Below are 56,729 nucleotides of genomic sequence, written 5' to 3' on the forward strand. Positions count from 1 at the left end.
TCATCGACGACGCCGGGCACTGCCCGCAGATCGAACAACCCCAGGCGACCAACGAGGTGTTGATGAACTTCCTGGCCAACAAGTCACAGGATGGGAGAGCACATGAGTGAACTGGCGGGGAAGGTCGCTGTCGTCACCGGCGGGGCGTCCGGACTGGGTGAGGGACTGGTGCGCCGGTTCGCCGCGGAGGGTGCTGCGGTGGTGATCGGTGACGTCGAGACCGCGCGCGGTGAGGCCCTGGCCGCCCTACTGCCGGAAGCGCTGTTCCTGCAGACCGATGTCGCCGATGTCGATCAGGTCGGCGCGCTGGTGAACGCCGCGGTGGACCGGTTCGGTGGACTGGATGTGATGGTGAACAACGCCGGCGTCTCCGGCAAGATGCACCGTCGTTTTCTCGAGGACGACCTCGCCGACTTTCACCAGGTGATGGCCGTCAACGTCTTGGGCGTGATGGCAGGCACTCGCGACGCGGCCCGGTACATGGCGCAGCACGGTGGGGGCTCGATCATCAACCTGACGTCGATCGGCGGTATCCAGGCCGGCGGCGGCGTCATGACCTACCGGGCGTCCAAGGCCGCGGTCATCCAGTTCACCAAGTCCGCGGCAATCGAGTTGGCCTATCACGAGATCCGTGTGAATGCGATCGCGCCCGGCAACATCCGCACCGCCATCGTCTCGAAGTCGGCAACAGGGGAGGACCTGGCCCGGCTGGAGCAGTTCGAGGAGGGTATCCGCGCGCAGATGCGGGCCGACCGCCCGCTCAAGCGGGAGGGCACCGTCGACGACGTCGCCGAGGCTGCGCTGTACTTCGCCGGTGAGCGTTCCCGGTACGTCACCGGCACCGTACTGCCCATCGACGGCGGCACCGTCGCGGGCAAGGTGCTGGCGTCCAAAGCCCGCGCGTCTTCGAACGGCGCCGGTTAAATCAGTCGCTTGACTTAAAAGGAGTGGCTTGGTTGACTTGCCCCATGGCATCCCGGACGAAGGCATCCCGGACCAGCCCGCGGGGTGGGCGTACCGACCGCACCCGCGACGCGATCCTGACCGCCGCCGAGCAGCTCTTCGCCGAACACGGGGTGTTCGCCGTGTCCAACCGGCAGGTCAGTGAGGCTGCGGGACAAGGGAACAACGCTGCCGTCGGTTATCACTTCGGCACCAAGGCCGATCTGCTGCGGGCGATCGTCCGCAGGCACAACGGGGCCGTCGAGCGCCGCTGCCAGGAAATGGTGGACCGGGTGGGTGCCGAACCCGTGCTGCGCGACTGGGTGGAATGCCTGGTGCGGCCGTTGGCCGCGCATCTGACCGAACTCGGCCACCCCACCTGGTACGCACGGTTTTCCGCCCAGCTGATGCCCGATCCGGCGCATCGCGACCTCGTGTCCGAGGAATCGCTCACGTCGTCGGCGGTACTGGCGGTCATCCAAGGGCTGCATGCCTGCCTGCCGGACATGCCCGCCGAGGTTCGCGTGGAACGCAATGCGATGGCACGCCAACTGATCGTCGGGATGTTCGCCGAGCGGGAGCGCGCGCTGGCCGCCGGTGATCCGACCCCGCACGACACCTGGGATTCGATGGCCACCAGCTTGGTCGACGCTATCACCGGCTTGATGGCGGCGCCGGTGTCACGATGAAAGTCCATGCAGACCAAGCCAAATGCGTGTCCGCGGGCAACTGTGTGGCGCACGCACCCCAGGTGTTCGACCAAGACGAGGACGACGGCAGCGTGATCCTGCTGGACGCCACCCCACCCGGCGAACTGGCCGATGCCGTTCGCGAAGCCGCCGCCGCCTGCCCAGCCATGGCCATTCACGTCGAGGACCACCCGTCAGGAGTTTCATGACCGACATCGTTGACGCCACCCGGACCGACATTCCCGAGTATCCGATGGAGCGCGCCGCAGCATGCCCGTTCTCGCCGCCACCGCAGATGCTGGAACTCGGTGCGGACAAGGGACTTTTCCGAGTGCGCATCTGGGACGGCAGCACCCCCTGGCTCATCACCGGGCACGAGGAGGCGCGGACGTTGTTCGCCGACTCCCGCGTCAGCGTCGACGACCGTCGGCCCGGTTTCCCGCACTGGAACGAGCACATGCTCTCGACCGTGGAGAAGCGGCCGCGCTCGGTGTTCACCTCCGATGCCGAAGAGCACACCCGCTTCCGCCGGATGTTGTCCAAGCCCTTCACGTTCCGGCGCGTCGAGGGCTTGCGAACTGCCATCCAGGAAGTCACCGACGAGTGCATCGACACCATTCTCGCCGGCGACCAGCCCGCCGACATCGTCACACAGCTGGCACTGCCGGTGCCCACCCGGGTGATCAGCGAGATGCTCGGAGTGCCCTACGAGGACCACGAGTTCTTCCAGCACCACGCCAATGTGGGTCTGGCCCGGTACGCCTCGGCGGAGGACGGCCAGAAAGGCGCCATGAGTCTGGCGCAGTACCTGATCGATCTGGTGCAGAAGAAGATGCAGACGCCCGGTGAGGATGCCGTCTCCGATCTGGCCGAGCGCGTCAACGCCGGAGAGATCAGCGTCAAGGAAGCCGCGCAACTGGGCACCGGGCTGCTGATCGCCGGGCACGAGACCACCGCCAACATGATCGGTATCGGTGTGTTGGCGCTGCTACAGAATCCCGAACAGGCTGCGCTGCTGCGGGATACAGATGACCCGAAGGTGGTGGCCAACGCGGTCGAGGAACTGATGCGTTACCTCAGCATCATCCAGAACGGTCAGCGGCGCATTGCCATCGAGGACATCGAGATCTCCGGTGAGGTGATCAAGGCCGGCGACGGCATCATCATCGATCTGGCACCGGCGAACTGGGACGCCAAAGCGTTCCCCGAACCGGACAAGCTCGACCTGCAGCGCGTCAACGCCAAGGATGAAGTGGGCTTTGGCTTCGGCCGGCACCAATGCGTCGGCCAGCAGTTGGCGCGCGCCGAGATGCAGATCGTTTTCCACACCCTGGTGCGCCGCATCCCCACCATGAAGCTGGCGATCCCGTTCGACGAGATCCCGTTCAAGCACGACCGCCTGGCATTCGGCGTCTACAGCCTGCCCGTCACCTGGTAGACGGCGTCCAGCCGGCCGCTGACTTGTGTTGCCGGCGGCCGGCTTTGAGCTCACCCTCGGGTTAGGGATCGTCGGGGGCGAGGATCCGGTCGGGATGGTGATACACGTTCACGCGGGACTGTCCGCAGTCCAGTTCCGGGGGCGGAATCCATTCGGTGACACCGTCCTCAGGCCGGTTTCGGGTGGTCCAACCGGTGGTCTCGACCATCCGGTTGTCCGGCCCGCAGGCCAGGGTGAGGTCTTCGATGTTGGTCTGGCCGCCGTCTTTCCAGTCTTTGTTGGCGTGGTGGACTTGGCAGCGGTACCCGCAGGCGGTGCATCCGGGCATGGTGCAGCAACCGTGTTGGGCCAGCAGCATGATCCGCTGTCCGCGGGAGGCGGTCCGGCGGGCCCGTCCCAGGTGCAACGGCACCCCTTTGCCGTCAAACAACGCCAGGTAGTGGTAAGCGTGGGAGGCCATCCGGATGACCTCGGGCATCGGGATCAGCGTGCCGTCGGCGGTCAGGCCGTGCCCGACGCCTTTTTCAAGGTCGGTGAGGTTGGCTTTGACGATGATGGTGACGGGCAGGCCGTTGTGGTGGCCGAGGTCACCGGAGGCCAGCAGCGCCCGGCCCATCGCCAGCAGCGCATCGTGATTGCGTTGGCCTTGGGTGCGGGCATCGGTGCGAGCTTTTTCGGCGTCGGGTTCGCCGTCGACCTGGGGTGTTTCGTCGGCGGGGTTGCACATGCCTGGGGCGGCCAGTTTGGCGTGCGCGGCGTGCAGGGTGGCCGCGCATTCCGGGGTGAGCCTGCCGTGCACCGGAACGTTACCGTCGGCGTCCTGCTTACCGATGGTGAAGTACCGGCCGGCTTGGCGGTCGACATCGCTGTACTCGCCGTCTTGGTTGAGGAGGTATTTCAGTCGGTCGGCGACTTCGGTGAAGCCGTCGACATCCAGGGTCGAGGCGTGGCGGGCCAGGTCGGCTTCGGCGGCTTCACGGGCCGAGAAGTCCACCGATGCCGGGAGTTTTTTGAAGAACGTTTTGACCTTGGCTACGTGTTCGGGGCCGATCAGGCCGTGGGCTTGGGCGGCGGCGATGTTCGGCAACGCCGGCTCCAACGGTCCGCCGGTGAGTGCGGTCCGCGGGCCCAAAAGTGAGGCCGACGTGAGGCGGCGGGCGGCCTCGCCCTCGCTGATCCGCAACCGGGCGGCCAGGACCTTGTTGAAGCTGGTCGCCCCCAACTGTTTCGGTGCGCATTCCGACCTCAGCCGTTGATACACCTTGTGGTCCAGGGCCGGCTGCATCCAGGTGACGGTTTCGCGGCGCTGCATCAATTCCAATAACTCCAGCGGGGTGAACGCGTCGATCGACAACGAGTTCATCTGCGCGGTCAAGGCTTCGATCTGCGCTTGGGCAGCCAGCATCGCCTCCTTGTCGGCGACCGCTGAAGTACCCATACCCTGAAGCTAGACCCAGCCTCTGACAAGAATCCCGCATTTGTGACTTCTGATACTGAAGTGGCACAGCAGTTTTCGTGATTTGTCGAGATGCACGCCAGGGTCGTGAAGTGCGCCTGAAAGCAACCCTCTGCGAGATCTCGACGGCCCAGACTAGCGGGCGACGTCGATGATCACCTTTCCGAGAGCCTGGCGGTCGGCGACGTGCCGCAGCGCGGTGGCGGTCTCGGCCAGCGGGAACCGCGCGCCGATGTGGGGTCGCACCGCCCCGGAGACGAACAGCGCTGCCAACTCGGCGTTGTCGCGGGCCGTCTCGTCGGGGTGGTCGCCCATGAACGTCCGGATCTCCATGCCCTGCAGGGTGATTCCCTTGAGTAGTACCAGGTTCAACGGAATGGAGGGAATCACCCCGGAGGCATAACCCAGCGTCACGAACACCCCGCCGCGGCGCAAACCGCGTAACGCCGGCTCGGCGTACGCGCCGCCCACCGGGTCCAACACCACCTGCGCGCCGGAACCGGTGATTTCGCGGATCCGGTCCCGGAGGTTCTCGTGGCTGTAGTCGATCACCGCGTGCGCACCACGCGACTGACACAACGTCAACTTCTCGGTGTTGGACGCCGCCGCGACAACCCGGGCGCCGAGCGCCAGCGCCAGATCCACCGCCGCCAGGCCGACGCCGCCGGCGGCACCCAGCACCACCACCCAATCCCCGGGCTGCACCCGGGCCACCGAGCGCAGGGCGTAGTAGGCGGTGCGGTAGGTGACCCCGAAGGCAGCGGCGGAGGCGAAGTCCACCCCATCGGGCACGGGCGTCAACGAATCCGAGCGCACCACAACCTGTTCGGCGAAGGCGCCCACCATCACCGAGCCGGACACCCGGTCGCCGGGGGAGTAGCCGGCGCCGTCACCTACGGAGAGCACCTCGCCGGCGAATTCACTTCCCGGCGCGAACGGTGGCGGCACCTTGACCTGGTACCCGCCCGAGATGAACAGCACATCGGGGAAATTCACCGCGGCCGCCCGCACGGCCACCACCACCTCACCGGGACCCGGCAGCGGATCGGGGAGTTCGGCGAGCTCCAGCTCCTCCGGCACACCGTAGCGGCGGCACAGCACGGCCTTCATCCGTTCTCCAATCCGCGCAGGCAGAAGCGCACCAGGTGGGTGACGTCGCCGGGGGCAGGCTGCTCACCGGAACCCACATATCTGCGCATGGTCGCTGCGGTGAGCTGGAAGACCGTGGCGATGTCCCGCTCGGGATCGTCGCCTCCGAGGGCGGTGATGGGTGCGATCAACAGGTCCCGCATCGGGGCCATGATGTCGTCTGCGTGCACACGGTCGGACAGTTGTTCGTGCACCGCCCGGCTCATCGTCATCAGATGTGGGTCGGAGACTTGTGCCAGGGCGCCTTCGATCCACTGTGCGATCTGGTCCCGGGGCCGTGGCGCCTTGGCCATCTGATGTTCCAGGTAGGACACGATGATGCCGACACCGCGCTCCAGGACCGCCAGCATCAGCTCGTCCTTGCTCGAGAAGTACCGGTAGAACGCCTTTTTGGATGACCCTGCCTCGGCGATGATGTCATTGACACGAGGTTCCTCGGGCGCCACCCGCTGCATCACCGTGATGGTGGCGGCCAGGATGCGTTCCACCTCGGCACTTGCTTCGCGGTGCCGCTCGTCGAGGGCGCGGTCGACGGCGGCCGAGGCGCGCGTCATGGTAGTGCGGGCACGCGGTCGATCACCCCGGCGTACTTGGCGCGCGCGGCCTGGATCCGGTTGTCGAGGAACTCACTGGGCCACTCCGGGTCCTCGGCGTCGTAGTCCTTGAGCAGCAGCCGCGCGAGGTTCACCTTGTGGGCTTCCGTGGGTCCGTCGGCCAGGCCCAGCACAACGCCTCCCAGGAGCACATTGGTCAGCGGGAGTTGCTCGGTGACACCCATTGCCCCGTGCACTTGAATGGCGCGCAACCCGATCGACTTGAGTACCTGCGACGCCAGGATCTTGCACACGCCGATCTCCGCACGGGCGGCATGCTCACCGGCAGTGTCGATGAGCCAGGCGGTGTGCAGCACGGTGAGCCGGAACTGCAGCAGCTCGGCATAGGAGTCGGCGATCATCGCCTGCACCAGTTGCTTGTCGGCCAGCGAGGTCCCCTGCGTGAAGCGGCTTTTCGCCCGTCGCGCCATCATGTCGACGGAGCGCTGGGCCAGTCCGATCGACCGCATGGCGTGGTGGATACGGCCCCCGGCCAGCCGCGACTGTGCGACGTGGAAGCCCTGCCCGGGCGAGCCCAGCATGGCCGAGGAGGGCACCCGGACATCGCGGTACCGCACCAGCGAATGCCCGGGATCGTGGGGAAGCGCACCGACCAGATGGTGGGTGGCCTCGATGTGGATCCCGGGAGTGTCCGCGGGGAGCAGGAACGTCGAGGCGCCCTTGTGGACGGGAACATCCGGGTCGGTGATGGCGACGACGATGATGAACGACGCCACCGAGGCGTTCGACGAGAAGTACTTGCAGCCGTTGATCACCCAGTCGTCACCGTCGGGGACCGCCGTGGTGGTGAACACCCGCGGGTCGGAACCGCCTTGGGGTTCTGTCATGGAGAAGCAGGAGAAGATCTCGCCGCTCAGCAGTGCGGCGAGGTAGGTGTCCTTCTGTTCCTGGGTGCCGAAGCGGGCCAGGATCTCGGCATTGCCGGTGTCGGGGGCCTGGGTGCCGAAGATGATCGGCGCCCACGAACTGCGGCCCAGTATTTCGTTGATCAGTGTCAGCTTGACGACGCCGAAGCCCTGGCCGCCGAGCTCGGGTCCCAGATGCGGGGCCCACAGACCACGGTCGCGCACCTGTTGCTTGAGCGGGTCGACGATACGGCGCCGCTCGTCGTTCAAGGGAAGGAATTCACACCCGGGGAACAGCACCTCGAGTGGTTCCACCTCGTCGGTGACGAACGCCCGGATCCAGTCCAGCTTCTCCTGGAACTCGGGTTCGGTGCAGAAATCCCATGCCATGGTCAACCTTTCGGGCTATCAGGGGATGCCGCCGTCGGCCCGCAGGATCGAACCGGTGGTGTAGCTGGACGCATCGGACATCAGGAACAGGGCCGCGCCGACGATTTCGGGCGGTTCCCCGGCGCGCTGCAGCGCGAAGTGTGTGAACGGGTTGCCGGAGCCGAAGTTCCACGCCTTGCTGATATCGGTCAGGAACGGCCCGGGCATCAAGGTGTTGACTCGCACCGTCGGTCCGAAGGCCTGCGCCATGGCCTCGGTCATCGCGTTCAGCCCCGCCTTGGAGGCGGCATAGGGGATGAACGACGGGTGCGGACGCAGTGAGCCGTGGGTGCTGACATTGATGATCACACCCTTGCCTGCAGTGACCATCCGTTCGCCCACCAGAGCCGACAGCCGGAACGGCCCTTTGAGATTGAGGTTGACGACGGCATCGAACATCTTCTCGGTGACGTCGGTCTGTTTGTCGTAGACCGGGGACATGCCGGCGTTGTTGACCAGTACGTCTATCTTTCCGAAACGCTGGTACACCGCCTCCACCAGTTCGTCGAGCTGATCCCAGCGACCAACGTGCACGGCATACGGCATCGCGGTGCGGCCGGTCTCGGCTTCGATCTCGGTGGCGGTGGCTTCGCAGGACTCGAGATTGCGGCTGGCGATCACGACGTCGGCCCCGCACCGTGCCGCGGCCAATGCCATCTCCCGGCCGAGCCCACGGCTGCCGCCGGTCACCAGGACGACACGGTCGGTGAGGTCGAAGAGCTCTGCGGGAAAAGTCATTTCGCACTCCTCGCCAGTTCCGCGGCTTTGGCGGTCAACTGGGGGATCATCGGCCCCATCGCGGCGGCCACCTGGGGGTCGACCTTGCTGTTGGGGGCCAGCGAGGCCGCGTAGGTCTTCTCCAGGACGATTCCCAGCTTCCAGTTCGCCAACACCAGGTAGTACTGGATGTGCGTGGTGGACAGTCCACTGACCTGTTCGTAATGGGCCAGCAACTCCGAACGGGTGGGCATCCCCGTCATGTCCAGATAGAAACCGTCCGCACTGGGTTCCTCGCCGTCATACCCCAGGAGGCACCAGCCGAGGTCCAGTAGCGGGTCGCCGATGGTGGTCATCTCCCAGTCCACGATGGCCGCCAGCCGGGCCGGGGCTCCGTGGGCGAACATGACGTTGGCGAATTGGTAGTCGCCGTGCATGATGCCGGGCCGGAAGTGCTCGGGCCGGTTGCGGCGCAGCCAGTCCGCCGCTTCGTCGAGCCCCGGCAGCTCACGCACCTGATAGGACTGCAGGAAGCTCAACCACCGATCCACCTGGCGTTCGTGGAAACCGTCGGGCTTGCCGAATCCTTCGAGACCGTGGGTGCGCCAGTCCACGCGGCCGAGCTTGGCGGCACCGTCGACGAGCTCGAAGGCCAGGCGGCGGCGGGCATCCAGATCGGTGTCGAACGGCGGTTGCCATCCGCCGCTCATCGGGCTCCAGCCGTCGATCTCGGCCATGACGTAGAACGGCTTTCCGAGCAGTGCTCCGGATTCGTCGGCGGCGATGAGTTCGGCGTGTGGAACGTCGGTGCCCTTCAGGCCGCGCACCAGGCGGATCTCTCGCAGCAGTCCGTCGAAGCGGGTGGAGTCGGCGCGCGCTCCCGGCATGCGAAGCACCATCCGCTGATCGCCGCGCTGGATGCGGAGCAATGTGTTCTGCGAACCGCCGGACAGCAGCTCGAGGGTGGGACGTTCCCCGATTCCGGGTGCCCGATGCTCGTCGAGCCAGTGACCCAGCGCGTCCGCGTCGACCCCGATGGTTGTTTCAGTCATGAAACCCTCACTCTCGTTTCGGAGAATAGCAGTCTCGGAGCCGAAACCAATAGTCCCCGCTCCCGTGGATCTGCTCCCGACCCGAGATCGAATTATCAAAAATGAGAATGGCATTACCGCTGGAAGGGGTGAGAAGTGCGGTATTTACAACCAGGGATCCGCTATTGGATACGCGCGTAAGCTGATAACGTCATTATCCGTCAGTGAGCATGGCGCTTACCGGTCCGGCGTGCGTCGGCCGCGTCATCGCGGCACTCGGGGACAGCCACTCCCCGCGAGCAGAACCAGATCTGAATGGAGGGCCATAGATGTCCAGCCAATCCAGCACAGCGACGCTCTACCCGCCGGAAGGTTTCGGAGCACCCAAGAACCGGCAGGGTCACTCCAGTGGCGGTGGACTGACTGGGCTTCCTGAAGGGACCGAGATCTTCTCCGCCGACAACCACATCTCGGTGGCCGATGACATCTTCTACGAGCGCTTCCCCGACGAGCTCAAGGGCGCCGCGCCGCGCATCTGGTACGAGGACGGCGCGTACATGGTCGGGATGAAAGGCAAGGCCTGGACGGGTGGGGATTTCGGGCGGGTGCTGATGCAGTACGACGACCTCGCCGGCGCCGCGTCCAACAACATCGACGCACGTATCCGGGAACTCAAAGAGGACGGAATCGACAAGGAGCTGGCATTCCCCAACGCCGTTCTGGCGTTGTTCCACTACCCGGACAAGTCGTTGCGCGAGCGTGTCTTTCGCATCTACAACGAGCACATCGCCGACCTGCAGGAGCGTTCGAACGGGCACTTCTACGGCGTCGGGTTGATCAACTGGTGGGATCCAAAAGGTACCCGCAGCACGCTCGCGGAACTCAAGGCCCTGGGGCTCAAGACGTTCCTGCTTCCGCTGAACCCCGGGAAAGACGACGACGGCAACATCTACGACTACGGCGGCGCCGCCATGGACGCGGTGTGGGATGAGATCGATGAGGCCGGCCTGCCGGTCAGTCACCACATCGGCGAGACGCCGCCGAAGACGCCGTGTGAGAACAACAGTGTGGTCGTCGGCATGATGGTCAATGTCGACTCCTTCCGGGAGCAGTTCGCCAAGTATGTGTTCTCCGGAATCCTCGACCGTCACCCCCAGCTCAGGGTCGGCTGGTTCGAGGGTGGAATCGCCTGGGTGCCAACGGCTCTGCAGGACGCCCAGCACATGCTCGCTTCCTACCGGCACATGTTCAACCACCAACTGCAGCACGACGTCCGGCACTATTGGGACAACCACATGAGCGCCTCGTTCATGGTCGACCCTCTCGGGTTGCACCTGATCGACCACATCGGCGTCGACAACGTGATGTGGTCGAGTGACTACCCGCACAACGAGAGCACGTTCGGCTACTCGGAGAAGTCGCTGGCAGCAGTCGTCGACGCGGTTGGGCCCGACAACGCCGCCAAGATCGTCAGCTCCAACATCAAGAACTTCCTGGGGGTATGACCATTGACCACAACCGAACCGGCCTTCACCCAGACACCGGTCAGAACCGACGCCGACATCCCGGAGTGGCCCGACAAGTCCCGCATGTACCGGGAGATCGGTGCGCGGCTGCGGGCGACCATGAAGGACAAGGGCGTTGATGCCCTGATCCTGCTGGGCAACGGCAACGTGGTGTACGCCACCGGGGTCAGCTGGCCCCTCCTGGACGCCGGTCTGTCCCATGTGGAGCGGCCGGTGGCCGTGGTGCTGGCCGATGACGAGCATCCGCACCTGTTCATGCCGCGGCGGGAAAGTCTGATCGTCGATACCGATATCCCCGCCGACCACCTGCATGACGCCCTGTACCTCGAATTCGACGAAGGTGTGCAGCATTTCGCGCGCATCATCGGCGGGTTGATCTCCGCTGATGCCTCTGTGGCCGTCGACGAGCTGACCGGTGCCATGCGCCGGGCGTCGGCCACGATCTTCCGGGCCGGTCCGCCGTCGGACGCCGCGCAGGTGATCGGGCCCGCGAAGCTGGTCAAGACACCGGATCAGATGTCGTGCGTGCGACGGGCCTGCCGGATCACCGAACAGGCCGTGGTGGACGTGCAGAGATCGCTGGCGCCGGGGGTGCGCCAGATCGATCTGTCAGCGCAGTTCGTCCGGCGTGCCTTCGAACTCGGCGCCACGGCGAACATGCTGGAGGCCATCTGGCAGGTGATGCCCACCTCGAAAGCCGAAGGCACCTGGACCACCACGGGTGATCTCGCACTGCCGCTGCTCACCACCGAGAAGGAACTGGAAGCCGGCGACGTGCTGTGGACCGACGTCAGCATCACCTACAACGGGTACTGCTCGGACTTCGGTCGCACCTGGATCGTCGGCCAGGAACCGACTGCACGCCAACATGATCAATTCCACAAGTGGCGGTTCATCCTCGACGAGGTACTCAAGGTCACCAAGGCCGGCGCAACCTGCGGGGATCTGGCGCGGGCGGCCATTGCCGCCAACGGCGGCACCAAGCCATGGCTGCCGCACTTCTATCTCGGTCACGGTATCGGGACCAACGCGGCCGAGATGCCGATGATCGGAACGGATCTCGGCCAGGAATTCGACGACAACTTCGTGTTCCCGGCCGGGATGTTGTTGGTGCTGGAGCCGGTGGTCTGGGAGGACGGCACCGGAGGCTACCGCAGTGAGGAGATCGTGGTGATCACCGAAGACGGCTACGCGTCGTTGACCGACTATCCGTACAGTCCGTATGGAACCCGCTCATGAAGCTGGAGATCCTGCCGGACCCCAAGACGCTGCGAAGCGGCCGACGGAACCGGGCGCTGGCCCAGATGGAGGCCTACGACCTCGACATCCTGATCCTGGGCCGCCAGGCCAACGTCCGTTATGTCACCGGCGCGCCCCAACTCTGGGTCGCCGGCACCCGGCCGTTCGGGCCCATCTGCGCGGTTATCCGGGGCACCGGCGAGATCCATTTGAACAGCACCTGGGACGAGGGCATCCCCGACGAAATCGCCCACGATCACCTGTACGGTCTGGCCTGGAACCCGATGACGTTGATCGGAGTGCTCACACAGGTCACCGGCGCCGCCGAGGCCAAACGCGTCGGAACCGACGCGCTCACACCGACATTCGCGCAATTGCTGCCGATGGCTTTCCCCAATGCCGAACTGGTCGATGCCGAACCCGCGATGCGCGCCGCGCGCCGGCTCAAGACCACCGACGAGGTGCGAACCCTCACAGCGGCGCTGCGCGTCGCTGAGTCGGCGCTGGCCAGCACCGTCGCCGAGCTGAAGCCGGGAATCACCGAACAGGCGCTGGCAGGGGTGCTCTTCGAAGCCGAAGCGGCCGGCGGTGTCTGCACGCCGGCCACCCAGGACGCCGCGTGGGTCACCTCTCGTGAGGAGCCTGGCCGCCGCGCTGGCGGGGACGGCCGAGTGCAGGACGGCGACCTGGTGGCCATCGCCGCCGGGGTGCTTGCCGACGGATACGTCGGTGAAGTGGGCCGCACCTGGCCGGTGGGGGACATCGACACCGGGCGCACCCAGAAGCTCTACCGGCGCTCAGAAGAGCTGTGGGAGCGCCTGGTCGCGGCGTGCCGGCCGGGAGCGGCCGCCACCGAACTGCTCGATGCCTACGACGTGGCGGGGGAACCGCTACCGCAGATGCCGGTGGCACACGGTCTCGGGTTGGGCTTCGACCCTCCGGTGGTCTCGCCCCACCTACCTGCCACCGCCGCCGCAGAGCGCCTGGAGTGCGGCATGGTGCTGGCGGTGACCGGTTACGTCTGGGAACCGGGTCTCGGCGCGGTGTTCACCCGTGATGCGGTGCTGGTGGCCGACGACGGTCCGCGGGTCCTCACCGAAGCGCCGTCCTATACCGCGAGTTGTGGAGCGTGACCGGCGCGTACCCCCGCTGATACTCCACAAATCCCTCGAACAAGGAGTGCATGGATGGCGGAACGTCCCTCGCCCGAGGAGATCATCCTCTACGAGAAGGATCCCAAGACCAAGATCGCCACGATCACGTTCAACCGGCCCGAATTCCTCAATGCTCCCACCTCGCTGGCCCGGTTGCGTTACGCCGACGTGCTGCGTGCCGCGTCGGTGGACAACGACGTCAAGGTCGTCGTCATCCGTGGAGTCGGTGACAATCTGGGCAGCGGGGCTGACCTACCGGAGTTCATGGAAGGCGTCGACCAACCCGACAAGCGCCTTGCCGAGCTGAAACTGCAGGATCCGAGTCTGGGGGATATCAACTACCCGCCCAAGGGAACATTCCGCAATGGCTCCACGATCAGCGGGTGGTACGCCAATGTGCAGGCCGGCAACCGGCCGCTGCAAGAGCTGAAGAAGATCAGCATCGTGGAGGCCAAGGGTTACTGCTACGGCTGGCACTTCTACCAATGCGCCGATGCCGATCTCGTGATCTCCAGCGACGACGCGCTTTTCGGGCATCCCTCGTTCCGGTACTACGGCTGGGGACCGCGGATGTGGACCTGGGTGCAGATGATGGGCCTGCGCAAGTTCCAGGAGATGGTCTTCACCGGAAGGCCGTTCACCGCCGAGGACATGGAGAAGTGCAACTTCCTCAACAAGGTGGTTCCGCGCGGGCAACTCGAGGCCGAGACGCAGAAGTACGCGCTGGCATGCGCGCGGAACCGGCCGGTCGACACCGTCTTCATGCAGAAGATGTTCTTCGAGGTCTACAAACAGCATCAGGGTGAGTACATGGGTTCGCTGCTGTCGGCGTTCTTCGAATCGATGGGCAGCGGCGTGGCCAACGACGACGCCGACGATCTCGACATGGGCGAAGCCATCGACAGCGGCCTGGCCGCCGCGGTCAACGACAACGACAGCAAGTTCCCACCCGACTTCCGGCTGAGCAAGTCGAACCGCAACAAGGACTGACCCATGGCGCCGCTCGAGGGCTACACCGTGGTGGACCTGTCCAGCGGGATCGCCGGCGGCTACTGCACCAAGCTGCTCGCCGACGCGGGCGCAACGATCATCAAAGTCGAAGCGCCCGAGGGTGACCCGCTTCGGGCATGGTCGGCGTCGGGTTCGCCGGTGGACTCGATCGCCGGCGGGCCGCTGTTCAGCTTCCTGGCCGGCGGCAAGCACAGTGTGATCGCCGACGATCATCTTCTCGAGAAGCTGCTGTCCGGCGCCGACGCGGTGGTGTGGTCACCTGGGCCCGGTGTCACGCCGCAGGAGATCCGGGATCGCCACCCGCATCTGGTCGTCACCACCCTCACCCCGTTCGGCCTCGAGGGGCCCTGGAAAGACAGGGCCGCAACAGAATTCACGCTGCAGGCCTGGTCCGGTGGCGCGATGGGGCTGGGCCGAGGCTCCCAGGACAGGGCGCCGGTCCATGTCGGCGGTCAGGTCGGTGAGTGGTTGGCCGGCGCCTACGCCTCGGCGATGACCTTGGCCGCCCGAGCCGCCGGCGGCGGTCGGCTGGTCGACCTGTCCATGCTGGAAGCACAGATCACGGGCCTGACCTACTACCCGGTGACGTTCTTCGAGGTGCTGGGCCGGCCGTGGCGCACCGAGCGGCGGCCGACGGTACCCGGGGTGGCGCAGGCCTCCGACGGATTGGTGGCGCTGGGCTGCGGCACCGCCCAGCAGTGGTTCGATCTGTGCGCGATGTCCGGCCACGTCGAATGGATCGACGAGCAGTCCCCGCTGTCGATCACCGAACAAGCCAACCTGCACGCCACGGAACTCTACGAGTGGCTGGCCGGTGAGAAGGTCGACGACATCCGTGACCTCGCATCGGCGTTCCGGATCCCGAACTCGCCGGTGGGCAACGGCGCGAATGTCACCACCTTCGACCACTACCAGGAACGCGGTGTGTTCGTCCGCAACCCGCGCGACGGGTTCATCCAGCCCGGCCACCCGTACCGGTTCAGCAGGAGCGCACTGCGCGCACCGCAGCCGGCACCCCGGCTGGGGGAGCACACCGATCTTTACCGCGATCGCCGGTCCCAGCCGACGCGCGTCGAGACCCCCGGGTTGCCCTTTGCCGGGCTCCGGGTTCTCGACATGACGACGTTCTGGGCGGGGCCGTCCTGCACCCACATACTGGCGATGCTCGGCGCCGAGGTGATCCATCTCGAGTCCACCCCACGACCCGACGGAACCCGGCTGATCGCCGGGGTGGCGGTCACCGAACCGCAGTGGTGGGAGAAGTCCCCGATCTTCTCGTCGCTCAACACCAACAAACAGGGATTGACCCTCGACTTCCAGACCGAGCGCGGAAAAGAGCTGCTGCGCAAGCTCATCGCCACCTGCGACGTGGTGGTGGAGAACTTCACCCCACGGGTGATCGACCAGCTGGGCCTGGACTACGACAGTGTGCGGGCGCTGCGTGACGATGTGATCATGCTGCGGATGCCCGGCTTCGGGCTCGACGGCCCGTGGCGGGACAACCCAGCCTTCGCCTACATCATCGAAGATGCCTCCGGGCTGGCCTGGCTCACCGGTTACCCCGACCGCAACCCGTACGAGCCGTACTCCGTCGGCGACCCGAACGCCGGCATCCATGCCCTCAACGCGCTGCTGCTGGCGCTGGAACACCGGCGGCGCACCGGCGAGGGCCAACTGGTCGAGGCGGCCATGGTGGACGCGGCCCTCAACGTCGCCGCCGAGCAGGTCATCGAATACACCGCCCACGGCGCGCTGCTGCAACGCGCAGGCAATCGGGGCCCGGCGGCCGCACCGCAGAACTTCTATCTGACCGCTGACATCGACGAGTTCGGGCGCCAGGACTGCTGGGTGGCGATCGCGGTGGCCACCGATGACCAGTGGTCGGCGCTGCGGGCCGCGCTGGGCGAGCCGGAATGGGCGAAAGGCATACTGACCGCTCAGGATCGGCGCGCTCAGCACGACATGCTCGACGACGAGCTCTCGGCGTGGTGCCGCCGGCGCAGCACCGACGCCGTGGTGGAGGCACTGTGGCCCGCCGGGGTGCCGGTGGCCAAGGTGATGCAACCGCACCGCCAGACCGAGCTCGAGCAGCTCACCCACCGCGGCTTCTTCGAACCCGTCACCCATCCGGTCAACGGCACCGCACCCCACACCACACTGCCGGTTCCTGAACCGTTCGGCGTCAGTCGATTCCACCGCGAACCGGCACCCTTGCTCGGCCAGCACAACCGCCAGATCCTGGCGAGTCTCGGACTCACCGACGACGAGATCGACGCGGCCGAAGCCGACGGGGTGATCGGCACCGAACCCGCGATGGGCGGCCGTTCGAGAAAGGCCAGCAAGGCGGCACGCTGAGTGCCCACCGCGGGGGCTGATGGTGCCGGCTCTCCTCCTCGACTGCTCGTTCCCCGCAGTCGCATCGTCGCCCAGCGGGGTTGGCTACGCTGGCGTCGTGCTCGCCGACCAGAAGCGCACCGCCGCGCAACGCCGCATCATGGCGGCGACACTCGACCTGATCGTCGAGCACGGCGTCGGAGGCACCTCGCTGCAGATGATCGCCGACGCCATCGGCGTCACCAAGGCCGCGGTCTATCACCAGTTCCGCACCAAAGAAGAGATCGTCATCGCCGTCACGGCCGACGAACTCAGCCGCCTGGAGAAGGCGCTGATCGCCGCCGAAGCCGAACCCAGCCGGCCGATGGCCCGGAAGCTGTTGCTGGGCAATGTCATCGACATGACGGTGGCGCGCCGGCGCTGGGTGGCGACGCTGCAGTTCGATCCCGTGATCATCCGGCTGCTCGGCGAACACGAGCCGTTCCGCGCGTTCATGACCCGGCTGTACGCGGTTTTGCTCGACGAGGACGACGATCTGGAGGCGCGGGTATCGGCAGCGGTGTTGTCGGCGGCGATCGCCGGTGCGGTGGCCAACCCGTTGATCGCCGATGTGGACGACGACACCCTCAGAGCTGCGCTGCTGAGCCTCACCCAACGCATGCTGAACCTGCCTGTCGGAGGTGTCTAGCGTGGCAACGCCCCGTCCGCTACGTGCCGATGCCCAGCGCAGCCGGGGGCGGTTGATCGCCGCGGCCACCGAGGTGTTCCTGCGCGACGGCGCCGACGGCTCGCTCGAGGAGATCGCCCGCCGTGCAGGTGTCGGCTCGGCGACGCTGCACCGGCATTTCCCGTCGCGGTGGGAGCTCATCGATGCGGTGTTCGCCGATACCGTCCGGGAGCTGTGTGAGCGGGCCGGCGCCTACGCCCGGGAGCGGGACCCGGCGGAGGCCTTGACGCAGTGGTTACACGCGGTGGGTGAGTACTTCGCCGAAGTCCGGGGCCTGGCCGCCGCAGTGCTGCACACCGGTGGCCACGCGTCCTGCCAGGCCTGCCATCAACTGCTGGCGGAGGCGGGCGGCCCGCTTCTGGAACGGGCGATCGCCGCGGGCGCGGTGCGGTCGGAGGTCACCGTCGAGGACCTGTATGCGCTCGTCGGCGGGGTGGCGCTGGCCACCGAGCATGACCGGGCCAGCGGGCCACGACTGCGGTCGTTGGCCTTCGACGGCATCAAAGCGCGGTGACGTGGGCGGCGATGGACTCCAATCTGTCCACGCCACTGCCGAAGTCGGGTGCTACCGGCATCAAGACCACATGGTCGGCGCCGGCGTCGAGATAGCGTTTGGCAGCTGCGGCGACGGCGGCCCCCGAGCCTGCCGCGGTAATGTCCGCAGTCAGGCGCGCGCCGCCGGTGGCCCGTTCCTCGGCGGTGTAGCCCAGGCTGTCCAGTGCCCGCGCGTAGGGAAGGTCCGGCCGGCCGAAGATCTCGACGACACTGCGCTGGGCGGCGGCTCGGGCGGCCGCTTCATCGTCGTCCACATACGCCGTCAGTCCCACGATGACGAGCTTCTCGCTGCCCGTCACAGACCGGATCTCCTTAACGTACGACGGCGGAATCAAGGACGGGAACACACCGTCGGCGATCTCGTGGGCCTGGCGCACCGAGCGCCGGCCGTTGGCCGCCAGGACAGTGGGGTAATCGACCGCGGGCACGTCGAAAAGGGGGACGGGTTCGGGCATGGTCGCCACATAGCGGCGCAACTGGGCCAGGGGCTTGTGGTATTCGAGGCCCGCCAGCGGGGCCATGAAGTCGTAACCGGAGCCGAGGCCCAGGAGGAAGCGCCCGGGAAACGCCTCGGCCAGTTGATGTGAGGCAGCGTGCAGGACCATCGGCGGACGAGCCCACATCGGGGTCACCGACGTTCCGAAGGTCATGTGCTCGGTGGCGGCCAGCAGCACGGCCAGCTGTACGAAGACGTCCTTACCGCCGACACCTTCGTTCGCCCAGCCGTTGCGATAGCCCGCGGCTTCGAGCCGCCGGACCGCATCGATCTGCTGCCGCACCGGTGGGACCGCGCTCAGACCGATGCTGGGCATGGCGAACCCCACCGGGCCCAGACTGCGACGGACTGCGACGAGGTGTTGTGCGTCGAGCATGTAGACGTGCTCCTCAGGGTAAAAACGGGGCGCCACCCCACTTATGCCGATGACGCTACGTGCGGGGGTTCGGGCAGTCAAGGGGCGTAACAGAACCAATCCCTTGTGTCACGGCTAGCCGATCGGCTACTGTCGGGTGCGGGCCCCTCGTGGTGTGACGTCCGAGGACGACGGAAGTGGGTGTAGCGCAAGTGAATACCCGCGCACAATGGATCAGCTTGTGGCTGACGGCATTCTTCGGTGCCATCCTGGTCATCGCTTTCGCGACGTTCCCCGGGTTTTGGCCGCCGATGTCGCCGCAGTTGAGCGCCGACGACGTGGCGGCGTTCTACGCCGACAATTCGGCGATGATCCGGTTCTCGATGATCACGTTCAACCTCTGCGCCATCATGCTGGTGCCCTTCTTCATGGTGGTCGTCGTACAGATGAAGCGGATGGCGACGCCGAGCCATGTCTTCGCCTACAGCTACCTGGCCGCGGTCGCCACCGGGGCGACGCTGTTCGCGATCGCCGACATCTTCTGGTTGGTCGCCGCGTTCCGGCCCGAGCGCAATCCCGAATTGACCCTGCTGCTCAACGATCTGGCGTGGCTGATCTTCATCGCCCCGGTGGGGATGCTGGTGGTGCAGAATCTGTCGCTGGCCGCAGGCATCTACTTCGACACCCGCCCACAGCCGGTTTTCCCGCGCTGGGTCGCCCACCTGGCGATCGTCTGCGCGGCGGCCATGACACCAGCGGTCTGCGCCGTCGTGTTCACCTCGGGGCCACTGGCATGGAACGGCCTCATCTCGTTCTGGGGCCGGCTCGGGGCGTTCACGGTGTTCCTCGTGGTGATGTTCGTGATGCTGTGCCGCGCGATCACGCAACAGGAGATCGACGAGGCCGCGGTGCGCACCGAAAGTGTCGCGGCGTGACCACTGTCGCGCCAGGCAGGAATCTCGACCAGCTGATCTGCTGGTGGACGATTCCGGTCTTCTACAACATCTTCGGGCTCATCTTCGTTGTCCTCACCCGTGTCATGCCTCCGCCGCGCCCCGATATCACCGAAGCGCAGATGGTGGCCTTCTTCGCCGAAAACGCGTCGACCATCAAGATCGGTTTCGGCCTGCTGATGTTCTTCATCGGCTTCACCTCGGTGGCCAACGCCCTGATCGCGCTGCAGATCAAACGAATGTCGGTGTCGCCGGTGTTCGCCTACGGCTACATCGTCTCGCTCGCAGTCGGCGCCCTGCCCGGATGCCTCTTCGCGGCATTCGCGTTCCTCGCGGCGGCGTTTCGGCCCGATCGAGATCCGGCGCTCATCGCCATGCTCTACGATCTCGGGCTGCTGTCCTTCGTCGGCTCGCTGGGGTGCTTTGTGGCCCAGAACGCCGTGCTGGCGCTGGCCATCTTCCTGGACAGCAACAACGTCTTCCCGAAGTGGCTTGCCTACATGTCGATCTGGATGATCGTTACCGAACTGCTGGCCGGTCCGGTCTTCGTCTTCCGCTCCGGGCCGCTCGCGTGGAACGGCTCCATCAGCTTCTGGCTGGGCACCGCGGTCTTCGTCGTGTGGGAGTTCTGCATCATCCGCCTGCTCTATGTGGCCATCAAGAATCAGCGTCCCGGTGAAGTGATCCAAGACTGATGACGACAACGACAGCGCGCGACGAACGGCACCTGCGCGATCATCTGCCGAGTGATGTGAGCATGTGGGTGTTCGTACTCGGCGACCTGGTCATCTTCGGTGCGTGCTTCCTGATCTTCATGGTGCACCGGCACCAGGAGCGCGATCTGTTCCTGGCTTCCCAACAGCACCTGAGCCTGACGGCCGGGGTGGCGAACACCCTGGTGCTGCTGGCCAGTTCGTGGTTCGTGGCCACCAGCGTGGCGGCCACGCGCGCAGGCGAGTATCGGCGGGCGCTGCGGCTCACGTTGTGCGGTGGTGCCTGCGGTGTGCTGTTCCTGGTGATCAAGGCCTACGAGTGGACGTCGAAAGTAGCTGCCGGATATACCTTTCCGAGCAACGACTTCTTCATGTTCTACTACATGCTCACCGGTGTACATCTGTTCCACGTGGTGTTGGGTCTGGTGTTTCTCGGTGTGGTGTTCGTGGAACTGCGTATGCAGCGCCGGGTGTCCATGGTGGAAACGGGTGCGACGTACTGGCATATGGTCGATCTGCTCTGGATCGTCATCTTCGCGCTGGTGTATGTGATGAGGTGATGAGGTGACGGCGTTACGTTCGTCCACCACGGTGGTGTGGTTGGTTCTCTCGCTCATCACGGTGGTGTCCTGGTGGCTTGGCCCGGCGCGGCACGCCGGTCCGCCGGCGCCCAGCACCACCATCACCGTCGTGGTCTTGGTGCTCGGTCTTGTGAAGGCCCGGTTGATCATTCGGCACTTCATGGAGGTGCGAACCGCGCCGGTGTGGCTGCGGCTGGCCACCGACGGCTGGCTGGTCGTGCTCTGGGGCGGTGTGCTGGTGGTCTACCTCTACTGAGGCTCGAACATGCCGACGACATCGTGGGCAGCCCAGAGGCCGAGGAAGTTCGTCAGCATCCGTAGCTGTGTTCGTGCCACTTCGCTACCGCTGAACCGGGGGTCGTACCTGTCGCGCACGCCGCTGAGATCGGGTACCACCGCCGCGATGTAGGCGGGCGCGTCGAGCAGCCACGTCACGCCCATCACGGTCGCGTACAGCACCACCTGGGTATGCAGCAGTTCGAGGTCCAGCTCGGGTCCACCGGCGCGGCGGAACTCGTCGGCGAAGTGTCCCAACAGGACGTCGAGGGAGCGCTCCCAGATCTCGCTTTCGGCGCTGCACAGCGCACCCCACAGCGCCATCGCGACGTTCATCTCGCTCACGCAACCCCAGTCGAGCAAGCCGCAGGTGATGGCACCGGCGCTGCGCCAGAACCAGGCGTTGTCGACGTTGGCGTTCCAATGGCACAGCGCCACATGGTCCCTCGTCGCGGACAACGTGGTGATGATCGCGTCGTAGCGGCGGTGGATCAGCGCCACCTCCTTGGCCATCCGGCCGATGAACGCGGTGCTGCGCAGGTCGTTCGGCAGCAGACCCGGGTGGGCGCCGGCGAAGGTGCCGTACCGCGCCACCTTGTCACGCAGTTCGGCGTCTGTCACGGGTAGTCGCCGGCCGACGGTGACCCGGTCGGGGTCGAATGCAAAGCCCCTCGACACGGCAGGGCCCAGCGTGCCGGCCTTGTGCGCACCGGCCACCGCGGCCACGGCGGACAGCAGCGCCCGGTAGTGCGCCAGAGGTTCGGGCATCTGGTAGTCGAGGCACTTGTCGTAGTGCGGTTCCACCGGCCCTGTGCCGAACGGAATGCGTTCGGTGACAAGCAGTCCGGTGCCGGACTCCTGGTGATAGCCGGCAAAGAGGCTGCGCGGAACCGCCACGGGTACCGGGTGGTCGCGGCACAGGCGGGCGAACCGTACTTCGAAGTCCATCTGGGTTCGGCCGCGGTCGCGTCTGGGATTGTCGAAATCGCGGGAGAACTTGACGAACAGCTCGGTCGGCAGGCCGTTGTGGGTGTCGGCGTATTCGACGCCGAGCAGCAGTTTGCGACCGGTGCTGCCACCGCCGCATTCAGCGAACTCGGTGATCGCGGTGACCCGGTCCGCGCCGGTCAGTGCGCCGAAACGACGGAACGCATCGGTGAGGAATTCGGGTCCGCCGCGCCGGAGGTGCTCGGCGTCGGCGGGAATCGGCAGGGCGGTGCCGTCATCGGGCACCCAGCGAGATGTCACGGACAAACCCCCACGAGTGAACGCATTTGTACGCAACACGCCGACAGGATCGGTACAGACACGCTCGCTCGCGGGGGAGGGGGAAGTTACTTGAGGCAGCTGCCGCCGTCGACGGGCAGCGTGACCCCGGTGATGTAGCGGGCTTCGTCGGAGGCCAGGAACAGCACCGCGTTGGCGATGTCCTCGGGCTCGACCCAGCCGATGGGCAGGGTGTGCATCAGCTGTCCGACGACCTTCATATCGTCGGGGCCCGGGTTCTCCAGGTCGGGGCGGAAAAGCCGCATGGTGCCGTCGTTCATGAACAGCGGGGTGTTCACGTTGGTGGGGTGCACCGAATTCACCCGGATGTTCTGCGCGCCGAGCTCGACGGCGAACGTCCGCATCAGGCCCACGACACCGTGCTTGGCGGCGACGTAGTGACCGGTGTGCGGGTAGGCCTTCAACCCGCCGACCGAACTGGTCAGGATGATCGATCCGCCCCGGCCGCCGGCAAGGATATGCGGCACACCGGCTTTCACGGTCTTCCACACACCGCCGAGGTTGACGTCGATCATGTCCGACCAGTCACCCTCGCTGGTCTTGTCCAGAGTCTCGCCGCCGTTGCCGATACCGGCGTTGGCCACGATGATGTCGAGCCGGCCCAGTTGCTCGACGCCGGCGTCGACGGCGGCCTTGAGGCCGTCGAAGTCGCGGGTGTCCACCTCGGCGGTGTACACCCGCCGGTTGAGGCCCTTCACCAGATCGGCGGTCTCGGCCAGGTCCTCGGGCGTCGACAGCGGAATCCGCACGCTGTCGATCTGCTTGCAGATGTCGACGGCGATGATGTCGGCGCCCTCCTGCGCCAACCGCACGGCATGCGCGCGGCCCTGGCCGCGGGCCGCGCCGGTGATGAACGCGACCTTCCCCTCAACTCTTCCAGCCATGGGTGGTTCCTTTCGTTGATTGGGTGAGAAAACGTCAGTGGACGACGGTGGGCATCGATTCCCACCCGCGCACCGCGGTGGTGGTGGACATCTTCGCGGCGTCGTAGTCGACCTCCCAGGTGGGGAAGCGGGTCAGCACTTCCTCCAGGGCGATCCGGCCTTCGAGTCGTGCCAGCGCGTTACCCATGCAGAAGTGGGTACCGACACCGAAGGTCATGTGCTGCTTGAGTTCCCGATTGATGTCGAAGACGTCGCCGTCGGGCCCGAACCGGCGGTGGTCGCGGTTGGCGGCGCCGATCAGCAGCAGGATCGCGCTTCCTTGCGGCACCGTCTGCCCGTAGAACTCGACGTCACGAGTGACATAACGCGCCAACTGCAGCGCCGGCGGTTCGAACCGCAACAGCTCCTCGATGGCCTGCGGCAGCAGTGTGCGGTCCTCGACGAGCTGACGGCGCTGGTCGGGATGTTCTGCCAGAACCTTTCCGGCCCAACCGATCAGCCGGGTGGTGGTCTCACTGCCGGCGGTGGAGATCACGGTCAGGTACAGCAGCAGTTCATCGCGGCGCAGCGTGCGCCGGGTGCCGGTCTCATCGGTGAACTCCGCGTTGAGCAGTTCGGTCATGATGTCGTCGGACGGGTGCTTGGAGCGGAAATCGATGTAGTCGGCGAACACCTCCCCGGTGGCGAAACTGTCCATCCGCTCGGTCTTGAGTGTGGCCTCGCCGTGATCCACCACATTCTTCTGATCGGCCTCGGGGATACCGAGCAGCATGCCGATGACCCGCATCGGCATCTCGGCGCCGAGGTCCTGTACGAAGTCGAAGCGGCCGGTATCGGCACAGGCGTCCAGGCAGCGGGCGGTGAACTCACGGATCCGCGGTTCCAGCGCCATCACCTTGCGCGGGGTGAACATCCGCGACAGCAAGTTGCGGTGGATATTGTGGACCGGGGGATCCTCGAAGATCAGTGTCCCAGAGGGGATCTCCATACCGGACTTGATGATCTCCAGCACCGCTCCGCGGGCCGAACTGAACGTGGCGTGGTCGAACGCCGCGGAGTTGACGTCGTCGAAGCGGCTCACCGCGTAGAAGTCGTGCTCGGGGTTGTAGTAGAGCGGCGCCTCCTCCCGGATCCGCTTGAACATGGGATACGGGTTGGCGTTGAGCTCCAGGTCGTAGGGGTCGTAGCGGATGTCGGATGCGGTACTGGCGGTCACGGTGGTCACTGGCCTTTGGCAGTGGGCCGCGCAGTGAACTCGATGTGGATGTCGGTCAGACCCCGGACGATGAACGTCGGCTCGTAGGTGAAGCGCCGGGCGTCGGCGGGACCGTGCTTCTCATCGGAGATGCGGAAGTCATCGAGTCGATCGAGCAGCCGTTCGACGGTGACCCTGCCCTCCACCCGGGCCAGCGGACCCCCTGGGCACGAGTGGTTTCCGCGCCCGAATGCCAGGTGTTCCCGGACATTCGGCCGGTCGACCTTCAACTCGTGGGGATTGTCGAATTTGCGGGGATCGCGGTTGAGGCCGCCGGGGCACAGCATGATGGTGGTGCCCGCCGGGATCTCGACGCCCCCGATCTCGGTGGACCTGGTGGCGAGCCGGAAGGCGCTCTTGACCGGGCTCTCCAGTCGCAGCATCTCCTCGACGAAGCTGGGGATCTTGCTGCGGTCGGCCCGCAGTGCCGTCACCACGTCGGGTTGTTCGGCGAACACCCGGATGATGGCGCACAGCAGTTTGGTGGTGGTGTGCTGACCGGCGGCGAACAGGAACGTCGCGCTCTTGACCACGTCGTCGATCTCGGGGGTGTCACCCTCGGGGTACAACGCTGTGGCCAGCCCCGTCAGGATGTCCTCGCGCGGGGTGTCGCGGCGCTCCTGCAGATAGTTGGCGAACTTGTCGTCCAGCCAGGCAAGTGGGTTGTGCGCCAACGGTTCATGGTCCAGTGCCCCCACCCGCATTCCTTCCCGCGGGGTGGCCAGTACGTCGCGGAAGGTGTCGCGGTCCTCCACCGGCACGCCCAGGAGGTCGGTGATCACCAACATCGAGAAGGGACTGGCGTAGTCGGTGAGGAACTCGCAGTGGCCTTTGTCGATGAACTCGTCGATGGTCTCGTCGGCCAGCCGCCACATGAACTCCTCGTTCTCCTTGAGCCGCTTGGGCGTCAGGAGCCGGTTGAGCAGCGATCGCGCGCGTCCGTGCTGCGGGGGATCCATCGTCACCATGTGTTCGCTCATCGGCAGCTCGGCGCGATGCGCCTCCAGCTGCTCGGTGATGTCGTCGCCCTCCGGGGTGAACGGCAGCGGGGGGAACGGACCGCCGACGGCGATCGCCGACGAGAACAGGGCCGGGTCCTTGTAGACGACGCTGGCTTCGTCGTGGCCCGTGACCGCGACGACGCCATACGGCCCCACCTTCAGCACCGGGCATTTCGACCGCAGGTGATCGAAGTACGGATACGGGTCCGGGACCAGCGACGGGTCGGTGAAGAAGTCGAGGGAGTCGTAATCGGGCATTTCGCAATCAGAGGGCAATGTCACGAAGTCTCCTGAACGGGCTGACAGGTGCTGAGCACCTGCTTAGCATGTGGTCTGGCGCACGGTCAAGGATCGGCAATGTGGCGATACGATGGCATGCGACGAAAGGGCAGGTAGGCAGTGCAGACAGCGGCATCGGCCGACGACGCGGGGGGAACTGATGACCTCACCTCGTAGACTCGGCGCTCCCGACGCGAAGAACCGGATCGTCCTCCTCGATGCCGCAGAGCAATTGATGCGTGACGAGGGCTATGCCGCGGTGACCTCGCGCCGGATCGCCGAGAAGGCCGGCCTGAAACCCCAGCTGGTGCATTACTACTTCCGCACCATGGATGATCTGTTCCTCGAGATGTTCCGCCGCCGGGCCGAGCAGATGCTGCACTATCACCAGCTGGCCCTGACATCACCGCAACCGCTGTGGGCGTTGTGGGAGCTCACCACCGAGCCGGCGGGTACGGCGCTGACCATGGAGTTCATCGCTCTTGCCAACCACCGCAAGGCGCTTCGTGCCGAGATCGCCAGGTACGCCGCGATGTTTCGAACCGAGCAGATCAAAGCGCTCACCAGTGCGATGGAACGCTACGAAGTCGACTTCGAGGAGTTCTCACCCACGGTGTTGATGGTGCTCATGACGGGGGCCACGCAGGCGCTGGTGCAGGAGCAGATGCTCGACATGACCATCGGCCACCAGGAGACGCTGCGGTTCGCCGAGAAGTGGCTGACCTACCTCGAGGGTGAACGCAAACCGGAGTCGAGCGTCCGCGCGCTGGCCCGGGCCAAGTCCTAGCGATTTCGGCGCGCTGGTAACCGCTCAGCGGTTACCAGCGCGCCGAAATCACTTCTTCATGACCTTGTCCGCGGCGGCCCAGTGCTCATCGGAGACCCACAGCCGGGCGAACGCGCCGATGGCTTCGGCGGGGCCGGCGCCGTCGAGCACCCGCTTGATCTCGCCGGCGGGCCGGTTGGCCAGGGACCGCGCGAGCAGCCGCCAGCCTTCCTCGAACGTGGCGCGGGGCAGCACCCGATCCACCAGACCGGCGCGTTCGGCCTCGGCGGCGGTCAGGATCGTGCCGCTGCCGGCCAGCATCAGCGCCCGCCCGCGCCCGACGAGCGCCGCAAGACGTTCGGCCCCGCCCCAGGCCGGCATGATCTCCAGCGCCACCTGGTTGAAGCCGATCTTGATGTCGTCGGCGGCGATGCGGATATCGGCGGCCACCGCCACCTCGGCGCCACCGCCGAGTGCATGACCGTTCAGGGCGGCGATGACCGGAGCGGGGAAACCGGCGATCCGGTCGCACACCGACCGCATGCGTTCGGCCATCGCGGCGGCAGCCTCTTCGGTGCGCAGTGTCGCGAGTTGTTTGAGATCGCCCCCGGAGACGAACGCGCGGTCGCCGCCGCCCCGAATCACCAGCGCCAGGGCGCCTTTGGCTCGGTCAAGGGCGTCGTCGAGCTGATCCATGGTCAGCGGGGCGATGGCGTTGCGGGCCTCTGGCCGGTTGATCGTGATGACCGCCAGACCGTCCTCGAACTCCAGTTCAACCACTGGTTCTCCCATACTGGTATTGGCATTCTCCGATCAGGAGAATAACATCGCGGAACGGTTCCCCCGCCTACGCCAGGAGCTTTCCCCGATGCGCGAAATCCCGGTCGAACTGCGCGAACGGTATCTCACGCGGGGGTGGTGGACGCCCGATACGCTGGGCGATCTGCTGGCCGCGGGACTGGCGGCAGCGCCCGACGCCGAGTTCTGCGTGCATTCGGCGGTGCGGCCGTACCGGGGCACGTTCGCCGATGTCGAGTTGACGGCCCGGCGACTGGCCGCTGGTCTTCGGGACCGCGGTGTGGGCCCCGGCGATGTCATCGCCGTGCAACTGCCGAATTGGATGGAAGCCGCTGCGACCTTCTGGGCGTCGGCATTGCTCGGCGCGGTGGTGGTTCCGATCGTGCACTTCTACGGCCGCAAGGAATTGACCCACATCTTCGCCGACGCCCAGCCGGCCGTGTACATCACCGCCGAGCGTTTCGGCCGGATGGAGTTCGACGCCGAAGTGGCGGAGAACATTTCGGTGGTCGGCGTGGTGGGCGCCCGGTCGATGGTCAGGGGCGAGGGGCGAACCCGGGCGGGGAGCCGAACCGATGAGCCCTGCGACTTCGACGCCCTGCTGGCCGACGAACCACTGCGCGGTGTGCACGGCTGCGATCCCGGCCGGCCGGCGTTGATCGCCTACACCTCGGGCACCACCCGCGCGCCGAAAGGTGTGGTGCACAGCCACTACAGCCTGGTTCACGAGACCCGGCAGCTGGCCGCGCTGTACCCGGCGGACCGCGGCGCCCAACTGACCGCGGCGCCGGTCGGGCATTTCATCGGCATGCTCAACGCACTGCTGATCCCGGTGCTCGACGGGGCCCCGATCCAGATGGCCGATGTCTGGGATCCGGCACGCGTACTCGCCTTGATGGAATCCGACGGGCTCACCGTCGGCGGGGGAGCGACGTACTTCATCACCAGCCTGCTCGACCATCCTGATTTCCGGCCCGCTCACCTGCCCCACATGAGGTACGCCGGCCTCGGCGGGTCGTCGGTCCCGGCTGCGGTCACCCGGCGGCTGGCCGACCTCGGTGTCATCGTCTACCGCTCCTACGGCAGTACCGAGCATCCGTCGATCACGGGTTCGCACCACAGCGCGCCGGAAGCAAAGCGGCTCTACACCGACGGATGTGCGCTGCCCGGGGTGGAGCTGCGGCTGGCCGCGGACGGCGAGATCCTCTCGCGCGGGCCCGACCTGTGCCTCGGCTACACCGATGCGGCGTTGACGGCCAAGGCTTTTGATGCCGACGGGTGGTACCACACCGGTGACATCGGGATGCTCGACGACGACGGTTATCTGACCATCACCGACCGCAAGTCCGACATCATCATCCGCGGCGGTGAGAACATCAGCGCTCTCGAGGTCGAAGACCTGCTGTTGTCGCTGGCCGGGGTGGCAGAGGCCGCCGTGGTGGCCGTGCCGGACGACCGGCTGGGTGAACGGGCCGCGGCCGTGGTGCGGTTGCTGCCGGGCCGGCCGGCGCCGAGCCTCGACGACGTGCGGACCCATCTCGCGACCTGCGGGCTGGCCCGCCAGAAGTGGCCCGAGTACGTGCATTCCGTCCCCGAGGGCCAGGACTTCCCGCGGACCCCGAGCGGCAAGGTGCAGAAGTACCTGGTGCGTCGCTCACTCGAAGCGGAACGGAATTCGACCCCTCGGGGCGATTGCCACTAGGCCACTGTGAGAATATGATTCTCACGAACTGGAAGGGAGAATTCCATGGGGCAACTGTCGCACCGAGTCGACATTCCGTTTCCGCTGTTCGATGCGGACAACCACCTGTATGAGCCGCCGGAGGCGATGACCAAGTTCCTGCCCAAGGAATACAAGGACGTCGTCCAGTACGTCGAGGTCAACGGCCGCACGAAGATCGCGCTCAAAGGCCAGATCAGCAACTACATCCCGAATCCCACCTTCTCGGTGGTCGCCAAGCCGGGCGCCTGGGAGGAATACTTCAAATACGGCAACCCCGACGGCAAGAGCAAGCGTGAGCTGTTCGGCGAGCCCATGAAAGCCATCCCGGCGTTCTTCGAGCCCGAACCGCGAATCAAGGTCATGGACGAGCTCGGTGTCGACCGCAGCCTGATGTTCCCGACGCTGGCCAGCCTGATCGAGGAACGCCTGTCCGATGATCCGGTGGCCATCCACGTTCTGATCCACTCGCTCAACCAGTGGCTCGACGAGGTGTGGGGCTTCAACTACCAGAACCGCATCTTCACCACGCCGGTGATCACGCTGCCGATCGTAGAGAAGGCCATCGAGGAGCTGGAGTGGGCCGTCGCCCGCGGGGCCCGCGCCATCCTGATCCGTCCGGCGCCGGTGCCCGGCTTCCGCGGCCCGCGCTCGTTCGCGCTGCCCGAATTCGACCCGTTCTGGGAGCGCTGCGTCGCGCACGACGTGTTCGTCGGCATGCACTCCTCCGACAGTGGGTACTCGCGCTACACCTCGGAGTGGGATGGCGGCGCACAGGAGATGCTGCCGTTCCAGACCAACGCCATGTCGATCCTCAACGAGTGGCGCCCGATCCAGGATGCGGTGGCGTCCTGGGTGATTCACGGTGCGCTGTTCCGGCATCCGAAGCTGAAGGTGGGCATCGTCGAAGCCGGCTCGAAGTGGATGTTCCCCCTGCTGGACTCGATGGCCGAGGTCTGGAAGAAAGCCCCCGAGGCCTTCCTGGGGAACCCGATGGAGGAGATCAAGAACCGTATCTACGTCAGCCCCTTCTACGAAGAGGGCATCGACGACCTGATCAACCTGATCGGCGTCGACCAGGTGCTCTACGGTTCGGACTGGCCGCACCCGGAGGGGTTGGCCGAGCCCACTCACTACGTGACCGCGCTCGATCACCTGTCCGTCGAGGACCAGGCCAAGATCATGGGCGGCAACCTGGGTCGCCTCGTCACCACCTGATCTTCGAGAGTGGCATTCGCAGCACGTTGGCAGACCATCCCCGAGATGGTCTCGAGTGTCGGCGACCGCTTCGGTGATGCCGAAGCGGTCGTCGACGGGCCATTGCGGCTGAGCTATGTCGAACTGGCCGACCGGGTCCGCCGGGCCGCGGGCGCCGTCGCCGGACTCGGCGTCGACAAAGGCGACCGGATCGCCATCTGGGCGCCCAATTCCGCGCACTGGTTGATCGCCGCATTCGGGGCGCTCACCGCCGGCGCGGTGGTGGTGCCGGTGAACACCCGGTTCAAACCCGACGAGGCCGGCGACATCATCGGCCGCAGCGGCGCCAAGGCGGTGCTCGTCCAGGACGGGTTTCTCGGACAGGATTTCGCCGCACCCGCAGGGGTACCGGCGATCGACCTCACGTCGGGATTCCTCGAGGACGGCGCACCGTTCACGCGGCGGCCCCAGGACTGGTTGGCCGGTACTGATATCGCCGACATCATCTACACCTCGGGCACCACAGGTCGGCCCAAAGGCGTGATGATGAACCACCTCCAGACCTTGCGGCTGTACGAGGAGTGGTGCGACCTCGCCGACCTGCGCGAAGGCGACCGGTACCTCATCGTCAACCCGTTCTTCCACACCTTCGGTTACAAGGCCGGCTGTATCGCCTCCCTGATCCGGGGCGCCACCATCCTGCCCGTGCCGGTCTTCGACGCCCAGCGGGTGGTGGAACTCATTGCGACAGAACAGATCACGATGCTTCCCGGCCCGCCGACGCTCTATCACTCCCTGTTGGCGGTACCCGACAAGTCCAAGCTGTCCACGCTGCGGGCCGGTGTCACCGGAGCCGCCGACATTCCGGTGGAGTTGATCCGGCGGGTGCACGAGGAGCTGCCGTTCCAGACGCTGGCCACGGGTTACGGGCTCACCGAGTGCGGCACCGCGACGCTGTCGCGGCCCGGAGATTCCTTCACCGATATCGCCACGACGGTGGGCACGCCGTGCGACGGTATCGAGGTGCGGATCGCCGAGGACGGGGAAGTGCTGGTTCGTGGGTACAGCGTGATGCAGGGCTATTTCGACGATCCGGTTGCCACCACCGAGGCGATCGACGCCGAAGGTTGGCTACACACCGGGGATCTCGGTGTGTTCACCGACAGCGGCCGCCTGCAGATCGTCGGGCGCAAGAAGGACATGTTCATCGTCGGCGGGTTCAACGCCTATCCGGCCGAGATCGAAGGATTTCTGCTCGAACACCCCGCCATCGCCCAGGTGGCGGTGATCGGAGTCCCCGATGAGCGACTGGGACAGGTGGGCCGGGCCTTCGTTGTGCTGAAAACCGGCGGTGCCGAGCTGACCGAAACCGATCTGATCGCCTGGAGCAAGCAGCGGATGGCGGGCTACAAGGTGCCGCGCTCGGTCGTTTTCCTCGACGAGCTGCCGCTCAACGCCACCGGGAAGGTGATGAAGGACCGGCTCCGGTGAACGTCGCTGACGTCTACGAACATCACTCGCTGGTGATCGCGTCGGACTATCGGATACCCGACCCGTCGCGGGTCGGCCCCTTGATGGAACGCCGCAAGGACGCGTTGGCCGCGCTGGGTGCCCACCATGTGCTGGTGTACCGGTCCACCCAGGAGGTGGGCCGGGTGTTGGTGATGATCGGGGTACACAGCCGCGAGCCGGTCGTCGACCTGATGCGCTCGCACGTGTTCCTCGACTGGTTCGACGCGGTGGGCGTGGAGGACATTCCCGCGGTCTTCGCCGGTGAGATCGTCGAGCGGTTCGATCTGACCGATCCCGCCGATCAGCCCCTACCGCCCGGGGTGGTGGTCTCGGCCATCGTGACCGTTGACGACATCGACGTGCTGCTGGCCGAATTGCGGCGTGCGCAGAGCAGATTCAGATCCGCGGGCATCAGGAAGGTCTGGGTGTTCCACGCGTTCGACGAAGCCCAGGAGGTGCTGATCCTGCAGGAGATCGTGGACGAGGACAGCGCGCGCCGCTGGATCGAGCATCCCGACGCGGCGGCGGAGTGGATGAGCCACGCCGGCATCGGGGTGTACCCGCCGCTGTTCGTCGGCGAGTTCGACTCGATGGTGCGCCTCGATCCCGCCGGTCACATCGACGAGGCGAACTGACGAGAGCGCCTGGATGTTTGTCTGCCTCTGCGTCGGTGTCACCAGCCAAGCGGTGGCAGCGGCGGTGGCAGCCGGCGCCACGACGTGCAACGAGGTGGCCGACAAGTGCGGCGCCGGCGCGGATTGCGGTCGGTGCCGCCGTTCGATCCGGGCGATCATCGACAGCGGCCGCTGCGAGAAACCGGACTGCTAGACGGGTTTGAACTCCGAGATCAACCAGCGCCCGTCGACCTTGGTCAGATGCACCAGCACGCTGCTGTTGGCCAGCGTGGGGTCGGGGCGGTCGGTGCTGGTGGTGGTCTGGTTGACGAACACCAACACCGTTGCCGTGTCGGGCTGGATGTCGGACACCGCAGCGCGGACCACGTTCGCCGTGGTCTGCACCTTCTTCTGCGCCGCCGCGGGCTTGACGATCTGATCAGTGAACTGCGTGTAGTACGTGAGGAATTCACCTGTCAGATGGGATTTCGCAGCGGCCAGGTCCGCGTCGAGAGTGTCCGGCTTGTAGGACAGCAACGCCACGGTGCCGTCCTGCGCCGCTTGTAATGCCGTCTGGGCCGCGTCCGGTCCGGTGGCCTGCGCCGGACGGTACTGCGCGAAATACAGCCAGGCGGCCACCGATGCCGACGCCACCAGCAACACCCCCAGGACCGCAATCCCCAATGCCGCCGACGGTGCCCGGCGCCGGGTGACGGGTGCGGGCGGCTCATCGGAGCCGTCGTCGTCCACAGCCTCTGCTCCGCTGTCGTCGCGCGAGTCGCTCACCTCGTCAGTATCGGCCTCGGCGTCATGGCCGGTGACCTCGGTCCCGTCGAGGTCGTCGTCGACGACATCGACCGCGCCGGAGTGCGATTTCTGGTCAGTGCTCACGGTACGAACTCGACTTTCGCCATCTTGATCTGATCGCCCACCCGGCTGACGGTCACGCTCAACCGCCAGATCCGCGGATTGGGTTGCTTGCTCACCGAATTGGCGACTTGAGAGGTGGCGGCCACCAACACGATCGCCGAATCATCGGTCATCGTTTCGACAGCGGTGGCGTTCACCGTGGCCGTCGTGACGACCTGGGACTCCTTCATCACGGTCAGGAAGTCTCCTGTGCTGCTGGCGAAATCGTCGTGGAACTCACCGGTGGTGCTGTCGATGACCCGCTGGATGTCGGACTGGGCGTTGTTGAAATCCAGCGACATCAGGTTCACCACACCCTGCTGGGCCGCGGCGGCGAATTCGCTCCGCTGTTCGTGATAGCGGTCCATCGTGCGGGCCTGGTACAGGAAGAAGGCGCTCATCGCGATCAGTGCCAGAACCGCGATACCCGCCACGGATTCGGCGACCGTCCGCACGGCCGCTGCGGTGACCCGGCGTCGCGCCGGGCGGGCTCCGTCCTCGTGGGACACGTCCTCGTCGGACACGTCCTCGTCGGACCCGTCTTCATCGGAAAGGTCTGCGTGGGTCTCGGGGTCGTCGTTGTCGGAGGTGCGGCGTTCACGCAACTGCTCGGCACGGGCACGGGCGGCAGCGGCGGCCGCTTCGGCTTCGGCGGCCTCGGCTTCGGCGAGCTCGGCGAGACGCAACGTTTCGGCGGAGTCGGTGGTGGTCTCGCTCATGGACGCGCCGAGGTCGCGGCGGAGGGCAGCTCGCGGTGCCGACGAGACACGCAGCGCGGCATCAAGACCTCCGATTCGTCGGTGAAGAAGTGAGAATGACGTTACTCCCTCTGAGTTCAAGCGAACCATATCGCATCGGCAACAGGAGAGAAAAACAAGATTCTGCCTGCGGAAATGACGTTTTCATTTCTGACCGGTCCCGCACCGTCCGCCGCGGGTGTGTGCGCTGCGTCACGAGAATGGCCTGCTTGGGCGGGAAAGTCAACGGTGTGGACCGACAGCGGCGAAAAACGACATCGGCCGCCCGAGCAGCAGCTCGGACGGCCGATGTTGATGGATACGACTAGACGCTGTGCTCGTCCGCCACCGTCAAGGCGGCGTCGAGGGCGCGCAGGCCCTCGGCCACCTCGGCGTCGGTGATGTTGCACGCCGGCACCGCATGAATCCGGTTGAAGTTCGCGAACGGCAGCAGGCCGTTGGCCTTGCACGCCGCGATCGTCGCGTTCATACCCGGGCTGGAGCCGCCGTACGGTGCCAGCGGTTCACGCGTGGCCTGGTTGGCCACCAGCTCGATCGCCCAGAACACGCCCAGCCCGCGGACCTCGCCGACGGAGCGGTGCTTGGCGGCCAGCTCACGCAGGCCGGGGCCGAGCACGTCGTTTCCGATGCGCTTGGCGTTGGCGACCATGCCCTCGTCCTCCATCGCGTTGATGGTGGCCACGGCAGCGGCGCAGGCCAGCGGGTGACCCGAGTAGGTGAGCCCACCCGGGTAGGCGCGGTCGGCGAAGGTCGCGGCGATTTTCTCGCTGATCGCCACACCACCCAGCGGCACGTACCCGGAGGTGACACCCTTGGCGAACGTCATCAGATCCGGGGTCACACCGAAGTTCTGGATGGCGAACCATTCACCGGTGCGGCCGAACCCAGCCATCACCTCATCGGCGATGAACACGATGCCGTACTTGTCGCAGATCTCCCGGACCCCGGCCATGTAACCCGGCGGGGGCACCATGATGCCCGCGGTGCCCGGCACCGACTCGAGGATGATCGCGGCGAACGACGTCGCGCCCTCGTGCTGGATCAGCCGCTCCAGGTACTCCAGCGCGCGCTGCGATTCCTGTTCGTCGGTCTCGGCGTAGAACGACGAGCGGTACAGGAACGGCCCGTTGAAGTGCACGACGCCGCTGCTGGCGTAATCGTTGGCGTAGCGCCGCGGGTCACCGGTCAGGTTGATCGCCGTGTCGGTGCCGCCGTGGTACGAGCGGTACCGCGAGAGCACCTTGTAGCGGCCGGTGTGCAGACGGGCCATCCGGACCGCGTGCTCGACGGCATCGGCGCCACCGTTGGTGAAGAACACCCGGTTCAGATCGCCGGGAGTGCGCTCGGCGATCAGCCGAGCGGCCTCCGAGCGTGCGGCGTTGACGTGCTGCGGTGCGATGGTGCACAGCTTCGCGGCCTGCTCGGCGATGGCCGACACCACCTTCGGATGCTGATGCCCGATGTTGGTGAACACCAGCTGCCCGGAGAAATCGAGCAGCTTGTTGCCGTCGCCGTCCCAGACGTACTGGCCGTCGGACGCGATGATCGTCATCGGTTTGATCTGCGCCTGCGCCGACCACGAGTGGAAGACGTGCTGACGATCCAACTCGTAGGCGCGGGCGCCTTCTGCGATGGCGGTGTCCAGGTCCTGCCCGGAGGGCAGGATGTGTGCGCTTACAGATGTCATGGGTGCGATTGTCCCTTGGTCAGCTGTTCTGCGGGAAGCCGAGGTTGATACCGCCGTGGCTCGGGTCGAGCCAGCGGGTGGTGACCACCTTGCCGCGGGTGAAGAAGTGCACGCCTTCGGTGCCGTGGGCATGGGTGTCGCCGAACAGCGAGGCCTTCCAGCCGCCGAAGCTGTAGTAGGCGGTGGGAACCGGGATCGGGACGTTGATGCCGACCATGCCGACCTCGACCTCGTTCTGGAACCGCCGTGCTGCGCCGCCGTCGTTGGTGAAGATCGCGGTGCCGTTGCCGTAGGGATTGCTGTTGATCAGCTCGAGGGCGTCGTCGTAGGTGTCCACCCGCACCACGGACAGCACCGGGCCGAAGATCTCGTCGGTGTAGACGCTCATCTCGGGGGTGACGTTGTCCAGCAGGGTCGGGCCCAGCCAGAACCCGTCAGCCCCACCGTCGACCTTCGGGTTGCGTCCGTCCACGACGACGGTGGCGCCGTCGGCCTCGCCGGCGTCGATGTAGGAGGCCACCTTGTCGCGGTGCGCCTTGGTCACCAGCGGGCCCATATCCGAGTCCTTGGTGCCATCACCGGTCTTGAGGGTGTGGGCACGCTCTTTGATCTTCGCGACGAGTTCGTCGGCGATGGGGCCGACGGCCACGGCCGCGGAGATGGCCATGCAGCGCTCGCCCGCCGAACCGAAACCGGCGTTGATCATGGCGTCGGCGGCCAGGTCCAGATCGGCATCGGGCAGGATCACGGCGTGGTTCTTGGCGCCGCCGAGGGCCTGGACGCGCTTGCCGTGGGCGGTGCCGGTGGCGTAGACGTACTCGGCGATCGGGGTGGAGCCGACAAAGCTGATGGAGCGCACCTTCTTGTTGGTGAGCAGCTCGTCGACGGCCACCTTGTCACCCTGCAGGACGTTGAACACCCCGGCGGGCAGGCCGGCCTCGGTCCACAACTGAGCGATCCACAGCGCGGCCGACGGGTCCTTCTCCGACGGCTTGAGCACGACGGTGTTGCCCGCGGCGATGGCGATTGGGAAGAACCACATGGGCACCATGGCCGGGAAGTTGAAGGGCGAGATGATGCCGACGACACCGAGCGGCTGACGGATCGAGGCCACGTCGACGTTGGTGGACGCGTTCTCCGTCATACCGCCTTTGAGCAGATGCGGGATGCCGCAAGCGAACTCGACGACTTCCTGGCCGCGGCTGACCTCGCCGAGGGCGTCGGAGAGCACCTTGCCGTGCTCACTGGTGATGATGGCGGCGAGCTCGTCCTTGCGGGCGTTGAGCAGCTCGCGGAACGCGAAGATGATCTGGCTGCGCTTGGCCAGCGAGGTGTCGCGCCAGGCGGGGAACGCCGCGGCGGCGGCATCGATGACGGCGCGGGCATCCTCGACGGTTGCCAGGGCCACTTCGCCGGTCACCACACCGGTGGCCGGGTTGGTCACGGGAGCCGTGCGCTCACCGCTGCCGGCGAAGCTCTTGCCCTCGGCCCAGTGGGCGATGGTGGTTACCTTGCTGAGTGTCGCAGTCACAACTGTCCTTCGTGTCGGTTGGAGCGGTGACTCCAGTGTCTGTTGTCGGAGGTGGGTGCAGCCCCGACGAACTGTCTCGATGAGGCGCGAAGACTTTACGATGTGTCAATGACGCTGACGATCGGCCAGATACTCGACCTGCCGGTCATACAAGCCGGGGTGCCCGAGGTGTTCGGAGCTACCCCCGAGGTGCTGGACCGCCCGGTGCGATGGGTACACGTCAGCGACCTAGCCGACCTGTCGAACCTGCTCGAGGGTGGCGAACTGGTGCTCACCACCGGCGCCGCACTGACCGATCCGGGATACCTGTCGCGGCTGGCTGCAGCCGGGGCGGTCGGCGTTGTCGTCGAACTGGGGCTGCACATCGCCGAGATCCCCGCCGGCGTCGCGGCGCTGGGGGACGAGCTGCCCCTGCCGGTGATCGCGCTGCACCAGGAGGTCCGCTTCGTCGAGGTCACCGAGGAGGTACACCGCCGCATCGTCGCCGAGCAGTACGCCGAGGTGGACTACGCCCGCCGCGTCCACGAAGCGTTCACCGCCCTGAGCATGCGTCGCGCCGCCGTCGACGACATCGTGGCGGCGTGCGCCGACATGCTGGACACACCCGTCGTCCTGGAAGACCTCAACCGGCAGGTGCTGGCGTTCGCGTCCCATGGCGTGCGAACGGCCGAGCTGCTCGCGGACTGGGACCGCCGCTCGCGCCTGGCGGACACCTCCGGCGGCTGGCTGGTCCGCTCGGTCGGGCCTTACCGACAGGAGTGGGGCAGGTTGATCGCGCCCCGGCTGGCGCCCGGCGACACCCGCGCGGCGATGACCGTCGAGCGTGCGGCGCAGGCGCTGGCCCTGCACCACATGGCCGAGCAGGGCCGGACCTCGCTGGAATTGCGGGCACAGAGCGGGCTGGTGGACGACCTGCGTGCGCATCGGGTTCGCGACGAAGCCGAGGCGACCTCCCGCGCGCATGCGCTGGGACTGCGGCCGGCATTGACCTATGTACCGATCACCCTGCGCCCGTTGGAAACTCGGAGTAACGATCAGGTGCTGATGCAGCAGCGCCGCGCCGGCACCCTTGATGCGGTGGTGCACGCGATCCGCGCCGACGGCCATACGGTGCTGACGTCGAGCCGTGAGGACGGCCAGATCGACCTGTTGCTCGCGCTGCGTCATGGTGGTTCGCTCACCCGGGTCTGCGGGCACATCCGCCGGGTTGTCACCCGCATCGACGGCGTCTCCGAATGCTTCATCGGGGTGGGCCCGGAATCCAGCCGACTCGTCGACGCCGCCGACGGGCTGGCTGAATCGGTGTACGTGGCCGAGGTGGCCTCGAACCTGCCCCGCGGGCCGGACGGGGCCTCCGAGCGCCCGTTCTACCGCGCGGCCGACGTGCGGCTGCGTGGGCTCGTCGCTCTGATCCGCAGCGACCCGCGCGTCCAGGCGTTCGCCGAGACCGAGTTGCGCGGCGTCCTGGAGCATCGCGCCAAACACGGTGAGGAGGCGTTCGGGCTGCTGCGGGTGTTCCTCGAGTGCGGCGGCAACAAGACCGAGGTTGCCGGACGGCTGCATCTGTCGCGGCCCACCCTCTACGCCCGGTTGGCGGCGCTGCAGCGACTGCTCGGCGTCGACCTCGACGATGCGGAATCCCGCACGTCACTGCATGTTGCGATGTTGGTGCTCGACCGCAGCGGCCCGACACAGGTGTGACGCGCGCGGCTTCGACAGTCAAACCGGCACGGGTGTGCTGGGATTGGCGGGTGCCGGACGAGCCCGTGGAACCCGTGAATCCGTCAGCCGAGCCCGCGGTCACCGCCCGCGGGATCCGGATGACCGGGCCGTGGGGACCGGTGTACGGACCCATCGACCTGGACATCGAACAGGGCGGCGTGACCGTCCTGGTGTGCCCGGCCGGCACCGCCCGGACCGCGTTGCTGATGACGCTCGCGGGACGGATGCGTCCGGTCGCGGGGGAGTTGACGGTCTTCGGGCGTACCAAGGCCACGCAGATCTTCGCTGTCTCGGCGCTGGCGGGCATCGACGAGCTCGACACCGTGGCCGAGTCGGTGACAGTGCGCGACGTGCTCACCGAGCAGCTGCGGTGGGACGCGCCCTGGTACAAGCTGATTCGCCGCGCCGGTGAGGACGACCTGCACCGCATCTGCGGGGCGGTGTTCGGCGACCTGCCGCTGCCACCGCTGGGCGAATACGTCGACGAGCTCACCGAACTCGACGGCCTGCTGCTGCGGATCGCATTGGCCAACACCGCCCGGCCACCGCTGCTGGTGGTCGGCGATCTCGATCAGGTCAGCAGCGACTCGAGTCGCGAGCTGCTGGTGCAGCGCCTTGTCGCACTCGGTCTGGAACAGACGGTGATCACCGCGACGGTCAACGGGGTGCCCGGCCACGACGTTCGTGACCACGTCGACGTGCCCAACATGACGCGCGCGGAACTCGTTACCCAAGAGGAGAAGTAGACGTGTTGGCCGGGATGTCGCTGGGCACCGATCTCAAGAAGTACTCGCGCGGCGCGCTGCCGCGCATCGCGCTGATCACCATCATCGTGATGCCGCTGCTGTACGGCGCGATGTACCTGTGGGCGTTCTGGAACCCGTTCGCCGAGGTGAACAAGGTGCCGGTGGCGCTGGTGAACGAGGACGCCGGAGCCTCGGCGCAGGGGCAACCGCTCAAGGCCGGCGACCAGGTGGCCGCCGCGTTGCAAGCCTCCGGGCAGTTGGACCTGCACCAGATGTCCGCGCAGGAGGCCGCCGACGGAGTCGCCAGTGGTAAGTACTACTTCTCGATCACGCTGCCGCAGGACTTCTCGGAGAGCATCGCCTCACCGTCCGGTGGCGACCCGCACCAGGCGAAGATCCGGTTCACCTTCAACGACGCCAACAACTATCTGGGCTCGATCATCGGGCAGAACGCGTCACGCGAAGTGCTCAATCAGGTCAACGCCTCGATCGGTGAGCGCACCGTGGGCACGGTGCTGACCGGGCTCACCGACGCCGGCGCCGGCCTGATCCAGGCAGCCGACGGGGCCGGCCAGCTTGCCGCCGGCCTCGGGACCGCAAACGACGGCGCCCATCAGTTGTCCACCGGCGCCGACGCGTTGGCCGCGGGCCTGGACACCGCCCGGAGCGGCTCGGCCCAATTGGCCGCGGGCACTTCTCAGTTGGCGGCCTCCGTCGACAAAGCCACCGACCCGCTGCTGTCGGTGCTGGACCGGGTGGGTGATCTGCAGCTCGACCCCGATGCGGTGAGCCGGGCGGCCCAGCACCTCAGCGGGGCCGTGCGTTCGACCACTGACCGGATCGCTGCGCTCAACGTCGACCAGGCGCAGGCCGCGGCCATCGTCAACCAGGCCGTCGGCCTGCTGCGCAACAATCCGGATCCGACGGTCCGCGATCTGGGTGACTTCCTGGCCGGCGCGCAGCATCTGCTGAACGCCCAGGGCATCGATCCCACCACCGACGCCGGGCTGGTCCGGTTGCGCGACAGCGCAACGTCGCTGGAGAACGAGCTGGGTGACCCCAACAGCCAGCTGCGGACGTTTCTGAGTTCAGCACTCAACGGCGGGCTGCGTGCCGATGTGGCCAAGCTGCGCGACGGCGTCGACCAGTTGAACACCGGGGCGCACCAGCTGTCCGACGGTCTGGTCACGCTCGGCGATGGAGGCCGGCGCTTGGCCGACGGCGCTTCGGAACTGGCTTCCGGAACGGAGAAGCTCCAGGCCGGCGGGCAGGAGTTGGCGACCAAGCTCAAAGAGGGCTCCACCCACGTACCGTCGTGGACACCGCAGCAGCGCACCGAGGTGGCCCGTACCCTCTCCGCGCCGGTGGCACTCGACCTCGTCAACGACAACCCCGCCGCCACCTTCGGCACCGGGTTCGCGCCGTTCTTCCTGCCGCTGGCCCTGTTCATCGGCGCGCTGATCATCTGGATGTTGTTGTCGCCATTGCAGTCCCGCCCCATCGTCAACGGACTCGGGGCGCTGCGGGTGGTGCTGGCGTCGTACTGGCCGGCCTTGTTGGTGGCGTTCTGCCAGGTGGTGGTGATGTACGTCGTCGTGCACTTCGGAGTGGGTCTGCACGCCGAGTACCCGCTGGCCACGGTGGCCTTCCTGATACTCGTCGCCGCCACCTTCCTGGCCATCATCCAGGCGTTCAACGCCGTGTTCGGCGTGGCAGTCGGACGGGTGATCACGTTGGCGTTCCTGATGCTGCAACTGGTCTCGGCCGGCGGTATCTATCCGGTGGAGACCACCGCCACGCCGTTCCAGTGGATCCACCCCTTCGATCCGATGACCTACGCCGTGAACGGCTTACGCCAGCTGACCGTCGGTGGGGTCGACTCGCGGCTGTGGGTGGCGGTCGCGGTACTGGGTGGCCTGTTGGCGGCGGCGTTGGCGGCCAGTTCCTGGGCGGCCCGACGCAACCGGCAGTACACGATGGAGCGACTGCACCCGCCCATCGAGGTGTGATGTCCGCCGCGGCGCTCAGTGCCGGTGAAACTCCGCGAATCGCCCGTTGAGCAGTTGCCGCGCCACGATGAGCCGCTGGATCTCACTGGCACCCTCCCAGATGCGCTCCACCCGCAGCTCCCGGAACATCCGCTCGGCCACGTTCTCCCGCATGTAGCCCCGGCCGCCGAACACCTGCACGGCGCGGTCGGCCACCCGGCCCGCCATCTCCGAGCAGTACAGCTTGGCCATCGACGCCAGACCGTGCAGCGTCTTGCGATCCAGTCCGGCATCGATGGAGCGGGCCACTTCGTAGAGCATGGTGCGGGCGGCGAACAGTTCGGTGGCGCTGTCGGCGAGCATGCCCGCCACCAGCTGGTGCTCACCGAGTGCGGTGCCGCCGACGGTGCGGTCCTTGGCAAAGGCCGTCATCTCGTCGACGAGGCGCTGCCCCGCCCCGACACACCGGGCGGCCACCATCAGCCGCTCGAACCGGAACCAGTCCTGGGTGAACGTCATCCCCTCACCTTCGGCGCCGACGAGATGCGACGCGGGCACCCGGACATCGGTGAACGACACGATGGGGTGCTCGTCGGCGATGTGATGGCTGTAGTGCGGGGTGCGGACGACATCGACACCCGGCCAGGGCAGGTCCACCACCAGCAGCACGTGTTCGCCGGCGAACTCGCCGTTGTCCAGCACCGCTTGGACGAACAGGTAGTCGGCCAGATTGAACGATGTGACATGCCATTTGACGCCGTTGACCACGTAGTCGCCGCCGTCCTTGCGGGCGGTGGTGCGCAGCTCGGAGACATCGGAGCCGGCGAACTCCTCGGTGATCGCGTACGCCTCGTGCTTGTCGCCGCGCACCGCCGGCGTCAACCACTTTTCACGCTGGTGGTCGGTGGCCACGTCCACCCACCACTGCGGCGGGGTGTGCATCACCCACGCCAGCCCGTTGGTGACCCGGCCCACCTGTTCCTGCACCAGAACCTGTTGCAGCGCAGTGAATCCGGCTCCACCCGCAGCGGCGGGGATGTTGGTGGCGTAGAGGCCGAGCTCGAGTGCTCTGGCGTGGTGTGCGGCGGCGATCTCGCGGGGGAGTTGCCCGCCGGCCAGTTCGGCCTCGACCTCGTAGGGCATCAGTGACTCGGCGAATTCGGCGGCGGTGGCACGGATCAGTTCATCCTCGGCGGTCAGACCGTACATGCCCGTGCCCCGATCGTCGTCACTGCTCTTGACTGAGTGTTCAGTTTATGCGACGGTCTCGTAGTATGACCAGTGCTGATGTGGTGGTGGTCGGTGGCGGCACCGTAGGAGCGTGGACGGCGGTGCTGCTGGCAGCCGGCGGCGTGAAAAGCGTGATCCTGCTGGAGGCATCAACTCTGGGCGAAGGGGCCAGCAGCCGTGCCGCTGGCATGGTCCGCGCCCAAGGCGGCACCGAGACCGCTATCCGGCTCGGCATGCGGAGTCAGCAGTTCTACCGGGCCAGCGGCGACCGATTTCCGGTGGACTGCGGTTTTGTGGCGCAGGGTTACCTGATGCCGTGCTTCAGTGACGCCGAGGTCAGACAGGCGCACCAGCGAATCGTGTTGCAGCAGCGGCTCGGACTCGAGGTCGAATGGCTTTCACCGGCCGATCTGGCGGCCCGCGACACGGGCCTGGCACCCGAGTCCACACTCGGTGCGTCCTACGCACCCGGTGACGGTTACATCGACGCGCCACGCAACGTGCTCGCCTATACCGCCGCGCTGAACGCCCATGGTGTCGACGTACGCGAGCGCTGCGCGTTCACCGGGTTGCGCACCGCCGGCGGCCGGGTGGTCGGCGTCGACACCGCCGACGGACCCATCAACACCGAACGTGTGGTGCTCACCGGAGGTCCGCAACTGGCCGAGGTGGGCCGCACCGCCGGGGCCCGCGTGCCCGCAGGGGGCACCCGGCACCAGGTGGTGGTCACCGCGCCGCTACCAGCCGGCAACGTGCACGAGCTGCCCATGGTGTTCGATGTGGTGTCCGGAATCTACTGGCGACCAGGCGAATTCGGTGGGCTTCTGTGGGGGATGAGCAACCCCGACGAACCTCCGGGGCCGGCCACGGAGTTCGATTGGAGGTATTACGCCAAGGCGCGCGATCGCATCGAAGCGCTGTACCCGGCGGTGCGCGGCCTCGGGTTGCGCCGCAGTTGGGCGGCCACCATCGACTACACCCCCGACCACCTGCCGATCCTGGGGCCGTTGCTCACCGACGACGGCCCCGTCGCCGGCACGGTGGTGGCCAGCGCTGCCGGGCACGGGATGATGTGGGGACCGGCGGTGGCAGAGGTGGCCGCCGACCTCACCGCCACCGGCAGGTGCGACTGGCTGGACCTGACCGACCTCGGGCTGGATCGGTTCGACGCCGACGGGCGCAGCCGACTCGAACCCGAGCCGATCTCGTTGCCGTTCCCGCAAACCGTTGCAACCCAGCCGGTCTCGCCCTGACCCGAGTGCCCGTGGTGGCTCAGCTCAACTCAAGCCGGTGGCCGAGCGCCGGCGGCGGGAGATCGCGTCGACGCTCGCGGCGAGCAGCAGCACCCCGCCGGTGACCAGGAAGTTGATGTAGGAGGACTGGTTCAGCAGTCCGAGACCGTTGGCGATGGTGGCCACCACCACACCGCCGATCACCGCGTCGATGGCCCGGCCTTTGCCGCCGAACAGGCTGGTGCCCCCGATCACCGCCGCACCCACGGCGTACAACAGGGTGTTGCCCGCACCGGAGGACGCCGACACCTTCCCGGCGTACGACGCGGCGATGATGCCGCTCAACGCCGCCAACGACGAGCACACGATGAACACCGAGACGCGAATGCGCGCCACCGAGATACCGGCGCGTCTGGCGGCTTCGGCGTTACCGCCCACCGCGTAGATGTGCCTGCCGTAGGCCGTCCGGTTCAGCACCAGGGTCAAGACGATGAGTAGCACCAGGATCAACGGCAGAACGTAAGGGATGCCGCGGATCTCGACACCCCGGTTGACGGCGCGGTTGACGCTGAGCACGTAGGTGACTCCGAGGACGACGACGGCGACGGCGACGATCCGTGCGACCACCACCCCCAGCGGCGGGTGGGCCAGTCTCAGTGCGGTCTTGCGGCGGTACTGGTAGAGCTCGAGGCCGGCGAAGCCGAGCACCACCACCAGGGCCAATGTCCACCCGGCCGTCACCGACAGATTGCTGATGGTCAGGCCCCGGATCACCGGGTCGTCGACGCGCGCGGAACCACCCTCGCCGATGAGCTTGAGCGTGACACCCTGCAGGCCCAGGAAGAACGCCAGTGTCACCACGAACGACGGGATGCCGAGTTTGGCGCGCAGCACACCGATGGCCAGCCCGATCAAGGCGCCGCACGCGATACCGGCTCCGATCGCGAGCCACCACGGCCAGTCCATGTTGACGATCGCCAGTGCCATGACACACGCCGAAACCCCGCCCGCCACACCGGCGGACAGGTCGATGTCCCCGAGCAGCAGCACGAACACCAGGCCCATGGCCAGCACGCAGATCGAACCGGCCTGGGTGATGAGGTTGGCCAGGTTCAGCGCGGACAGGAACCGTTCGTTGGCCAGGCCGAACACCACGAACAGCACGACCAGACCGAGCACCGCGGGCAGCGACCCCATGTCACCGCCGCGCACCCGCTGCAAGTACCCGCGTACCGCAGCACCGAAGCTCTGGTCGGTGCGGGTGTCGCCGATGAAGTCGCCCTCGGCCAGCGTGACATCCGGACGAACACTGGTCATGTCATTACCCTTCACAGCGATTCCGCGGCCTGAGCGGGTGCCAGGCCCAGACTGCCGGACCGTCCCGCGGTGATGAGTTCGACGATCTGGCTGTGCGTGACCTCGGAGGCCTTGACGTCCGCGGCCACCCGGCCCAGGTAGAGCGCGCAGATCCGGTCGGCAACCTCGAAGACGTCGACCATGTTGTGCGAGATCAGCACCACACCCAGACCCTGCTGGGCGAGCCGGCGAACCAGGTCGATCACCTGCCGGGTCTGCGCGACACCCAGTGCGGCGGTGGGCTCGTCGAGCAGCACCACCTTGGAGTTCCACAGGACCGACTTGGCGATGGCGACGGTCTGGCGCTGACCGCCCGACAGGCTGGACACGGTCTGGCGCACCGATTTGACCGTCCGTACCGACAACGATGCCAGCGCTTCCCGCGCCATGGTCTCCATCCGGGCCTCGTCGAGGATGCCCCGCCGCTTGATCTCGCGGCCCAGGAACATGTTCTCGACGATGTCGAGGTTGTCGCACAATGCCAGATCCTGGTAGACCACCTCGACGCCGAGAGCCGACACATCGTTGGGTCCGTGGACGGTGACCGGCTTGCCTTCGAACAGGTACTCGCCGCTGTCGATGGGATGGATGCCGGCGATCGCCTTGACCAACGTCGACTTCCCCGCGCCGTTGTCCCCGACCAGGGCGGTGACCTCGCCGGGATAGACCTGGAAGTCGACGTCGTGCAGGACGTGCACCACACCGAAACTCTTGTTGACGCCGCGGAGTTCGAGAATGGGTTCGCCGGTTGAGGTCATGACGATTCAGGCCCCTGCCGCCGAGCACATGGCTTCGAACTGCCCGGCGCACACCTCGTCCTTGGACTGTCCGCCGTCGTCGAACACCACATTCATGTTGTCCTTGGTGATCGACTTCGGGGTCAGCAGCACCGAGGGCACGTCGCGGCCACCCTGGTCGTCGCGCGAGGTGTTGTTGGTCTGCGGCTGTTCACCGTTGGCCAGCGCGATCGCGGCCTCGGCCAGTGCGTTGGCCTCTTCTGTGGCCGACTTGTAGACGGTCATGCACTGCGTGCCGGCCAGGATGTTCTGCAGCCCTTCGACGGTGGCGTCCTGGCCGGTGACCGGTACCTGCCCGGCTCGCTTGTTCTTCTCCAGGATCGAGATCACCGAACCGGCCAGACCGTCGTTGGCCGCGTACACACCGTCGATCTTCCCGTCGGCCGCGGTGTACATCTGCTCGAAGATCGTCACCGCCTTGTCGTTGTCCCAATCGGGCACGGCCTGCTCGCCGACATTGGTGATGCTGGGGGTGGCGTCGATCACCGAGTGGGCGCCGCTGGAGAACAGCGTGGCGTTGTTGTCGGTGGGAGATCCGTTGAGGAACACCACGTTCGCCGGCCGTCCGCCCAGACAGTCCACCAGGCCCTGGCCCTGCAGTTCTCCGACGACGGTGTTGTCGAACGAGATGTAGACATCCGCCGAACCACCGAGTGTGAGGCGGTCGTAGTCGATGGTCTTGATGCCCTGGGACGCGGCCTTCTGCTGAATGGCGGCGCCGCTGTCGGAGTCGAGGTTGACGATCGCCAGGACGGTCACGCCGTCGGCGATCATGCCGTCGGCGATGGTGGCCATGGTGTCGGCGGAACCTTCGGCGTTCTGGATCGTGTAGTCGACGCCGGCTTCCTTGAACGCGGCTTCCAGCGCGGGCCGGTCCTTGGACTCCCAGCGGACCGACGATTTGGTGTCCGGCAGGATGACACCGATCTTGCCGCTCTGGGCCTCGGCGCCTCCGGTGCCGGTCTCCGACCCGCCGCCGGAGCCGGAATCACTGCTGCTGCACGCGCTGAGCGTGAGACCGACGCCGACGACCGCGGTGAGGAGCAGGGTGCTGGTTCGATTCACGGAAATCGCCTCCGGAGAAGTGGTGGGTGAAGTTGTGGATGTGAGGTGCGCAGGACGGCACGAGCCCCCGACCCGGTTTGTTCTTTCAGGCAACATATAACGTGACCTGTGTCACGTCCAGGATTCGGTGATGCAGAGGTTCGGCCACGGCCGGGTCAGCGCGCGCCCATCAGGTGCTCGATCGCCAGCTGGTTCAGCGCCACGAAGTTGCAGCCGCGTCCACCGAAGTACGGCGCGGGGTCGAACTGCCGGTAGGAGGCCGCGTCGGCCAGGAGATCGGCATAGGTCTCGCCGGGGGAGAGGGTGGGCTCCCGCAGTTCGGGCACCTTGGCCGCGGCCAGTGCGTCGATGACCGCCGGGTCGGCGCGGAACGCGGCGGCCCGCTGCTTCAGCAACAGATACATCCGCATGTTGGCCGCCGCTGACGCCCACACCCCGGCGCTGTCCTCGGTGCGGCTGGGTTTGTAGTCGAAATGCCGTGGGCCGTCATAGGCTTGCGTACCGTCCGGGCCGCCATGCTCCAGTAGGTCGACGAGAGCGAAGGCATTGGCGAGGTCGCCGTGGCCGAACACGAGGTCCTGGTCGAACTTGATGCCGCGCTGACCGTTGAGGTCGATGTGGAAAAGCTTGCCGCTGTAGAGGGTTTGCGCGATGCCGTGCATGAAGTTCAGACCCGACATCTGCTCGTGGCCGGTCTCGGGGTTGACGCCCACGAGCTCGGGATGGGCCAGGGTCTCGATGAACGCCAATGCGTGGCCGACGGTGGGGAGCAGGATGTCGCCCCGCGGCTCATTGGGTTTGGGTTCGATCGCGAATCGCAGGTCGATGTTCTGCTCGATCACGTACTGGCACAGCAGGTCCATCGCCTCGCGGTACCGCGCCAGCGCGGCCTGAACGTCTTTGGCCGAATCGTATTCGCTGCCCTCGCGACCGCCCCAGAGTACGAACGTCCGGGCACCCAGTTCGGCGGCCAGGTCGATATTGCGCAGCACCTTGCTCAGGGCGAAACGCCGCACCGCGCGGTCATTGCTGGTGAATCCGCCGTCCTTGAACACGGGTTGGGTGAACAGGTTGGTGGTGATCATCGGCACCACCAGTCCGTTGGCTTCCAGGGCTGAGGTGAGCCGGCTGATCATCCGGCGGCGTTCGGCTTCCGAGCTGCCGAACGGGATCAGGTCGTCGTCGTGGAACGTCAGTCCGTGTGCCCCGAGTTCGGCGAGCCGTTCGACGGCCTCGACCACGTCGAGGGTGGGCCGGGTGGCCACGCCGAATGGGTCGGCACCGGTCCAGCCCACGGTCCACAGGCCGAACGAGAACTTGTCGGATGGCGTCGGCTTAAGTTCGTCGGCGCGCGCGTTGCTTTCCAGAACCGTCATGATGATGCTCCTCGGGCCCGGTGTCGGCGGGCTTGTGGTGAAACGGTTTATTTGTTCTGCGAGCGAACATATGATGTGGGCTGCGCCACTGTCAAGGGTGGTCGCGCGAGAAGGGAAACGATGAACCGCACCGGGGACCAGCGCGCTGCGCGGGTGGGCACCAGCACCGACGACGTCCGCCGGCGCAACCTGTCCAGCGTTCTGACCCTGGTGCATCACCACCGTGCGTTGAGCCGTGCGGAGCTCACGCGCCGGACCGGTTTGTCGCGGTCCACCATCAAGGATCTGGTCGAGGAGCTGAGCGCGCGAGGGCTGGTCCAGGAGTCCCCGGCACCGGCGGTGGCGCAGGTGGGCAGGCCCAGTCCCATCGTCAGCCCGGGCAATCGGGTGCTGGCGGTGGCCGTCACGCCGGAGGTGGACGCGGTCACGGTGGGCGTGGTCGGGCTCGGCGGGCTGGTACTCGAGGTGGTACGTCGCTCGACCAAAGGTGTGCCCACCGCCGCGGCGGCGGTCGAGATCGCAGTCGAATCGATCGATCGGATCCGCGTCGGCTTGCAGCCGGGTCAGGAACTCACCGCTGTCGGAGTGGCCGTGCCCGGGCTGGTGCACGGTCCGGGGTCGGCGGTCCAGTTGGCGCCCAATCTGGACTGGCACAACGTCGAGATCGGCCAGATGCTCAGCACAGCAACGGGTTTGACTTCTTCTGCGGCCAACGATGCCAATCTCGGCGCCATCGCCGAGCACTTGTTCGGCCGGCACGGCAATGCCGACCACCTGATTTACGTCAACGGCGGACCGAGCGGTATCGGCGCCGGTTTTGTGGTCGCGGGTGGGCTGCTCGAGGGGGTCGCGGGTTATGCCGGCGAACTGGGCCACACCTACGTCGGCGGCGGCGAGCCCTGTCATTGCGGCAGCGTGGGATGCCTGGAAACCGAAGTCACGCAGGCGCCGTTGGCCCGGCTGCTGGATGAGCTCGACGGCGCCGCGCCGACCATCCACAGCGGGGCCGAACTGGACGTGATCAACCGGCAGGCGCGCTCGCTGGCCATCGCCCTGGGTAATGCGGTGAACATGCTGAATCCGCGATTGATCGTGCTCGGTGGCTTCTTGCGGGTGTTTCCTGCCTACGCCTCCGATGTGTTGCGCGAGGAGTTGGGCCGGCGGAGCATGCGGGCGCCGTGTGATCTGGTCCGCGTGGTGCCGGCGACACTCGGCGCCGAGACGCTGATGATCGGCGCGGCGGAACTGGCGTTCGCGCCGTTGCTCGCCGACCCCGGCAGTTTCTGACTCCTCAACCGCGGGCGATCACCAGCGCGTCGACCGCCACCGCGCCGTTGGGCCCGACGATCACCGGGTTGGCTTCCACCGCATCCAGCACATCGCCGAGTTCTGCTGCCAGACAGGAGAATCCGACGATCACCTGGACCAGCGCCGCCAAGTCGGCCGCAGCCGCGCCGCGCCACCCGTCGAGAAGCCGCCTGATCCGTAACGACATCACCAGGCGCTCAGCGGCGCGGGCGCAGACCGGGGGGAGGGCGACGGCGCGGTCGGCGACCAGTTCGACCATCACCCCTCCGGCTGCGATCACCACCAGGGGTCCGAAGCTGGGGTCTCTGACAAAACCCACGGAGACCTCGACCCCGGGTTCGGCCATGGCGTTGATGGTGACCGACGGCCCGAGTGCGCCCGCCATCGCGGTGTAGGCGGTGCGCAGGGCGTCCTGCTCCGCCACACCGAGTACCACACCGCCCACCTCAGTCTTGTGGGCGCTCGCCGTGGTCTTCAAGGCAACCGGATACCCCACTGCCGCAGCCGCGTTCAGTGCCTCGTCGAGGTTCCCGGCCGGCCGCGAGGCGGCCACCGGGATGCCGTAGTCGGCCAGAAGCTCGAAGGCCGGCGCGGCACCCGCGGCCAGGCGGGCCCGCCAGCGGCGTTGACGTGCCGAGTCCACCGCAACATCAGGTGGAGGCGCCGGATGGGGCCATTCGACAAGATGCCGCAGCGCGGCGAGTCCACTGCGATAGCCCTCGAGCACCGGGATACCCGCGCTACGTACCCGGGCGGCCATCGTGGGATCGACCGCCGACGGCACCGAGGTCAGCACGGCCAGAGGCGCATCGGTGTGCCGGGCGGTGTCCAGCACGGCGTCGGTGTAGGCGGTGTCTCCGTCGAACTCGGTGACCAGGTCCACGGCCAGTGCGGTGACGGCCACGGCCGGATCCGCCGTCATCAGCCGCAGGCACGCGCCGAACAACGCCCGGGTGTCGGCGCCGGTGCCCCAGACGTCCAGCGGATTGGCAGCCGCCAGCCCGTCGTCCAACAACTCGGCGATCGCGGCCACGGTGTGCCCGTCAAGATCGGCGAACGGCACACCCACGGCATCGGCGACGTCGGCGCACAACGCACGTTCGGCGCCGGAATCGTGCACGGTGGCGATTCCCGTGCCGGGCCCCGGTGCGACCCGGCTGCGCCGCCGGGCGCTGAAAAGTTCGATCGTGTCCGTGAACTCGGCGAGATCGTGCACGTGCACCGCGCCCGTGGCGGCGCAGAATGCTGCCCACCCTTCGGCGCCGCCGGCCAGGGCGCCCGAGTGTGCCGCCACCATCGCGCGGCCACGGGGTGATCCGCCGACGGTGAGCATCACCACCGGGATGCCGGCGTCGGCCGCCCGGCGCAGAGCCGCCCCCAGACGCGGCACCGACCGCGGAGTCTCCAGCACCAGGGCGATGAGTTCGGTGCCCGGGTCGGCCAGTGCGTACTCGATGTAATCGGCGGTGTCGGTGACCAGTTCCTGCCCCGAGGACACCGCCAGCCGGAAACCGAACCCGCGACGGCTGCGCAACAGGGAGGAGAACGCCGACCCGGAATGCGTGATCAACGAAACGCCACCGGGCGGCAGGGGATCGGGCTCGAGATAGCCCAGCGCGCGCACCCCGAGCGCGTTGTTGATGAAGCCCATACAGCCGGCCCCGCACAGTGCCATACCGGCGTCGCGGGCCAGCGTGATGATGCGCTCGCGCTGTCCGGCGCCGTGCGCGGACCCGAACAGCACCGCCGAGGACGCGCCGACGGAAACGGCGGACTCGAGTGCGGCGACCACCGCGGCGTCGGGGACTCCGAGCAGTACCAGCTCCGGCGCCTCGTCCAATGCTTCCAAGGCTGGTACGCAACGCATTTCGCCGATGCGCCGGTAGCCCGGATTGACCAGATGGACCCGCGCCGATCCGCGGCACGCTTCGGTGACCATCCTGGCGCCGAAACTGTCGGGCCGTGCGCTGGCGCCGACCACGGCGATGGATCGGGCGCCCAGCATGGTCGCCACGGCAGCTCGAGGCGTCACATTGCTCAGGAGCGTCGGCCGAACGAGGCGATCCGCGCACGGCGGCCCGCGCGCTTCTGGTCCGCCAGGGCGGCTCTGGCGGCCTGCCAGCCAGGGATGCCGCACACCCCGCCGCCTGCGTGGGTTGCCGAGCTGCCGTTGTAGAGCCCCGCGATGGGCGTGCGGTAATCGGCGAAACCGGGGGCCGGACGCATGTGGAACAGCTGCTCGAGGGACAGCTCACCGTGGAAGATGTTGCCGCCGATGAGGCCGTACTCCTGTTCCATCTCGTGCGGTCCCACGATGTCGCGGTGCAGGATCGAGGATTTGAATCCGGGAGCCACCTGGTCGTAGAGGTCGATCAGCCGGTCGGCGTAGGCGTCCAGTTCCTCCGTGTGTGCCTCGTCGGCCCAGTCCGAGGGCACCCACTGGGTGAACAACGACATGATGTGGGTGCCATCGGGATTGAGTGTGGGATCCAAGGTGGTGGGGATGACGCCGTCGCTGAACGGCAGCGCGGCGGGTTTGCCGAGCCGGGCGTCCTGGAATGCCGCCTCGATGTAGTCCATGGTCGGGGCCATCTCCACGGATCCGGTGTGATGCTCGGCCAGGCCGGTGCTCGGGTCGGCGGTGAAGTTGGGTAGTTCGGCCAGCGCGAGGTTGATCTTCACCACCCCGCTGCGGGTCTTCCAGCGCTCGATGTCGTTGACGAACTCGCTGGGCAGTTCATGGCGGGGGATGTGGTCGAGGAAGGCGGTCCGTGGATGCAGGGTGGTGACCACCAGCGGTGCGCGGATCTCGTCACCGGTGTCCAGGACCGCGCCCCGCACGCGGCCGTTCTGCACGAGCAATCGGGAAACCCTTGCCTCAGTGCGGATCTCGGCGCCGAAGGCGCGCGCCGACCGGGCGATGGCGTCGGATACCGCTCCCATGCCGCCCTCGGGATACCCCCAGCTTCCCAATTGCCCGTCACCGACATCGCCGATGGAGTGGTGTGCCATCACGTAGGCGGTACCCGGTTCGTAGGGGCCGGCCCAGGTGCCGATCACGCCGTTGACGGCCAGTGCACCCTTGATCTGCGGTGAGGTGAACCAGTCATCGAGCAGGTCGGCGATGCTCATGGTGAGCAGCCGGGTGACGTCGCCCATCATGCGGGTGGTCATGCCGCGTTGGCTCCAGCCGAGTTTGGCCAGGTCGAGCAGGTCGCCCGGTTTGTGCGAGCCGATGTTCGGCGGGACCTGCGTCAGAAGCGGACCCATGACATCGGCGATTCCCTCCAGCCAGGCGTTCCACTTGGGCCAGGTGTCGGCATCCCTCTTGGACCACCGGGCCAGCTGTTCATGGGTGCGGGCGGGGTCGTCTTCGTAGATGGTGAGCGAGCCGCCCTCGGGGAAGGCCTGATAGTAGGGCCCCATCGGGTGGACTTTGTAGCCGTGCCGCTCGAGACCGAGATCACGCACGATGGTGGGCGGCATCAGGCTCATCACGTACGACAACCGGGTGACGCGCAGATGCGGGGCGTCGGGCCAGGGTGCCTCGGTGGTGGCGGCGCCGCCGACGGTGCTTCGAGATTCGAGCACCAGTGTCCTGGCTCCGGAGCGGGCCAGGTAGGCCGCGGAGACAAGGCCGTTGTGGCCGCCGCCGATGACCAGAGCATCGTAAGAATCGGACATCGCGGAACCCTTCAGTCATTCGGCACACCTTGACTGACTGTTCAATCTAACCAAGTGTTAGGCTTCGGACAAGAGGCAGCGAAGCCGTATCTACAGGGAGATCGTCGAACTCATGGCCGAACCAGCACCCGCCACCGAGAACAACGAGGGCCGGCGTATCCAGATGTTGCGCGCCGCAGCCGAGTTGATCTGTGAGCGCGGGTTTTCCGAAACCCGGATCGCTGACGTGGCCAAGCGGGCCGGGGTGTCCTCGGCGCTGGTGATCTACTACTTCGGCACCCGCGACCGCCTGCTCGTCGACGCCCTCCGGCACTCGGAGGAGTCGTTCTACGAAGCCGCCGAAGCCATGCTCGCCGAGGTGAGTTCGCTGCGGGAACGGTTGTCCCTGCTGATCCGCTGGACGTGTGTGCCCGAGGGCCACGGCGCTGACGAGATCCCCGGTGCCTGGGGGTTGTGGTTCGACCTGTGGGCGCAGGCATTCCGCCATGAGGAAGTGCGGGCCGGCCGCATCGAACTCGATGCGCGGTGGCGCCGGATGATCATCGACGCGCTGGAGTCCGCCGAGTCCGGCGAGCGTGATCCACAGGTCGATTCACGGATGTTCGCCCTGGAGTTCGCGGCCCTGCTCGACGGGTTGTCCATCCAGGTGGCGCTCGAGGATCCCGATGTGGACTCGGAGGTGGCCTACCAGATCGCGATGCGTTTCGCCGAGCGGGAACTGGACCTCTCGCCGGCGACCAAGCGCGCCAGGAAGACTCCGGCCAAGAAGGCCGCCCGTCGCTGAGGAAGCCGAGCCGCTAGGACAGGCTCAGCTCGACCACCGGGTCGGCCACCACCACGGCTGAGCTGCGGGTCAGCACCCGCACCGCGTCGTGGCTGCACTCGCAGTGCACCGTGGCGCCCGGTTCGAAGCCAACCGATTGCGGCCCAGCGTGATTGGCCACCTCGACCACCAGGGCGGTCACATCACCGACGTCGACGTGCACCTGCGTGCACGACCCCAGGTAGACCACCTCGCGTACCACACCGGGAATCACGTTGGTGTCCGGCGCCGGAGTGTGGTTGGTGCTGTGGATCGTCAGGCGTTCCGGCCGGATCACGACGGCCGCGGGCCCGGTGGGGCATTGACCCGCGCGTTCGGTGGAGGCGCAGCGCACCGTCGTCGACATCGTGGCACACAGTGCGGAGCCGCCGGCCGATTCCAGGACTTCGGCGTCGAAGATGTTGGCCGCGCCCAGGAAGCCCGCCACGTAGGTGGTGGCCGGGGCGGAGTAGATCTCCTGGGGCGGGCCCACCTGCTCGACGCGGCCTTCGGCCATCACCGCGATCTGGTCGCTCATGGTCAGCGCTTCCTCTTGGTCGTGCGTCACATAGACGAACGTGATGCCGACTTCGCGTTGCACCGTGCGCAATTCGAGCTGAAGCTGTTTGCGGAGTTTGGCATCCAGCGCGCCCAGGGGTTCGTCGAGCAGCAGCACGCGGGGGCGCAGGACCAGTGCCCGTGCCAGCGCGACGCGCTGCTGCTGCCCACCCGAGAGCTGCGTCGGCCGCCGTTTGGCGAACTCGGACATCCGCACCAGCTCGAGCGCCTCCCCGACGCGGCGCCTGGTCTCGTCGCGCGTGGTCTTCAGATACTTCAAGCCGAAAGCGACGTTGTCCCACACGGTCATGAACGGGAACAACGCGTAAGTCTGGAAGACGGTGTTGACGGGCCGCTTGTGCGGCGGGTCGCCGGCGACATCGCGGCCGTCGAGTTCGATGCGGCCCGAGTCCGGTTTCTCGAAGCCGGCGATCATGCGCAACGTGGTGGTCTTGCCGCAGCCCGATGCGCCCAACAGTGAGTAGAACTGGCCCGCCGGGATGTCGAGATCGATCCCGGTGACCGCGGGAATGCCATTGAACGACTTCGCCAGCTGCTGCAGCCGGATCGCTCCGCCGGTCACCGGCACGGCTCCCGGGTCAGCGGGTCACGGCGGTGCCGAAGCGGGCGAAGTTGGCGGCGAACCGGTCGACATCGCCGGCGCCGTGCTGAACGGATAACAGCCATTGCTCCACCTTCCCCCATGGCGGCAGGAAAACTCCGCCATTGTGCTGCATCAACCAGTGCAGATGACCCAGCCGCGCGTCGATCTGCAGAAAGTCCCGGAACTCACGCACCCGGTCCTGCCGGAACGTCACGCATCCTTTGGCGCCCACCGCGACGACGTGCCACGGCAGCGCATGCTCGGCGATGGTGGCCTCGAGTGCTGATCGCAACCGGTGGGCCAGCACACCGAGGCGACGATAGGCGTCCTCGGTGAGCACATCGCTGAGGGTGGCCCTGGTGGCCGCCATGGCCAGCGGATTGCCGTTGAAGGTGCCCACCTGTTCATAGCGGCCGTCGGCGATCGCCGACATCACCTCGGTGGTGCCGCCGATGGCCGCCACCGCGATCCCGCCACCCAGCGCTTTGGCCAGGCAGACCATGTCGGGGACGACGCCGCTGAGCGCGGTGACACCACCCGGTCCGGTGGTGAAACCCGTCTTGACCTCATCGAAGATCAGGAGCGCGCCGGCGGCGTGGACCAGTCGGCGGATCTCGGCCAGATAGCCGTCGTCGGGCGGGATGATGCCCGCGTTCATCATCACCGGCTCGAGGATCATCGCCGCCACCCGACCGTCGTGTTCGGCCAGGGCGCGGGCCACCGCGCCGGCATCGTTGAACGACACCACGACCACGAGATCGCGGATGGCTGCCGGGATTCCGCTGTTACCGGGCACCCCGACCGGGTGGTCCCTGGGACCCACCTCGTCGGCC

At 66.8% G+C, this 56,729-nt stretch carries 53 protein-coding genes (2 of these 53 running past the window's edge); 28 read left to right on the top strand and 25 right to left on the bottom strand.

What is annotated here, in order from left to right; translation table 11 throughout:
- The 5 genes in view from AC3A6P_RS19450 to AC3A6P_RS19470 are tightly spaced (at most 44 nt apart) and all read left to right on the top strand, a layout consistent with a single transcriptional unit that may run on beyond the window.
- Positions 1-110, top strand: partial view of an alpha/beta fold hydrolase gene (locus AC3A6P_RS19450; RefSeq protein ID WP_487693497.1) — the final stretch only. Its footprint begins 712 nt before the window's first position; 110 of the gene's 822 nt are visible here — the last part of the coding sequence; the start codon falls outside the window, past its left edge; its stop codon occupies positions 108-110.
- Positions 103-924: an SDR family NAD(P)-dependent oxidoreductase gene (locus tag AC3A6P_RS19455; protein ID WP_487693334.1), complete on the top strand. Its 822-nt coding sequence runs from the start codon at positions 103-105 to the stop codon at positions 922-924. The genes AC3A6P_RS19450 and AC3A6P_RS19455 overlap by 8 nt, the downstream gene beginning before the upstream one ends.
- A gap of 44 nt (positions 925-968) precedes the next feature.
- The gene (locus tag AC3A6P_RS19460) at positions 969-1,631 is read left to right on the top strand and encodes a TetR/AcrR family transcriptional regulator (protein ID WP_487693335.1); all 663 of its coding nucleotides are present in this window, start codon (positions 969-971) and stop codon (positions 1,629-1,631) included.
- Entirely contained in the window at positions 1,628-1,840 is a 213-nt protein-coding gene (locus AC3A6P_RS19465; protein WP_487693336.1) for a ferredoxin, read from the top strand. Before AC3A6P_RS19460 ends, AC3A6P_RS19465 begins: the two co-directional genes overlap by 4 nt.
- Positions 1,837-3,069 carry a cytochrome P450 gene (locus AC3A6P_RS19470; RefSeq protein ID WP_487693337.1) on the top strand — a complete coding sequence of 411 codons (1,233 nt, stop codon included), beginning with the start codon at positions 1,837-1,839 and terminating at the stop codon, positions 3,067-3,069. Before AC3A6P_RS19465 ends, AC3A6P_RS19470 begins: the two co-directional genes overlap by 4 nt.
- A 61-nt stretch (positions 3,070-3,130) precedes the next feature.
- Here AC3A6P_RS19470 and AC3A6P_RS19475 read toward each other — a convergent pair whose 3' ends face one another.
- The 6 genes from AC3A6P_RS19475 to AC3A6P_RS19500 form a co-directional block, all read right to left on the bottom strand.
- Complete coding sequence (locus AC3A6P_RS19475) at positions 3,131-4,507, bottom strand: HNH endonuclease signature motif containing protein (protein ID WP_487693338.1); 1,377 nt, start codon at positions 4,505-4,507, stop codon at positions 3,131-3,133.
- 153 nt (positions 4,508-4,660) lie between these two features.
- Positions 4,661-5,635, bottom strand: a complete 975-nt coding sequence (locus AC3A6P_RS19480) for an NADPH:quinone oxidoreductase family protein (RefSeq protein WP_487693339.1) — start codon at positions 5,633-5,635, stop codon at positions 4,661-4,663.
- Positions 5,632-6,228: a TetR/AcrR family transcriptional regulator gene (locus AC3A6P_RS19485; RefSeq protein WP_487693340.1), complete on the bottom strand. Its 597-nt coding sequence runs from the start codon at positions 6,226-6,228 to the stop codon at positions 5,632-5,634. Before AC3A6P_RS19485 ends, AC3A6P_RS19480 begins: the two co-directional genes overlap by 4 nt.
- The gene (locus AC3A6P_RS19490; RefSeq protein WP_487693341.1) at positions 6,225-7,523 is read right to left on the bottom strand and encodes an acyl-CoA dehydrogenase family protein; all 1,299 of its coding nucleotides are present in this window, start codon (positions 7,521-7,523) and stop codon (positions 6,225-6,227) included. The genes AC3A6P_RS19485 and AC3A6P_RS19490 overlap by 4 nt, the downstream gene beginning before the upstream one ends.
- Before the next feature lie 18 nt (positions 7,524-7,541).
- The gene (locus AC3A6P_RS19495) at positions 7,542-8,300 is read right to left on the bottom strand and encodes an SDR family NAD(P)-dependent oxidoreductase (protein ID WP_487693342.1); all 759 of its coding nucleotides are present in this window, start codon (positions 8,298-8,300) and stop codon (positions 7,542-7,544) included.
- Complete coding sequence (locus AC3A6P_RS19500) at positions 8,297-9,331, bottom strand: phosphotransferase family protein (protein WP_487693343.1); 1,035 nt, start codon at positions 9,329-9,331, stop codon at positions 8,297-8,299. The genes AC3A6P_RS19495 and AC3A6P_RS19500 overlap by 4 nt, the downstream gene beginning before the upstream one ends.
- Positions 9,332-9,639: 308 nt before the next feature.
- Between AC3A6P_RS19500 and AC3A6P_RS19505 the strand changes: the two genes are divergently transcribed.
- The 7 genes from AC3A6P_RS19505 (at position 9,640) to AC3A6P_RS19535 (ending at position 17,815) form a co-directional block, all read left to right on the top strand.
- On the top strand, positions 9,640-10,815 hold the full coding sequence (locus tag AC3A6P_RS19505) for an amidohydrolase family protein (RefSeq protein ID WP_487693344.1): 1,176 nt from the start codon (positions 9,640-9,642) through the stop codon (positions 10,813-10,815).
- Between the two features lie 84 nt (positions 10,816-10,899).
- Positions 10,900-12,075 (top strand): M24 family metallopeptidase, encoded by a 1,176-nt coding sequence (locus AC3A6P_RS19510; protein WP_487693498.1) that lies wholly within the window; start codon positions 10,900-10,902, stop codon positions 12,073-12,075.
- A complete protein-coding gene (locus tag AC3A6P_RS19515; protein WP_487693345.1) occupies positions 12,072-13,208 on the top strand; it encodes a M24 family metallopeptidase in 1,137 nt (378 codons plus the stop codon). The genes AC3A6P_RS19510 and AC3A6P_RS19515 overlap by 4 nt, the downstream gene beginning before the upstream one ends.
- Before the next feature lie 54 nt (positions 13,209-13,262).
- A complete protein-coding gene (locus AC3A6P_RS19520) occupies positions 13,263-14,219 on the top strand; it encodes an enoyl-CoA hydratase/isomerase family protein (RefSeq protein WP_487693346.1) in 957 nt (318 codons plus the stop codon).
- Between the two features lie 3 nt (positions 14,220-14,222).
- Complete coding sequence (locus tag AC3A6P_RS19525; RefSeq protein ID WP_487693347.1) at positions 14,223-16,595, top strand: CaiB/BaiF CoA-transferase family protein; 2,373 nt, start codon at positions 14,223-14,225, stop codon at positions 16,593-16,595.
- A 139-nt stretch (positions 16,596-16,734) separates the two neighbouring features.
- Positions 16,735-17,262, top strand: coding sequence for a TetR/AcrR family transcriptional regulator (locus AC3A6P_RS19530; RefSeq protein WP_487693499.1), 528 nt, complete (start codon positions 16,735-16,737; stop codon positions 17,260-17,262).
- A 1-nt stretch (position 17,263) separates the two neighbouring features.
- Positions 17,264-17,815: a TetR/AcrR family transcriptional regulator gene (locus tag AC3A6P_RS19535; RefSeq protein WP_487693348.1), complete on the top strand. Its 552-nt coding sequence runs from the start codon at positions 17,264-17,266 to the stop codon at positions 17,813-17,815.
- On the opposite strand, the gene AC3A6P_RS19540 is transcribed toward AC3A6P_RS19535, so the two are convergent.
- Positions 17,802-18,728 (bottom strand): LLM class flavin-dependent oxidoreductase, encoded by a 927-nt coding sequence (locus AC3A6P_RS19540; protein WP_487693349.1) that lies wholly within the window; start codon positions 18,726-18,728, stop codon positions 17,802-17,804. The genes AC3A6P_RS19535 and AC3A6P_RS19540 overlap by 14 nt on opposite strands.
- Before the next feature lie 191 nt (positions 18,729-18,919).
- Here AC3A6P_RS19540 and AC3A6P_RS19545 point away from each other — a divergent pair, with 191 nt between their 5' ends.
- Genes AC3A6P_RS19545 through AC3A6P_RS19560 form a run of 4 tightly spaced genes read left to right on the top strand, consistent with a single transcriptional unit; the run spans position 18,920 to position 21,210 of the window.
- Positions 18,920-19,642, top strand: coding sequence for a hypothetical protein (locus AC3A6P_RS19545; protein ID WP_487693350.1), 723 nt, complete (start codon positions 18,920-18,922; stop codon positions 19,640-19,642).
- The gene (locus AC3A6P_RS19550) at positions 19,639-20,355 is read left to right on the top strand and encodes a hypothetical protein (RefSeq protein WP_487693351.1); all 717 of its coding nucleotides are present in this window, start codon (positions 19,639-19,641) and stop codon (positions 20,353-20,355) included. Before AC3A6P_RS19545 ends, AC3A6P_RS19550 begins: the two co-directional genes overlap by 4 nt.
- A complete protein-coding gene (locus tag AC3A6P_RS19555; RefSeq protein WP_487693352.1) occupies positions 20,355-20,933 on the top strand; it encodes a cytochrome c oxidase subunit 3 in 579 nt (192 codons plus the stop codon). Before AC3A6P_RS19550 ends, AC3A6P_RS19555 begins: the two co-directional genes overlap by 1 nt.
- Before the next feature lie 4 nt (positions 20,934-20,937).
- Positions 20,938-21,210: a cytochrome C oxidase subunit IV family protein gene (locus AC3A6P_RS19560; RefSeq protein WP_487693354.1), complete on the top strand. Its 273-nt coding sequence runs from the start codon at positions 20,938-20,940 to the stop codon at positions 21,208-21,210.
- Here the strand turns inward: AC3A6P_RS19560 and AC3A6P_RS19565 are convergent.
- From AC3A6P_RS19565 to AC3A6P_RS19580, 4 genes are all read right to left on the bottom strand, one after another.
- Positions 21,204-22,478: a hypothetical protein gene (locus tag AC3A6P_RS19565; protein ID WP_487693355.1), complete on the bottom strand. Its 1,275-nt coding sequence runs from the start codon at positions 22,476-22,478 to the stop codon at positions 21,204-21,206. The two genes, AC3A6P_RS19560 and AC3A6P_RS19565, sit on opposite strands and share 7 nt — an antisense overlap.
- Before the next feature lie 86 nt (positions 22,479-22,564).
- Positions 22,565-23,401, bottom strand: a complete 837-nt coding sequence (locus tag AC3A6P_RS19570) for a mycofactocin-coupled SDR family oxidoreductase (RefSeq protein ID WP_487693356.1) — start codon at positions 23,399-23,401, stop codon at positions 22,565-22,567.
- Between the two features lie 34 nt (positions 23,402-23,435).
- Positions 23,436-24,626 carry a cytochrome P450 gene (locus AC3A6P_RS19575; RefSeq protein WP_487693357.1) on the bottom strand — a complete coding sequence of 397 codons (1,191 nt, stop codon included), beginning with the start codon at positions 24,624-24,626 and terminating at the stop codon, positions 23,436-23,438.
- Complete coding sequence (locus tag AC3A6P_RS19580) at positions 24,623-25,915, bottom strand: cytochrome P450 (RefSeq protein WP_487693500.1); 1,293 nt, start codon at positions 25,913-25,915, stop codon at positions 24,623-24,625. Before AC3A6P_RS19580 ends, AC3A6P_RS19575 begins: the two co-directional genes overlap by 4 nt.
- 181 nt (positions 25,916-26,096) lie before the next feature.
- On the opposite strand from AC3A6P_RS19580, the gene AC3A6P_RS19585 reads away from it, so the two are divergent.
- On the top strand, positions 26,097-26,723 hold the full coding sequence (locus tag AC3A6P_RS19585; protein ID WP_487693358.1) for a TetR/AcrR family transcriptional regulator: 627 nt from the start codon (positions 26,097-26,099) through the stop codon (positions 26,721-26,723).
- A 48-nt stretch (positions 26,724-26,771) separates the two neighbouring features.
- On the opposite strand, the gene AC3A6P_RS19590 is transcribed toward AC3A6P_RS19585, so the two are convergent.
- Positions 26,772-27,482, bottom strand: coding sequence for an enoyl-CoA hydratase/isomerase family protein (locus AC3A6P_RS19590; RefSeq protein WP_487693359.1), 711 nt, complete (start codon positions 27,480-27,482; stop codon positions 26,772-26,774).
- Between the two features lie 88 nt (positions 27,483-27,570).
- Between AC3A6P_RS19590 and AC3A6P_RS19595 the strand changes: the two genes are divergently transcribed.
- The 5 genes from AC3A6P_RS19595 to AC3A6P_RS19615 are packed head-to-tail and all read left to right on the top strand — an operon-like array spanning position 27,571 to position 32,757.
- Complete coding sequence (locus tag AC3A6P_RS19595) at positions 27,571-29,202, top strand: AMP-binding protein (protein ID WP_487693360.1); 1,632 nt, start codon at positions 27,571-27,573, stop codon at positions 29,200-29,202.
- 45 nt (positions 29,203-29,247) lie between these two features.
- A complete protein-coding gene (locus AC3A6P_RS19600) occupies positions 29,248-30,438 on the top strand; it encodes an amidohydrolase family protein (protein ID WP_487693361.1) in 1,191 nt (396 codons plus the stop codon).
- 45 nt (positions 30,439-30,483) lie between these two features.
- Entirely contained in the window at positions 30,484-31,908 is a 1,425-nt protein-coding gene (locus tag AC3A6P_RS19605) for a FadD3 family acyl-CoA ligase (protein WP_487693501.1), read from the top strand.
- Entirely contained in the window at positions 31,905-32,564 is a 660-nt protein-coding gene (locus tag AC3A6P_RS19610) for a fatty-acid--CoA ligase (RefSeq protein WP_487693363.1), read from the top strand. The genes AC3A6P_RS19605 and AC3A6P_RS19610 overlap by 4 nt, the downstream gene beginning before the upstream one ends.
- A gap of 13 nt (positions 32,565-32,577) precedes the next feature.
- Complete coding sequence (locus tag AC3A6P_RS19615) at positions 32,578-32,757, top strand: (2Fe-2S)-binding protein (RefSeq protein WP_487693364.1); 180 nt, start codon at positions 32,578-32,580, stop codon at positions 32,755-32,757.
- Here AC3A6P_RS19615 and AC3A6P_RS19620 read toward each other — a convergent pair.
- The 4 genes from AC3A6P_RS19620 to AC3A6P_RS19635 form a co-directional block, all read right to left on the bottom strand.
- Positions 32,754-33,434, bottom strand: coding sequence for a hypothetical protein (locus tag AC3A6P_RS19620; protein ID WP_487693365.1), 681 nt, complete (start codon positions 33,432-33,434; stop codon positions 32,754-32,756). The genes AC3A6P_RS19615 and AC3A6P_RS19620 overlap by 4 nt on opposite strands.
- Positions 33,431-34,171 (bottom strand): hypothetical protein, encoded by a 741-nt coding sequence (locus AC3A6P_RS19625; RefSeq protein ID WP_487693366.1) that lies wholly within the window; start codon positions 34,169-34,171, stop codon positions 33,431-33,433. Before AC3A6P_RS19625 ends, AC3A6P_RS19620 begins: the two co-directional genes overlap by 4 nt.
- A 343-nt stretch (positions 34,172-34,514) precedes the next feature.
- Positions 34,515-35,897, bottom strand: coding sequence for an aminotransferase class III-fold pyridoxal phosphate-dependent enzyme (locus tag AC3A6P_RS19630; RefSeq protein ID WP_487693367.1), 1,383 nt, complete (start codon positions 35,895-35,897; stop codon positions 34,515-34,517).
- Between the two features lie 19 nt (positions 35,898-35,916).
- The gene (locus AC3A6P_RS19635; RefSeq protein WP_487693368.1) at positions 35,917-37,428 is read right to left on the bottom strand and encodes a CoA-acylating methylmalonate-semialdehyde dehydrogenase; all 1,512 of its coding nucleotides are present in this window, start codon (positions 37,426-37,428) and stop codon (positions 35,917-35,919) included.
- 108 nt (positions 37,429-37,536) lie between these two features.
- Here AC3A6P_RS19635 and AC3A6P_RS19640 point away from each other — a divergent pair, with 108 nt between their 5' ends.
- From AC3A6P_RS19640 to AC3A6P_RS19650, 3 genes are all read left to right on the top strand, one after another.
- Entirely contained in the window at positions 37,537-39,129 is a 1,593-nt protein-coding gene (locus AC3A6P_RS19640; protein ID WP_487693369.1) for a PucR family transcriptional regulator, read from the top strand.
- A gap of 119 nt (positions 39,130-39,248) precedes the next feature.
- On the top strand, positions 39,249-39,896 hold the full coding sequence (locus AC3A6P_RS19645; protein ID WP_487693502.1) for a hypothetical protein: 648 nt from the start codon (positions 39,249-39,251) through the stop codon (positions 39,894-39,896).
- Between the two features lie 14 nt (positions 39,897-39,910).
- The gene (locus tag AC3A6P_RS19650; protein ID WP_487693504.1) at positions 39,911-41,905 is read left to right on the top strand and encodes a YhgE/Pip family protein; all 1,995 of its coding nucleotides are present in this window, start codon (positions 39,911-39,913) and stop codon (positions 41,903-41,905) included.
- Positions 41,906-41,920: 15 nt separating this feature from the next.
- Here AC3A6P_RS19650 and AC3A6P_RS19655 read toward each other — a convergent pair whose 3' ends face one another.
- On the bottom strand, positions 41,921-43,093 hold the full coding sequence (locus tag AC3A6P_RS19655) for an acyl-CoA dehydrogenase family protein (protein WP_487693370.1): 1,173 nt from the start codon (positions 43,091-43,093) through the stop codon (positions 41,921-41,923).
- A 65-nt stretch (positions 43,094-43,158) separates the two neighbouring features.
- Between AC3A6P_RS19655 and AC3A6P_RS19660 the strand changes: the two genes are divergently transcribed.
- Positions 43,159-44,367 carry an NAD(P)/FAD-dependent oxidoreductase gene (locus tag AC3A6P_RS19660; protein ID WP_487693371.1) on the top strand — a complete coding sequence of 403 codons (1,209 nt, stop codon included), beginning with the start codon at positions 43,159-43,161 and terminating at the stop codon, positions 44,365-44,367.
- Positions 44,368-44,391: 24 nt separating this feature from the next.
- On the opposite strand, the gene AC3A6P_RS19665 is transcribed toward AC3A6P_RS19660, so the two are convergent.
- The 4 genes from AC3A6P_RS19665 to xylA all read right to left on the bottom strand — a co-directional run bounded on the left by AC3A6P_RS19665 (position 44,392) and on the right by xylA (position 48,940).
- Positions 44,392-45,663, bottom strand: coding sequence for a sugar ABC transporter permease (locus AC3A6P_RS19665; RefSeq protein WP_487693372.1), 1,272 nt, complete (start codon positions 45,661-45,663; stop codon positions 44,392-44,394).
- Between the two features lie 11 nt (positions 45,664-45,674).
- The gene (locus AC3A6P_RS19670) at positions 45,675-46,460 is read right to left on the bottom strand and encodes an ATP-binding cassette domain-containing protein (protein ID WP_487693373.1); all 786 of its coding nucleotides are present in this window, start codon (positions 46,458-46,460) and stop codon (positions 45,675-45,677) included.
- Between the two features lie 6 nt (positions 46,461-46,466).
- On the bottom strand, positions 46,467-47,564 hold the full coding sequence (locus tag AC3A6P_RS19675; RefSeq protein ID WP_487693374.1) for a sugar ABC transporter substrate-binding protein: 1,098 nt from the start codon (positions 47,562-47,564) through the stop codon (positions 46,467-46,469).
- A 155-nt stretch (positions 47,565-47,719) separates the two neighbouring features.
- Positions 47,720-48,940: a xylose isomerase gene (gene xylA, locus AC3A6P_RS19680; protein ID WP_487693375.1), complete on the bottom strand. Its 1,221-nt coding sequence runs from the start codon at positions 48,938-48,940 to the stop codon at positions 47,720-47,722.
- Between the two features lie 120 nt (positions 48,941-49,060).
- On the opposite strand from xylA, the gene AC3A6P_RS19685 reads away from it, so the two are divergent.
- The gene (locus AC3A6P_RS19685; RefSeq protein WP_487693376.1) at positions 49,061-50,227 is read left to right on the top strand and encodes an ROK family transcriptional regulator; all 1,167 of its coding nucleotides are present in this window, start codon (positions 49,061-49,063) and stop codon (positions 50,225-50,227) included.
- 4 nt (positions 50,228-50,231) lie between these two features.
- Here AC3A6P_RS19685 and AC3A6P_RS19690 read toward each other — a convergent pair whose 3' ends face one another.
- Positions 50,232-52,253, bottom strand: a complete 2,022-nt coding sequence (locus AC3A6P_RS19690; RefSeq protein ID WP_487693505.1) for an acetate--CoA ligase family protein — start codon at positions 52,251-52,253, stop codon at positions 50,232-50,234.
- Positions 52,254-52,285: 32 nt separating this feature from the next.
- Positions 52,286-53,932 carry a phytoene desaturase family protein gene (locus tag AC3A6P_RS19695; protein WP_487693377.1) on the bottom strand — a complete coding sequence of 549 codons (1,647 nt, stop codon included), beginning with the start codon at positions 53,930-53,932 and terminating at the stop codon, positions 52,286-52,288.
- A 112-nt stretch (positions 53,933-54,044) separates the two neighbouring features.
- On the opposite strand from AC3A6P_RS19695, the gene AC3A6P_RS19700 reads away from it, so the two are divergent.
- Positions 54,045-54,716: a TetR/AcrR family transcriptional regulator gene (locus AC3A6P_RS19700; protein WP_487693378.1), complete on the top strand. Its 672-nt coding sequence runs from the start codon at positions 54,045-54,047 to the stop codon at positions 54,714-54,716.
- Positions 54,717-54,729: 13 nt separating this feature from the next.
- Here the strand turns inward: AC3A6P_RS19700 and AC3A6P_RS19705 are convergent, their stop codons facing one another.
- On the bottom strand, positions 54,730-55,875 hold the full coding sequence (locus AC3A6P_RS19705) for an ABC transporter ATP-binding protein (protein ID WP_487693379.1): 1,146 nt from the start codon (positions 55,873-55,875) through the stop codon (positions 54,730-54,732).
- Between the two features lie 16 nt (positions 55,876-55,891).
- Positions 55,892-56,729, bottom strand: the 3' portion of a protein-coding gene (locus AC3A6P_RS19710) for an aspartate aminotransferase family protein (protein WP_487693380.1). 539 nt of this gene lie beyond the right edge of the window; 838 of the gene's 1,377 nt are visible here — the last part of the coding sequence; its start codon lies beyond the right edge, outside the window — the gene reads right to left on this strand; it ends in the stop codon at positions 55,892-55,894.

It is taken from the genome of Mycobacterium sp. Soil_C_30 (assembly GCF_057656995.1).

Bases quoted from the DNA above. Each gene is read 5' to 3' on its own strand.
- AC3A6P_RS19455 (WP_487693334.1), top strand. From the start codon at position 103: ATGAGTGAACTGGCGGGGAAGGTCGCTGTCGTCACCGGCGGGGCGTCC.
- AC3A6P_RS19460 (WP_487693335.1), top strand. From the start codon at position 969: ATGGCATCCCGGACGAAGGCATCCCGGACCAGCCCGCGGGGTGGGCGT.
- AC3A6P_RS19465 (WP_487693336.1), top strand. From the start codon at position 1,628: ATGAAAGTCCATGCAGACCAAGCCAAATGCGTGTCCGCGGGCAACTGT.
- AC3A6P_RS19470 (WP_487693337.1), top strand. From the start codon at position 1,837: ATGACCGACATCGTTGACGCCACCCGGACCGACATTCCCGAGTATCCG.
- AC3A6P_RS19475 (WP_487693338.1), bottom strand. From the start codon at position 4,507: ATGGGTACTTCAGCGGTCGCCGACAAGGAGGCGATGCTGGCTGCCCAA.
- AC3A6P_RS19480 (WP_487693339.1), bottom strand. From the start codon at position 5,635: ATGAAGGCCGTGCTGTGCCGCCGCTACGGTGTGCCGGAGGAGCTGGAG.
- AC3A6P_RS19485 (WP_487693340.1), bottom strand. From the start codon at position 6,228: ATGACGCGCGCCTCGGCCGCCGTCGACCGCGCCCTCGACGAGCGGCAC.
- AC3A6P_RS19490 (WP_487693341.1), bottom strand. From the start codon at position 7,523: ATGGCATGGGATTTCTGCACCGAACCCGAGTTCCAGGAGAAGCTGGAC.
- AC3A6P_RS19495 (WP_487693342.1), bottom strand. From the start codon at position 8,300: ATGACTTTTCCCGCAGAGCTCTTCGACCTCACCGACCGTGTCGTCCTG.
- AC3A6P_RS19500 (WP_487693343.1), bottom strand. From the start codon at position 9,331: ATGACTGAAACAACCATCGGGGTCGACGCGGACGCGCTGGGTCACTGG.
- AC3A6P_RS19505 (WP_487693344.1), top strand. From the start codon at position 9,640: ATGTCCAGCCAATCCAGCACAGCGACGCTCTACCCGCCGGAAGGTTTC.
- AC3A6P_RS19510 (WP_487693498.1), top strand. From the start codon at position 10,900: ATGTACCGGGAGATCGGTGCGCGGCTGCGGGCGACCATGAAGGACAAG.
- AC3A6P_RS19515 (WP_487693345.1), top strand. From the start codon at position 12,072: ATGAAGCTGGAGATCCTGCCGGACCCCAAGACGCTGCGAAGCGGCCGA.
- AC3A6P_RS19520 (WP_487693346.1), top strand. From the start codon at position 13,263: ATGGCGGAACGTCCCTCGCCCGAGGAGATCATCCTCTACGAGAAGGAT.
- AC3A6P_RS19525 (WP_487693347.1), top strand. From the start codon at position 14,223: ATGGCGCCGCTCGAGGGCTACACCGTGGTGGACCTGTCCAGCGGGATC.
- AC3A6P_RS19530 (WP_487693499.1), top strand. From the start codon at position 16,735: ATGGCGGCGACACTCGACCTGATCGTCGAGCACGGCGTCGGAGGCACC.
- AC3A6P_RS19540 (WP_487693349.1), bottom strand. From the start codon at position 18,728: ATGCTCGACGCACAACACCTCGTCGCAGTCCGTCGCAGTCTGGGCCCG.
- AC3A6P_RS19555 (WP_487693352.1), top strand. From the start codon at position 20,355: ATGACGACAACGACAGCGCGCGACGAACGGCACCTGCGCGATCATCTG.
- AC3A6P_RS19570 (WP_487693356.1), bottom strand. From the start codon at position 23,401: ATGGCTGGAAGAGTTGAGGGGAAGGTCGCGTTCATCACCGGCGCGGCC.
- AC3A6P_RS19580 (WP_487693500.1), bottom strand. From the start codon at position 25,915: ATGCCCGATTACGACTCCCTCGACTTCTTCACCGACCCGTCGCTGGTC.
- AC3A6P_RS19585 (WP_487693358.1), top strand. From the start codon at position 26,097: ATGACCTCACCTCGTAGACTCGGCGCTCCCGACGCGAAGAACCGGATC.
- AC3A6P_RS19595 (WP_487693360.1), top strand. From the start codon at position 27,571: ATGCGCGAAATCCCGGTCGAACTGCGCGAACGGTATCTCACGCGGGGG.
- AC3A6P_RS19600 (WP_487693361.1), top strand. From the start codon at position 29,248: ATGGGGCAACTGTCGCACCGAGTCGACATTCCGTTTCCGCTGTTCGAT.
- AC3A6P_RS19605 (WP_487693501.1), top strand. From the start codon at position 30,484: ATGGTCTCGAGTGTCGGCGACCGCTTCGGTGATGCCGAAGCGGTCGTC.
- AC3A6P_RS19615 (WP_487693364.1), top strand. From the start codon at position 32,578: ATGTTTGTCTGCCTCTGCGTCGGTGTCACCAGCCAAGCGGTGGCAGCG.
- AC3A6P_RS19625 (WP_487693366.1), bottom strand. From the start codon at position 34,171: ATGAGCGAGACCACCACCGACTCCGCCGAAACGTTGCGTCTCGCCGAG.
- AC3A6P_RS19630 (WP_487693367.1), bottom strand. From the start codon at position 35,897: ATGACATCTGTAAGCGCACACATCCTGCCCTCCGGGCAGGACCTGGAC.
- AC3A6P_RS19640 (WP_487693369.1), top strand. From the start codon at position 37,537: ATGACGCTGACGATCGGCCAGATACTCGACCTGCCGGTCATACAAGCC.
- AC3A6P_RS19645 (WP_487693502.1), top strand. From the start codon at position 39,249: ATGACCGGGCCGTGGGGACCGGTGTACGGACCCATCGACCTGGACATC.
- AC3A6P_RS19650 (WP_487693504.1), top strand. From the start codon at position 39,911: ATGTCGCTGGGCACCGATCTCAAGAAGTACTCGCGCGGCGCGCTGCCG.
- AC3A6P_RS19655 (WP_487693370.1), bottom strand. From the start codon at position 43,093: ATGTACGGTCTGACCGCCGAGGATGAACTGATCCGTGCCACCGCCGCC.
- AC3A6P_RS19660 (WP_487693371.1), top strand. From the start codon at position 43,159: ATGACCAGTGCTGATGTGGTGGTGGTCGGTGGCGGCACCGTAGGAGCG.
- AC3A6P_RS19665 (WP_487693372.1), bottom strand. From the start codon at position 45,663: ATGACCAGTGTTCGTCCGGATGTCACGCTGGCCGAGGGCGACTTCATC.
- AC3A6P_RS19670 (WP_487693373.1), bottom strand. From the start codon at position 46,460: ATGACCTCAACCGGCGAACCCATTCTCGAACTCCGCGGCGTCAACAAG.
- xylA (WP_487693375.1), bottom strand. From the start codon at position 48,940: ATGACGGTTCTGGAAAGCAACGCGCGCGCCGACGAACTTAAGCCGACG.
- AC3A6P_RS19685 (WP_487693376.1), top strand. From the start codon at position 49,061: ATGAACCGCACCGGGGACCAGCGCGCTGCGCGGGTGGGCACCAGCACC.
- AC3A6P_RS19690 (WP_487693505.1), bottom strand. From the start codon at position 52,253: ATGCTGGGCGCCCGATCCATCGCCGTGGTCGGCGCCAGCGCACGGCCC.
- AC3A6P_RS19695 (WP_487693377.1), bottom strand. From the start codon at position 53,932: ATGTCCGATTCTTACGATGCTCTGGTCATCGGCGGCGGCCACAACGGC.
- AC3A6P_RS19700 (WP_487693378.1), top strand. From the start codon at position 54,045: ATGGCCGAACCAGCACCCGCCACCGAGAACAACGAGGGCCGGCGTATC.